Origin of the sequence: Polaromonas jejuensis NBRC 106434, assembly GCF_001598235.1 — a bacterium.
GTDB lineage: Bacteria > Pseudomonadota > Gammaproteobacteria > Burkholderiales > Burkholderiaceae_C > Polaromonas > Polaromonas jejuensis.
This window is the reverse complement of sequence record NZ_BCYO01000022.1, coordinates 1-57671: the sequence shown is the minus strand read 5'-3', so window position 1 is coordinate 57671 and position 57671 is coordinate 1. Positions and strand designations below refer to the sequence as shown.

The window sequence follows — 57671 nt, the reverse complement described above, 5'->3', positions numbered from 1 at the left end:
GGGCATTGAGCGGCTTGCGCGCACCGGTGTACAGGGCGTGGCGGTGATGATCGACCTGCAGGCGCATTTCGGTCCCGGCCGCACGCTCGTCGGTTACGACGGGCTGCGCCGCATGCTGGACGCCGACGGCATCGAGATGCGCCCCGGCGACATGCTGTGCCTCCACACCGGCTACGCCGAGGCTTTGCTGGACATGCGCGGCCAGCCCGACGCGGCCGTGCTCGCGCGCACCGGCGCCGCGCTGGACGGGCACGACGAGCGCCTGCTGCAATGGATCACCGACAGTGGCCTGGCCGCCATCGCGGCCGACAACCTAGCGGTGGAAGAGTTTCCGGCGCGCAGGGATGACCCTTGCTGCAGCGTGTTGCCGCTGCACCAGCATTGCCTGGTCAAGCTCGGCATTCACCTGGGCGAACTCTGGCGCCTCACGCCGCTGGCGAAATGGTTGCGCGTGAACGGCCGTCACCGCTTTCTGCTCACAGCGCCGCCGCTGGACCTGCCGGGGGCCGTGGGCTCACCGGTGACGCCGGTGGCCACAGTCTGACGCTGGCGCGCCAGGCTTGAGCACCGCGAAGCGATGCGCTTTCTGCGCTGATCAGGCCGGTTCCGGGCCGGAACCCCGTGCAAGAAGGCGCCGGATGATCAGGTTTCGGCGTTGCAAACCCGAAGCACCTCGGCGCCGTAAGCCTGCAGCTTCTTCACGCCCATGCCGCTGATGCCTTCCAGGTCTTGCAGGGTGAGCGGGGCCCGCTCGGCAATGGCGCGCAGCGTCGCATCGTGAAAAATCACAAAGGCCGGCAGGTTGTGTTCGCGCGCCACCTCGGCGCGCCAGGCCTTGAGGCGGGCCAGCCGTTCCAGCGCACCGGCGTTGAGGGTGGCCTCGGCCAGGCCCTTGACGGAGGTTTTGGTTTCGCGCTTGCGGCGGTCGGGTTTGCTGCCCAGGGCCTGGGCGCGCAGCACCACGCTGACCTCGCCCTTGAGCACCTGGCGCGCGTCGGGCAGCAGCTGCAGCGTGCTGTAGGCTTCGGTATCCACGCGCACCGTGTTCTTGGCAATCAGCTGCCGCAGCACGCTGCGCCACTGCGCCTCGCCCAGCTCGGCGCCAATGCCGAAGGTGCTGAGCTTGTCATGGCCGTACTGCACGACTTTTTCGGTGGCCTTGCCGCGCAGGATGTCCATGATGTGGCCGGCGCCAAAGCTGATGCCGCTGGCCTGCTGCACGCGGTAGATGCAGCTGAGCATCTTGCGGGCTGCTTCTGTCGCTTCCCAGACGGCCGGCGGGCTTAAGCAGTTGTCGCAGTTTCCGCAGGGCTGACTGTCTTCGCCGAAATAGTGCAGCAGGCTGACGCGGCGGCAGCGTGTGTCTTCGGCCAGGCTCAAGAGGGCATCGAGCTTGCCGCGCATCACCTGCTTGAACTCTTCGCTCGCGGTCTCGCTGGTGTCTATCATGCGGCGCTGGTTCACCACGTCCTGCAGGCCGTACACCATCCAGGCGTTGGCGCTCTGGCCATCGCGGCCTGCCCGGCCGGTTTCCTGGTAATAGCCCTCTATGTTTTTCGGCATGTCCAGGTGCGCGACAAAGCGCACGTCGGGCTTGTCTATGCCCATGCCGAAGGCAATCGTGGCCACCATCACCAGATCTTCCTCGCGCAGGAAACGGTCCTGGCGCTGCTGGCGCAGGGCCGCGTCGAGACCGGCGTGGTAGGCCAGCGCCTTGATGCCGGCGTCCTGCAGGGTGCCTGCGATTTCCTCCACGCGCTTTCTGGACTGGCAATACACGATGCCGGCCTCGCCCTGGTGCTCGGTTTCTATGAAGCGCAAGAGCTGGCGTGTGGCATCGGTCTTCTCGACGATGGTGTAGCGGATGTTGGGGCGGTCAAAGCTGCTGACAAACTGGTGCGCGTCTTCCAGCTTGAGCCGCTCGATCATGTCCTGCCGCGTCAGCGCATCGGCCGTGGCCGTCAGCGCGATGCGCGGCACGTCCGGAAAGGTTTCGTGCAGCAGGCTCAAACTGCGGTACTCGGGCCGGAAGTCATGGCCCCACTGGCTCACGCAGTGCGCTTCGTCGATCGCAAACAGGCTGAGCCGGCCGCGCTCGTTCAGCGAGGCCAGCAGGCCGCGCATGCGCGGCGTGTTGATGCGCTCGGGGGCGGCGTAGAGCAGGGTCAGCTCGTTGCGCAGCAGTTGCTGCTCAATGTCGCTGCTCTCTTCAAAGCTTTGCGTCGAATTCAGGAACGCCGCCGCCACGCCGGCTTCGTGCAGCGCACCCACCTGGTCGTGCATCAGCGCGATCAGCGGCGAGATCACCACCGTCACGCCGTGGCCGGCGTTTTGCCGCACGATGGCCGGGATCTGGTAGCACAGCGACTTGCCGCCGCCCGTGGGCATCAGCACCAGCGCGTCGCCGCCCTGCACCACATGCTCGACGATGGCCGCCTGCGGGCCGCGAAAGTGGCTGTAGCCAAAGACCTGGCCCAGCACGTCCAGCGGCGTCGGAGGGGATGAAGAAAGGGGCATTGAAGACAAGGGCGGGCCGGAAAGTCGGGTTCAGCGGGAATGGGTGGTTGCTACAAAATAAATAGCTGTTTGCGCACGTTCAATGCGGGCTGCAGCCTGATTTGATGAGGAATTTACATCTGCTCCCAGGGCAGGCCTTCAAAGCGCCAGCCCGAGAGCGTGGAGCGGCGGAACTGCGCGTCCAGCTCGCCTTCAAAGCCGTGCACCACATGCTGCACATTGGAAAAGCCGGCGGCCTCCAGGGCCACGCCCGCATCGTGGGAGCGCTTGCCGGAGCGGCAAATCAGCAGCAGCGGCTGCGCCTTGCCGTCCGCCTCGCGGGCCACGGCCTCGGCAAATTTGCCGGCGTCGGGCTGCAGGTCGGGGTATTCGTACCACGGCACATTCACCACGCCGGGCGGGCGGCCCACATACAGGGACTCGATTTCCATGCGCACATCGATAAACAGGGTGTCGGGATGCGCCTGCAGCCAGTTCCAGGCTTCTTGGGGTTGGAGGTTCTTCATGAATGGGTCGGGAGGCGAATGCCCCTATTGTCGGGGAAAGTCCGGACCCGTATTCCAGCGCAAGACGGCGCATGGGAATTGGCCCCAGGCCCGCGCCGGCGCCGCGGGGCACCTAAAATATGCCCATGAAGCCCATCACCTACACCCGCGGCCAGCAACTCCCGGCCATCCTGGCCCAGCGCATCGCCATCCTGGACGGCGCCATGGGCACCATGATCCAGCGCTTCAAGCTGAACGAAGCCCAGTACCGCGGCGAGCGCTTCAAGGACTTTCATAAAGACGTCAAGGGCAACAACGAGTTGCTGAGCCTGACGCGCCCCGACGTGATTCGCGACATTCACGAGGGCTACCTGGCCGCCGGCGCCGACATGATAGAGACCAACACCTTTGGCGCGACCACCGTGGCCCAGGCCGACTACGACATGGCCGATCTGGCCATCGAGATGAATTACGAGGCGGCGCGCATCGCCCGCGCCGCCTGCGACAAATTCTCCACGCCCGACAAGCCGCGCTTTGTCGTCGGCGCGCTCGGCCCCACGCCCAAGACCGCCAGCATCAGCCCCGACGTGAACGACCCGGGCGCGCGCAACACCAGCTTTGAAGAGCTGCGCAAGGCCTATTACGAGCAGACCGAGGCCCTCGTCAAGGGTGGCAGCGACGTGCTGCTGGTGGAAACCATTTTCGACACGCTCAATGCCAAGGCGGCGCTGTTTGCCATCGACGAGTACTTCGACAATTCCGGCGAGCGCCTGCCCCTCATCATCAGCGGTACGGTGACCGACGCCTCGGGCCGCATTCTGAGCGGGCAGACCGTGACCGCCTTCTGGCACAGCGTGCGCCACGCCGCGCCGCTGGCCATTGGCCTCAATTGCGCACTGGGCGCGACCCTGATGCGCCCCTACATCCAGGAGCTGGCCCGTGTGGCGGGCGACACCTATATCAGCTGCTACCCCAATGCCGGCCTGCCCAATCCCATGAGCGACACCGGCTTTGACGAAACGCCCGACGTGACTTCGCGCCTGCTGCGCGAATTTGCCGACGAAGGCCTGGTCAACATCGTGGGCGGCTGCTGCGGCACCACGCCCGAGCATATCCAGGCGATTGCCCATGCCGTGGCACCGGCGCCGTCCCGTGCCGTGGCTTCCCGGTACTTTTACAGCGAGGCGGCCTGAGATTGCGCCATGGGCGCCAAGGCGCCAGTGCATCAGGCGCTCCTGGAGCAGGCGCCTTTGGCCAGGCTTATTTGCGTGGCGTTTTTTTCTCGTAGGCCAGTTCGAGCCGGTAGGCGAGGCCGAGAAACAGTGACTGCGCCAGACACAGCGTGCTGGTCAGCGAGCGAAAACCGAAGGTCGCACCGTCTTGCACCAGCAGCGTGGTCGTGGCCTGTGCCGCCAGTGGGCTGAGCTGGCTGTCGGTGATGGCGAGCAGCCGCGCACCGCGTTGTAGCGCGGCCTGCGCCACGTCCAGCGTCTCTTGCGCATAGGGCTCGAACGAGACCGCAATCAGCACATCCCCTTTGGCCAGCGCCCGCAATTGGCCATGCTCCATGTGACCCAGGCCTTGCAGCCAATGCACGGGCTTGTTGGTGTGCTGCAGCGCATAGACCAGGTAAGCGCCCACCGGGAAGGCCCGCCGCGCGGCCATCACCCAGAGGGACGGCGCGTCCAGCATGAGGGCGACGGCCTCGTCGAACCGGTCGTCGGGCAGCGAGCGTTGCAGTGCCTGAAGGCTGTCGATGCTGCCGCCGATCATTTCATGCGCGATGTGCGCCGCCGAGAGTGCATGCGCGCCGGTGCCGACGAGATCGCGGATGCGGTCCTGGTAGTCCCGGTTCGGATCCAGTTGTCGTTCCGCACCGGCACGAAACAGCGCCTGCATCTCCGAAAACCCGGAAAACCCGAAATGCTTGGCAAAGCGCACCACGGCTGAGGGCTGCACTTCGCAGTGCCGTGCCGTTTCCTGGATGCCGTCCAGTGCCAGCCGGTCACGGTTTTTCTCGACGTAGCGCGCAATCGTCTTGAGCTGGCGACTCAGCTGGTCATAGCCTGCATGCACCGTGGCCAGAAAGACATCGGCGCTCGCATACCGGCGCTGCTGCGCACCGGCCGTCAGGCTTGAATTTGGATAGGAAATTCTATTTTTCATTAAAGTAGAAATATATTTCTAATTTGCGTTACCATTACCACTGCAAACCATTATCTGGCGCGCTTTATCCGGGGCGGTGCCACGAGCAACCAGACAACGCGAGGAAGTGATGAACACTCTTTTCTTTCCGGCCGACCGGGCATTTGACGTCGCCTGCCTGGGCCGCCTGGCCGTAGATCTCTACGCACAGCAGATAGGCTGCAACCTTGAGTCGGCCAGCAGTTTTGCCAAGTATCTGGGGGGATCGTCCGCCAACATTGCCTTTGGTACCGCGCGGCTGGGGCTGCGATCGGCCATGATATCCCGCGTTGGCAACGAACAGAATGGAAGATTCCTGCTCGACACGCTGCAGCGCGAGGGCTGCGATACCAGCCAGGTGCAGACCGATGACCAGCGCCTGACCGCCATGGTGCTGCTCGGCATCAAGAACCAGGACACCTTTCCCCTGCTGTTCGCGCGTGAAAATTGCGCCGACATGGCGCTGGATGCCGACGCCATCAGCGAGAGTTTTCTGGCCCAGTGCCGCAGCCTGGTGATCACCGGTACGCACCTGAGCACCCCCACCGTGCTGGCCGCCAGCCGCCGCGCGCTTGACATCGCCGGCCGCCATGGCGTGGTGCGGGTGCTTGATATCGACTACCGCCCGGTCCTCTGGGGGCTTGCCGCCAAAGGCGACGGCGAGACGCGCTACGTCGGCAGTCAGGACGTGAGTCGCCACCTGCAGGCGCAACTCGCTTCCTTCGAACTGATCATTGGCACCGAAGAAGAATGGATGATTGCCGGTGGCGTGGATGGCGACCTCATGGCCTGCCTGCGCCGCGTGCGTGAATGCACGCAGGCCGTGCTGGTGGTCAAGCGCGGGCCCTTGGGTTGCAGCATCGTGCGGGGCGACATTCCCGCCAGGCTGGACGATGCGCTGACCGTGCTGGGTGAACGCATCGAGGTGCTCAACGTGCTTGGCGCCGGCGATGCTTTTGCTTCCGGCCTGCTCGCCGGGCTGTTGCGCGGCAAGGATTTCACGGAATCAGCGAAGATCGCCAACGCCTGTGGTGCCATCGTGGTGTCGCGCCACGGCTGCGCCCCGGCCATGCCGACACCGGATGAACTGAGCCACTGGTTTTCGGGCCAGCGCAACCCCCGTCCCGACCAGGACCCGCTACTGGCCCATCTTCACCGCGTTTCCGTCAGGCGCCCGCAGTGGCCGGCCCTGTATGTGCTGGCGTATGACCACCGCGCGCAGCTGGAAGACATGGCGAAGCAGGCGGGCGTCGAGGTTCAGCAGGTTTCCCGTTTGAAGAAGCTCCTCAACCAGGTGGTGGCCGACATTGAGAACGACGCAGGTTGCAAGGGCAAGCTGGGCGTGCTGATCGATGGCCGCATGGGTGAGGCCGCCCTGCACAATGCCACGGGCCGGGGCTGGTGGCTGGGCCGGCCTATTGAGCGGCCGGGCTCCCGCCCGTTGCGCTTTGACGGCACGCATTCACTGGGCTCGCAACTCGTGCACTGGCCGCGCGAACAGGTTGTGAAGTGCCTGGTTTTCTACCATCCGGACGATGCGGTTGCCCTGCGCGCAGAGCAGGACGAGTGGCTACAGCAGGTGTGGGAAGCCACCCGCGCGAGCGGGCATGAGCTGCTGCTGGAAGTGATTCCCCCCAAGGACATGCTCGTACCCGGCGACACGGGTGAAGCGGTGGTGCGCGCCATCCGACACTTTTACGACATCGGGCTCAAGCCCGAGTGGTGGAAGGTGGGTACCATGGCCGCCCGAAACTGGGAGGCGCTTGATGCGCTGGTGCGTGAGCGCGACCCGTATTGCCGCGGCGCGGTGATCCTGGGCCTCTCGCAGCCGGTCGATCAGCTGATCGCGGGCTTTGCCGAGGCGCGCGCCCCCATCGTCAAGGGGTTCATGATCGGCCGCACCGTCTGGGCCGGACCCAGTCAGGCGTGGCTGAAGCGGGAAATTGATGACGCCGAGTTCCAGTCACAGGTGGCGGCCAACTTCCGGCGGCTGATTGCAGGCTGGCGCGCCAGCCGTAGCGTTGAACAGCGCGCAGCCGAACAGGTGACCGCATGAGTCTGCTGGTCAAGGCCCAAAAGAACGGCCGCGTCATTGCTGACATCACACCGGCCTCGGCCGGGTGGACCCATGTGGGCTTCAAGGCGCTGCGATTGGCCGGGGGGGACGTCGAGGCGTTTGAGACGGGCGCGCGCGAACTCTGCATCACGGTGCTCGCAGGCCAGGTCGACGTGCAGGTGGGCGAGCATCTCTACTCAGCCCTGGGCAGTCGCGCGTCGGTGTTCGAGGACCTTGCGCCGACGGCCGTCTATGTGCCGCCTGGCCGTCAGGTGCGCATCACGGCACGCGGCGAGGCCGAGGTGGCGTTGAGCACGGCACCCGCCAAGGGTGGCCTGCCCGAGCGTGTGATCGAGCCCCGACAGATGCAGCGCAGCGTGCGCGGGCAGGGCGCCAACACCCGCTATGTCTGCGACATTCTTCCCGAATCGGCGCCGGCCGAAGGCCTGCTGGTGGTGGAGGTCATCACGCCACCGGGCCATTCGTCGAGCTATCCGCCGCACAAGCACGATACCGCGGGCGAGACTGAAACAGTGCTGGAGGAAACCTATTACCACCAGCTCAGCCCGCAACAGGGTTTTGCCTTTCAGCGCGTCTACACCGACGACCGAAGCATTGACGAGTCCATGGCGGTCGAACACCGCGACACGGTGCTGGTGCCGCGCGGCTACCACCCCTGTGTCGCGCCGCATGGCTATGCGCTGTATTACCTGAACACCATGGCCGGGCCTGCACGCCGCTGGGCGTTCCGCAATGACCCGGCGCACGAATGGATGGTGACGCCACCCCCGGGGTGAGTCACCTTGAGCGACATGCGCCGGAAAGAGCGTACCTGGAGCCCCGAAAGCCCCCTATCGAAGAATTTCTGAAGAATTTCAACCCCCTGGAGACAAAACCATGAAACGCAAAACCTTTCGCATCCTTGCGGCCGCACTTGTTGCGTGCACTTTCAGCGCGCAGGCGCAGAACAGTTTTCCGGCCCAGCCGGTCAAATGGGTCGTGCCTTATGCCCCTGGTGGCACCACGGACGTGATCGCGCGCCACCTGGCCGTGCGCATGGGGCAGGACTTGGGCCAGCCCGTCATCATTGACAACAAACCAGGTGCCGCCAGCATCATTGGCGCCACCTTCATCGCCCGCTCGGCGCCAGACGGCTACACCGTGGGAACAGCCGACTCCGGTACGCTGGCATTCAACCCCGCCATGTATTCGAGCCTGACCTATAACGCTGAAAAGGACTTCAGCTACATCGGAGGTCTGGGACGCATGCCGCTGGTGTTGGCCGTGCATCCGTCTTTCCCCGCCAAAAACCTGCAGGAATACCTGGCTCAGGTGCGCAAGGCGCCGGGCAGCATCTCTTCGGCCTCGTCGGGCCCAGGCTCGCCGCTGCACGTGGCACTGGAGCTTTTCAAGCAGCGCACCCATACCGACATCCTGCACGTCGCTTACAAAGGTTCAGCGCCCGCGCTACAGGACTTGATGGCGGGGCAGGTGCAGTCCATGTTTGTCGATCTGCCGCCCAGCCTCTCGATGATCAAGGCTGGCAAGATTCGCGTTCTGGCCGTGGCAACACCCCAGCGCCTGTCCATCCTGCCCGATGTGCCGACCATGGCCGAAGCCGGCGTGCCCGGCTTTGAAGCCTACGCCTGGCAGGGCTTCGTCGGCCCGGCAAAACTGCCGGCTTCGGTGGTGGAGCGGCTCAACAAAGACCTGGTGACGGCCCTCAAGGATCCCGGCATCCGCGCCAAGCTCGAAGAGCTGGGCATCCAGCCCATGTCCATGACACCGCAGCAGTTTGCCGAGTTCACCCGCAGCGAACAAAAGCTTTGGGCTGGTGTCATCAAGGCTGCCAACATTCGCCTCGACTGACACGGACCTCGAAGATCACCATCATGATGCATTCCCCTTTGCGCCGCCGCGCGCTTTGTGAAACCCTCGCGGCCCTGGTCGCCGGCGCCGTGTTGCCGGCAGCGGCGCAGTCTGGCGCTTACCCGAACCGGCCCATCGAACTCATCGTGCCCTTCGCCGCGGGCGGTGGCACCGATGTGCTGGCACGCGCTTTGGCCGAGGCGGCGCGCAAGCACCTGCCGCAGAACCTGATTGTGGTGAACAAGGCCGGTGCCAGCGGCGGTGTGGGCTGGGCCGAGTTGGTGAATGCCAAGCCCGACGGTTACAAGCTGGCCATCATCACGGTGGAGCTGACCATGATCCCCCACATGGGGCTGACGAAGATAACGGCCGATGACCTGACGCCGATTGCGCGGCTGAATGCCGATCCGGCCGCGCTGGCTGTGCGTGCGGACGCACCCTATCAAACCATTGAGGACTTTCTTGCCGCCGCCCGCAAGACGGCCGGCAGCCTGCGGGTTGGCAATGCGGGCCCGGGCTCGCTCGGGCATCTGGCTGCGGCGGCGCTTGAAGACAAGACCGGCGTGCGCTTGAACCATGTGCCCTACCGTGGCGCCAATCCTGCGGTGCTGGATTTGCTGGGCGGTCACATCGAGGCCGTGGCCGTCACGCCTGTGGAGGTCGCCACCTATGTCGCCGCAGGCAAGATACGGCCCCTGGCGGTGATCGCGGACCAGCGCATCCAGGCGGGCTGGGAGAACGTGCCCACGCTCAAGGAGCGAAAAATTGACCTGTCCATCGGTGGCTGGCGCGGTCTGGCGGCCCCGAAGAATACGCCGCCCGAGGTGCTGGCGATGCTGCGCACGGCGATCGCGAAGACGCTGCAGGACCCCGCGCTGCGCGAAACCATGGCGAAGCAGAACATGGGTGAAGGCTACCTGGACGAGCCCGCCTTCAAGGCCCTGATCGCGCGCAACAACGCAACCTTCAAACAGTTGATCACCCGCCTGGACATCAAGGGCTGACCACGAGGCGCGTATCCCGTCCGCTGACGGGGCGCGCTTTGTGGCGCAACTGGACAACGCCGCGCCATCTGAAGGCCGGTGTTTTCTACAAGGAAGCGGCCTGAATGGCTGCGGTCTCGCCGCTGTCCAGCAGCCGCTGGTAGTTGTTCTTCAGGATGATGTCGGCGTAGTAGACGTGCTCGCGCATCAACTGCTCGGCACGCGCGCTGTCGCGCTCGATTACGGCTTCCACGATGCGCCGGTGGTCGCCATGCGAGCGCAGGATGATCTTGTGCTCGACGTCCCACAGCACGACGCGGTCTGACGCATAGGGAATGTGCTGGGCCTGTTCGACAAAGCGGCCCAGCCAGGGGTTGCCCGCCACCGGCGAGCGTACCAACATCACCGGCTCCAAGGCCTTCGCCCGGACGATTCTGAATGGCGAATACGAAAAGGCGCTGGTCGTGGCACGCCAGCCAGGGACTCCTCCATGGGCCACAAGATGGCGATGCGGGATTTCCCTAGCCCTGTCTGCCCTCAGCGGACACTTCCAACAGACTTCCGTTTTTGACAGCCTTTTGACAGATGACGCCGATTACATTGCGTCAACATAAAAATTGCTGGAGACAAAGATGGAATCGAAAAGATCTATCCAGGGCATTCCTGCCCGCCACCCCATTCTTCCTGGCCGCGACCATGCACGGCGGCTTCGCACCCATCCCTAGCAAGTGATGGCCGCCCAACGGGCATGGAACGACATGCTTGTAAAAACCGGCAATCACTTGCCGGTCAAGCACTTCCGTCATGGTCGTCAAAAGAACTCCTTTTGCGAGCCTGAAGAGGCCATTGCCTGACCATCAATTGATTTGCCATGAGTGGCAAAGGAGGGCCTTACGCGAGCACCAGGCTGAAGAAATCATGACATCAAGTCATTCAATTCAATCAATGAACGAAAACTAGAGGAGAAGAAATGGAAAAGAAAATTTTGGCGGCCTTGATGGTCACGGCTTGCTCCGGTGGGGCGTTTGCGCAATCGAACGTTACCCTGTCCGGCCTGATGGATCTGCGCTACGTGCATACCACCAACAGCGTTATCAGCACTGACGCCATAGACCCCGGCGACAACAACCGCTTCAAACTCAAGGGAACCGAGGATCTTGGCGGCGGGTTAAGTGCCATCTTCACGCTTGAAAACCGTTTTGACGGCAGCACCGGCGCGCTTGAAGGAAAGAAGGCCGGTCGCGTTTTCTGGCAAGGGGAGTCCACGGTCGGACTGTCGTCGACGCAGTTTGGCACGCTGCGCCTCGGGCGGGCCAATACCCCGATTGCCCAGCGTTCGGGGCTCGAACCGTTTGAAGGCAACACCGTCGGCGATTTGAGCGACTACCAGAAAGCCGGCTATTCGTCTGAAGTCGACGCAAACAACAAGGCCGTCAACGACGGCGGCGGCTCGACGCGTGTCTCCAACAGCGTGTATTACAACAGCCCCAACCTGGGCGGCTTTATCGGCAGCGCCGTACTGGGCGCCGAAAAACAAGGCCTGGACCCAGTGAACCCGGCGAACCCGGCCGTTCCGGGCCACCGTGGCTACAGCCTGGGCGCGCGCTACGCAAGCGGCCCCTTCATGGGCTTGATTGCCTATGAGCGCAACGGCGCCCTCTCAAAGTACGTGCTGGCAGGCGCAACCTATCAGATCGACGCCCTCAAGCTGCTCGTCAGTTATGGCGGCCATACACCGAATGGCGCCTCGCGCATCAACGTCGGCACGGTAGGCGCCACCTACAACCTGACTCAGGCCGGCCAACTGCGCGTCGGTTACGGTACCAACCGCACCACAAAAGATGACAAGGTCGGCCTGGGCTATTACTACTCGCTGTCCAAACGGACCATGTTGTATACCGACGTCGCCCGTGAGCGTATCAAGGCCACTGGCATCAATACGACGGGATTCGACATGGGTATTCAGCATAGTTTCTGACGTCAATAAAGCAAGCATTGCTTGATCGAATCAATGCCGAACGCGACTCTTTTTAGCGCCTGTCAACGGCATGAAAGAGTCGCGCGAAACTTGTCTCTCCAAGGATGAACATGATGCGCAAAAAAACCTTGCTGGCCGCTATGGCCGTCGCTGCAACCGTGCTTGTCGCCCCTTCCGTCCAGGCGGGCGACAAGATTTCGCTGATGGTGGGCGGCTATGAAAAGCATATCTACCTGCCCGCCAAACTTGCCGAGAGTCTTGGCTATTTCAAGGCGGAGGGGCTGGACGTGGAGCTGCTGAACGAGCCGGCCGGCGTTGACGCGGAAAATGAAATGCTGGCGGGCGCGGTGCAGGGCGTCGTCGGTTTTTATGACCATTGCGTGGATTTGCAAACCAAGGGCAAATACGTTGAATCCGTGGTGCAGTTTGCCCATGCGCCGGGTGAGGTCGAGCTGGTTTCCAGCAAGTATCCCAATGTCAAATCCATGGCCGATCTCAAGGGCAAGAACCTGGGTGTGACCGGACTCGGCTCCTCGACCAACTTCCTGACGCAGTACCTGATGGTAAAGGCCGGCGTGCCCATCGATGCCTTTACATCGATTCCTGTGGGGGCCGGCACGACGCTTATCGCGGCCATGACGCAAGACAAAGTTCAAGCGGCCATGACGACCGAGCCGACGATTTCGCGTCTGCTCAAGACGGGCGAGGCGCGCGTGCTGGTCGACATGCGCACGATCGAAAAAACCAGGCAGGCGCTGGGCGGCACTTATCCGGCAGCTTCGCTGTACATGCCCACGGAATGGGTTGAAAAGAACAAACCTACCGTACAAAAACTTGCCAATGCCTTTGTAAAGACCTTGAAGTACATCAGCACGCACAGCGCGGCCGAGATCACTGAAAAAATGCCCAAGGATTTCTATGTGGGTGACAAGCAGAGCTACATCAAGGCGCTGGCGGACGGCAAGGGCATGTTCACCTCGGATGGCGTGATGCCGGCCGGTGGCCCCGAGACGGTATTGGCGGTACTTTCCGGGTTCTCAAAGAATGTCAAGGGCAAGACCGTGGACCTTTCCAAGACCTACACGACTGAATTCGTCAAAAACGTCAAGTAGGTCATCGCATGAGACAAGGGCGGTGTCCCATGGGCATCGCCCTTTTACCTGAAAATACCCATCGGTGATCGCCTGGCACGGTGGCGGCCTGCGCCATTGCAGGGAATACGCTGATGGTGTGCGGGCCAATTTTTTGTAAATTCGCAGCATAATTCAACATGTTCTGCCTTATCCGCGGCAGACCCTGGAAAGATGAAACGGGAGCTGAGGCGAGAGAAAATTTGTGAGTTGGTGACTACCCGCAAACGGTCTTGAGTCAAGAACTTTGCCTCCAGCCATGAAGAACATACAACGTGTATGAGCCGATGCTTTTCATGGCGCAATTTCTGAATGTCCTGGTGCGCAGTCGAACCGCCGATGCAAGGATTTTTAATTCCAACATTCATTGCCCAACTCCATTCAAGGTGACACCAGCTGTATGCGCATACTCCTTGTAGAAGACGGAGAAGAATTGGCCACCTGGCTGATCAAGGCGCTGGAGCAAAGCAATTTCTCTGTCGAATGGAGCAACGACGGCTTGGTGGCCGAAAGGATTCTGGCCACCGAGGAGTTTGATGCCGTCATCCTTGACCTGGGCCTGCCGGGGAAAGGCGGACACGACGTACTGACAGGCCTGCGTGCATCTGATAACCGGGTGCCGATATTGATCCTGACCGCCAGGGACTCATTGACCGAACGGGTTTCCAGCCTGAATGAGGGCGCTGACGATTTTTTGCCAAAACCATTTGTACTGGCCGAGCTGGAGGCGCGATTGCTGGCATTGATCCGCCGTAGCCGTGGCCGCGAGCATCCTCGCTTCAGCTGCGGCAGCTTGACGCTTGACGTCGGTGCCAAGCAATTTCATGTCGGTGAGACGCCCCTGACCCTGACGCCGCGTGAATATGCCATGCTGCATGCGCTGATACAGCGCTCCGGCGAGCCTGTGTCCAAGCAGTTTTTGCTTGATCGGGTATTTCCGCGTGGAGATGATGTCAACCTGGAGGCGATAGAAGTGCTGATCTATCGGCTGAGAAAAAAATTGGCCAGCGGGGCGATACGGATTACCACCATGCGCGGATTCGGCTACTGCCTGGAAAGTGACGCAGAAGGCCGTGAGCACCCTTAAGCGCAAACTGCTCGCCCTGCTGCTGCCCTCGCTCACGCTTTTATTGTGTGGCGAGCTCTGGCTGAACTACCAGGCATTGCAGATCGCCGCGAATTCGGCCTATGACCGTTCGTTGCTGGGGGCCATCAAAGCCATCGATGCCAATATATCGACCAAGACCGGCGGTCTGGGCATGGAGCTGCCCTATACCATGCTGGAGTTCTTTCAGTTGACGGCAAGCGGTTCGGTGTTCTATCGGGTTTCCACGGAAGACGGCCTGGTCACGCTGGGCAATGCAGACCTGCCCACCCCCTCGATTTACCTCCAGTCGGGCGTGCCGCATTTTTACGATGCGCTGTATTTTGGTGAGCCCGTACGCATTGGCATCTATTCCCGTCTGCTGAGCAAGCCCCTGTATGGCGCCGACCCGCAGCGCGTGGTCATACAAGTGGCGGAAAGCATTAATTCACGCACCACTTTTGCGCGGAGCCTGCTACTGCAGGCGGCGCTGCTGGACGCACTGCTTGTTGTCTTGATCGCCTTGCTGCTGGCCGTTGGCGTGGTATTGGTTCTCCGGCCGTTGCAGAAGCTGCGCCGCGAAGTGGCGGAGCGGGCGCAAGACGATATGACGCCTATCAATCCGGCGCAGGTTCCATCCGAAGTACGGCCCTTGGTGGATGCAGTCAACAAGCACGTGGAACGGTATCGGCAGTTGGCTCTAAGCCAAAGTCAGTTCCTGGACGACGCTTCCCATCAGCTTCGCACCCCGCTCGCCGTCTTGCGTACCCAGATCGAATATGCGATGCGCGAACCGGACCTGCCTCGCGTATCTGAAGCTCTTGGGGCCATGCAGCGCTGTATCGACCATGCAACGCGCTCTACCAACCAGTTGCTTTCATTGGCACGCGCCAACAATGCGGGCATGGTTGCAGAATCCATGGCAAGCATTGACCTCAATGTCCTGGCGGAAGATGTGGGGCGCATCTTCTTGCCGGAAGCACGCCGGAAAAAGCATGATTTTGGTTTTGTTGCCGCAAAGCAGAAAATAATGGTCGTGGCGATCGAACCCCTGTTGCGCGAAGCGATTGCCAACCTTGTGGACAACGCCATCGGCCACCTCGCCGAAAATGGGCTCATCACGCTGGCCGTCAGTGGCGATGCCGTCACCGCGAAGGTCACGGTGACGGACAATGGGCCGGGAATCCCGGAAGAGGAGCGCTCCCATATCGGCGAGCGCTTTCGGCGCGGAAAGGCAGCGCAAGCGGGTGGCACGGGGCTCGGCCTGGCGATTGTCAAGACCATCGCTGAATTGCACGGTGGCAAACTCACCGTGAGTGATGGCCCGGACCATATCGGCACGACGATGGCGCTGACTCTTCCTGCCGCCGGAAGCGACCATTAACTTCGTCAGGGTACAAATGATGCACGGGCTTATCACCAGGTTTCGAACTCTGCTTGTCATCACTTTTCTGGCGTCTTTGGTGTGCCCGTCTTTTGCATCCGGCACGCCCGAGTGCATTGCCCCGGCCATGCCCGGCGGTGGCTTCGACGTCACCTGCGAACTGGTACGCGCCGGTTTGCAGGCGGTCCAACCGTCCCTCGAACCCGTGCGCACCACCTATATGCCGGGCGGCGTGGGCGCGGTCACCTTCAACGCTGTCATCGCCCACCGGAATGCCGAGCCCAATACTTTTGTGGCCTTCTCCGGCGGTTCGTTGTTCAACATCGCCCAGGGCCGATTTGGCAAATACACCGAACGGGACGTGAAATGGCTGGCGGCGCTCGGTGTTGACCATGGCGTGCTGATCGTCAAGGACGATTCCCCGTACGCGACACTCGACGATCTGGTGGCGGCGTTAAAGAGGAAGCCGGACGGCGTGGTATTTGGCGGGAGCGGTACTGTCGGCAGCCAGGATTGGATGAAGGCATCGCTGGTCGCCCGGGCCGCCGGCGTCAACTTCAAAAAGATGCGCTTCGTCGGCTTTGAAGGGGGGGGCGAAGCCAATGCCGCCTTGCTCGGCAAGCATGTCGACGTGGTGTCCGGCGATGCGTCGGAAGCGCTTGGCCTGATCAAGAACGGCGCCAAACTACGCATCCTCGTCGTCTTTGCAAACCATCGGTTGCCGGGAAGACTCAAAGATGTTCCGACCTCGAAGGAAGGGGGCTACGACATTGAATGGACCAATATACGTGGCGTGTACATGGGGCCGAAGGTCGCGGAAGCAGACTATCTGCGATGGGCTGGAGTTTTCAACAAAATGCTGGCACAACCTGCATTCGATGCCTTGCGTGAGGAGCGTGGCCTCCAGCCCCTGACCAAAACCGGTGCAGACCTGGAGGTCCTGGTTCGCGAGACTGTCAATAAATACAGAGAACTTGCGTTTCAGTCGGGTTTGCGCATCAAGTCTCCCTGAGTACCTGAGGGATTTCCCTGGCTCTGTCTGCCCTCAGCGGAAACCTCAAAGAGACTTTTGTTTTTGACAGCCTTTTGACAGATGATGCAGATTACATTGCCTCAGCCTAACTATTACTGGAGACAAACATGGAATCGAAACAATCTATCCTGCGCCTTCATAAAACGCGCTCTGCCTTAGCCGCTGCTGCTTTGGCCTTGGTGGGTGCTGCCAGCGTTACGACGCCGGCGGCTGCCTTTGACGGCTGGCACCTGGAAAACGCAACCGCCATTCCAGGCAAGGGCGCCGGGTGGGATTACGTCGCGCTGGATGCCGCTCATAACCACCTGTTTATCGGGCATCGTGGACAAGGCCTGCAGGTGGTCGATATGTCGACCCGCAAGTTGATCAAGGTCATCGGGACGACGGCGAGTGACAGCTCGAACGGTGCGACCCTGATGCCAGAACTCGATCTCGGGATCTCCTATAACGAAAACGGCACGATCACCCCGTTCAAGTTGTCGACGCTGGAGGCGCAGCCTTCCATCAAGCTCGGCGACGAACTGGATGCGACCCACTACGATCCGGCGACCAAACGCATTGTCGTCAACATGGCCGCAGGCAAGGATGGCACGGAGCTGATCGTGCTGGATGCGCCGTCGCTCAAGGTCGCTGGCACCATCAAGGTCACGACCAAAAAGCCGGAACATGCCGAAGCCGACGGCAAAGGCAATTTCTACATGGCGTCCCGGGATGAGGGTTCGGTCTATCGCATCAACACCAAGGACATGAAGGTGACCGCCCAGTGGCCGACGCCGGGCTGCGCCCAGACCAATGGCCTGGCGCTGGATGCCGCCAACAACCGGATTTTCCTGGGTTGCCGCGGCAGCGCCACGGTCAAGCCGTCGTTTGCGGTCATGAACGCCGAAACGGGGGCCATCATCTATACCCATGAAATCGGCGGCGGCAATGACGACGTGATTTACGACGCCGAGCTGAAACGTGTCTTTCTGGCCAACGGCGTCAACGCTGTCATGAATGTCTTTGAACAGGTGAACGCCGATACCTACAAGCCGTCGGAAGCGGTGGGAACCCAGGCCGGCGTGCGCACGATGGCGATCGACCCGAAAACCAAGAAAATCTACGCGGTCACGGCCGAAGGCAGTGCGGACTATTCCAAGAAGATCACGACCAGCGTTTCACCCTATTACGCCAACACGTTCTTCACGGACAAGTTTTACGTGCTGACCTACAGCAAATAAACGCCGATGCGCCTATGGCCCATCGGGCCTTTGGCGGCAGTATTCGCGGCCGGATTTGGCAGTTCTGTAAAATTCCCTGAATCCAAGGAGCGTTGCAGCGTCGCTGAAATTCGGCCGCGTCAGGCTTGGATGTTCCAACGGCGCTCACCTGACTTCTGTTTTTACAGGTGAGACCATGTCCGAAATTCAAGTCCCCCCCATGAAGCTGTCCGGCCTGGAGCCGGTCAGCATTGGCGCCGCCTATTCAGCTGAGGACGGAGCTGAAGGTCTGTCCCCAAGCGCCACGTTTGTCAACATCGGCGAGCGCACCAACGTCACCGGTTCCAAGGCCTTCGCCCGCATGATTCTCAATGGCGAATACGAGAAGGCGCTGGTGGTGGCGCGCCAGCAGGTGGAAAACGGCGCGCAGATCATCGACATCAACATGGACGAGGCCATGCTGGACAGCCAGGCCGCCATGGTGCGTTTCCTGAACCTGATCGCCAGCGAGCCCGACATCGCCCGCGTGCCCATCATGATCGACAGCTCCAAGTGGAGCGTGATCGAGGCCGGCCTGCGCTGCATCCAGGGCAAGGGCATCGTCAATTCCATCTCGATGAAGGAAGGGCTTGAGCCCTTCAAGCAGCAGGCCAAGCTGCTCAAGCGCTACGGCGCGGCCGCCGTGGTCATGGCCTTTGACGAAAAAGGCCAGGCCGACACCTACCAGCGCAAGATCGAAATCTGCGAGCGCGCCTACCGCGTGCTGGTCGACGAGGTCGGTTTTCCGCCGGAAGACATCATTTTTGACCCCAACATCTTCGCCATTGCCACGGGCATCGAGGAGCACAACAACTACGCGGTGGATTTCATCGAGGCCACGCGCTGGATCAAGGCCAACCTGCCGGGGGCCAAGGTCTCGGGCGGCGTGTCCAATGTGTCCTTCAGTTTCCGCGGCAACGACCCGGTGCGCGAGGCGATTCACACGGTGTTCCTCTATCACGCGATCCAGGCCGGCATGGACATGGGCATTGTCAACGCCGGCATGGTCGGCGTCTATGACGACCTGGAGCCGACCTTGCGCGAGCGCGTCGAAGACGTGGTGCTCAATCGCGCACCTAGCTACCAGCCGGGCGAGGCCGAGCTGACGCCCAGCGAACGCCTGATTGAAGTGGCCGAAAGCGCCAAGAGCGGCGCCAAGGACGACAGCAAGAAGAACGAATGGCGTGCGTTGCCGGTGCGCGAGCGCCTGTCGCACGCGCTGGTGCTCGGCATGAACGAGTTCATCACCGAAGACACCGAAGAGATGTGGCAGGCCATCAAGGCCGAGGGCGGCCGGCCGCTGCATGTGATTGAAGGCCCGCTGATGGACGGCATGAACGTCGTCGGCGACCTGTTTGGCCAGGGCAAGATGTTCTTGCCGCAGGTGGTGAAAAGCGCCCGCGTGATGAAGCAGGCGGTGGCGCACCTGCTGCCCTACATCGAGGCCGAAAAGCTGCAGCTGGAAGCCGCCGGCGGCGACGTGAAAACCAAGGGCAAGATCATCATTGCCACGGTGAAGGGCGATGTGCACGACATCGGCAAGAACATCGTCACGGTGGTCTTGCAGTGCAACAACTTCGAAGTCGTCAACATGGGCGTGATGGTGCCCTGCCACGAGATCCTGGCGCGCGCCAAGGTCGAGGGCGCCGACATCGTGGGCCTGTCCGGCCTGATCACGCCCAGCCTGGAAGAGATGCAATACGTGGCCGCCGAAATGCAGAAGGACGACCATTTCCGCATCAAGAAAATCCCCCTGCTGATTGGCGGCGCCACCACCAGCCGGGTGCATACCGCGGTCAAGATCTCGCCGCACTATGAGGGCCCGGTGGTGTATGTGCCCGACGCCTCGCGCAGCGTGAGCGTGGCGCAAAGCCTGCTGTCCGACCAGGCCGCGAAATACATCGCCGAGGTCAATAGCGATTACGACAAGGTGCGCACCCAGCACGCCAACAAAAAGCAGGTGCCGATGTGGCCGCTGGCCAAGGCCCGCGCCAATGCCACCCCCATCGACTGGGCCGGCTACACGCCACCCGTGCCCAAATTCATCGGCCGGCGCGTGTTCAAGAACTTCGACCTGGCCGAGCTGGCGCAGTACATCGACTGGGGACCTTTCTTCCAGACCTGGGACCTGGCCGGCCCGTTTCCGGCCATCCTGAAAGACGAGGTGGTGGGCGCCGAGGCGGTGCGGGTCTACGCGGACGCGCAGCGCATGCTCAAGCGCCTGATCGAGGGCCGCTGGCTCACGGCCAGTGGTGTGATTGGCCTGTACCCGGCCAACAGCGTGGGCGATGACATCGAGATCTATGCCGACGAGTCGCGCAGCGAGGTGGCGATGACCTGGTACGGCCTGCGCCAGCAAACCGAAAAAACCGCGGTCGACGGCGTGATGCGCCCCAGCCGCTGCCTGGCCGACTTCGTGGCGCCCAAGCTGCTTGCTCCTGAAGTAATAGCTGCTCGCGCCCGTAAAACGGGGGCTGCAGACCAAAATGATTCAAGAATTGCCGATTACATCGGGCTTTTTGCCGTGACCGCGGGCCTGGGCGCGGAGAAGAAGGAAAAGTACTTTCTGGACGACCATGACGACTACTCGTCCATCATGCTCAAGGCGTTGGCCGACCGCCTGGCCGAGGCGTTTGCCGAAGCCATGCATCAGCGCGTGCGCCAGGACCTCTGGGGTTATGTGCCCGCCGAAACGCTGGACAAGGACGCGCTGATCGCCGAAAAATACCAGGGCATTCGTCCGGCGCCCGGTTACCCGGCCTGCCCGGACCACAGCGTGAAAAAAGACATGTTCGAACTGCTGCGCGCCGATGAGGTGGGCATGGCGCTGACGACAAGCCTGGCCATGACGCCGGCCGCCAGCGTCAGCGGTTTTTACCTGAGTCATCCCGAGAGCACCTATTTCAATGTGGGCAAGATAGGCGACGACCAGTTGCAGGACCTGGCGCAGCGCCGTGGTGCCAAGGCCGAGGATTTGCAGCGCCTGCTGGCACCGAATTTGTAATCTTGGGCGGGTATTGGCGGGGGCGTCTTTTGCCGGGTGCTTTACGGCGCTTTTACCGATCCGCTGGCTGCGTTTACAAATAGACACGCGCGGCTGACCGGGCCTGTGTACCTTTGGGCGATGTCGCACGTTCAAAAGGGTAAGCACTGTCAGGTGCTGCTCTGGGCGTCGCCTTTTGAGCGCCGATGGATGCAATAAATGTTCACCAAGGAAGGTCCCCTCCATGACAAGCTCCGCTGATAACCTCCAACCCGGCCAGCAGCCCGCTTCGGCCGGCAACAAACCCCTGTGGGCTGCCGTGGCCATTCTGGGCGCGGCCGTGCTCGCCATGGGCGGCACCATGATTTACAACCAGCGTGCGCAGGCGCCGGCAACCCCTGTGGCGGCCATTACCCCGGCGCCGCAAACCGTGACCGCACCGCCGCTGGCGGCGCCTGCGGCTTCAGTCGGTGCCACCGACGACCTGGTTGAAAAACCGGCAGCGGCACCGGCCAAGCCGGCAGCGGCGCCGGCACCTGCCAAAAAAGTGGTGAAACCGGTGCCCAGGCCGGCTCCTGCCCCCAGCTATTCCGGCGTTTCGCCGGCACCCGCTCCCGCGCCTTATCCCGCCCCGGCGCATGTCGCGGCGGCGCCGGTGTGTGCGGTGTGCGGCTCGGTGGAGTCGGTCACGCCGGTTGAGCGTTCCGCCAAACCGGCCGGCCCTGGCGTAGGCGCCGTGGCCGGCGGCGTGCTGGGCGCCGTGTTGGGCAACCAGATCGGCCAGGGCGGTGGTCGTACGGCAGCCACCATTCTGGGCGCGGTCGGCGGCGGTTTTGCCGGCAATGCGATTGAAGGGAAGATGCGCAAGGAAATCGTATACCAGGTGGGCGTGCGCATGGAAGATGGTTCGCACCGCATGGTGGAAGTCGCGCAGGCGCCCGGTGTCGGCAGCCGCGTGACCGTGGAAGGCGGCACCCTGCGCAGCAGCGATGGCGTGACGTACGCGCCCAAGCCGGCGCCAGCGCCGGTTGCCGCCCAGCCCTCTTCACCCTCCGACGGGCATTGATGCGCCTTTGAAGGCCCTGGTCACCCGGATGATGGTGAATCCCGCCATCCGGTGGCCCTTGCAGGCATCCCGCCCATGCGGCGCTCAGTGCACCGCCTTGAGTGCGCGGCGGTACTGCACGGCTTCAGCCACATGCGTGACCTGAACCGTGGCCGCTCCCGCCAGATCGGCAATGGTTCTGGCCACCTTCAGGCAGCGGTGAATGCTGCGGCCTGACCAGCCCAGGCGCGCCGCGGCCGTGTTGAGGAATTTTGCAGAGGCCTCATCCAGCTGGCACTGCGCATCAATCGCCTGCCCTTCCAGCGCCTGGTTGGTACTGCCCTGCCGGGTGATGGCGCGCGCTCGCGCCTGAACCACCCGGCTCCTGATGGCCGCGGTGGCTTCACCGGGCGGCGTGTTGACCAGTTCGTCGGCCGCCAGGGCACCGACCTCCACGTGCAAATCGATCCGGTCCAGCAGCGGGCCGCTGAGCTTGCCCTGGTAGCGCGAGACCTGGTCGGGCGAACAGCGGCAGGCACGCAAGTGGGAGCCCAGGAAGCCGCAAGGGCAGGGGTTCATGGCCGCCACCAGCTGAAAGCGCGCCGGAAACTCGGCGCGCTGCGCCGCCCGCGAGATGGTGATGCTGCCGGACTCTAGCGGTTCACGCAGGGCTTCCAGCGCCGCCCTTGGAAACTCGGGCAACTCGTCCAGAAACAGCACGCCCCGGTGCGCCAGCGAAATCTCGCCGGGGCGCGGAGGTGAGCCCCCACCTACAAGGGCGACCGCGCTGGCCGTATGATGCGGGGCGCAGGTTGGCCGGACCGCCCAGTTCTCCAGCGAAAAGCGCCCACCCAGCGAAGCGACGGCCGCGCTTTCAAGGGCCTCCTCCGTGGTCATGGTCGGCAACAGGCCGGCAAAGCGTTGCGCCAGCATGGATTTTCCCGAGCCTGGCGCCCCCATCATCAGGACGCTGTGCCCGCCGGCGGCGGCAATCTCCAGCGCCCGCCGGGCTGCGGCCTGGCCTTTGACGTCGGCGAGGTCTGGGTAGACGGGCTGCTGCTGCGTGGAGGTCGGCGCTATCCGTGTCCAGCCATCCAGGGCTTCCGGTGCGGCATCACCCGGCAGAAACTGCCTGACCACATCCAGCAAATGGTGGGCGCGGTAAATTTCGGCATCGGGCACCAGCGCGGCTTCCTGGGCGCTGCCTTCGGGCAGCACCAGCTTGGGTAGCGTCTTGGCACCCCTGTTGCCAGGCTGGGCGACAGCCAGGCTCATGGCCAGCGCGCCCCTTACCGGCCGCAAATCGCCGCCCAGGGACAACTCGCCGGCAAATTCATAGCCTTCGAGCTTGCGCGCATCCACCTGGCCACTGGCGGCCAGAATGCCCAGGGCAATCGGCAGGTCAAACCTTCTGGAACGTTGCTAACAGTTAGGAGGGCGTATTTTCAATCAAATCAACATGTTAGAAGAGCTAACTTTTTTCGCAGCGTTTTGACTCTAAATTTACAACCTTGGAATCGGCCGACACTGCCTTCAAGATTCGATTTTCTTCCAGCATCACTTCGTTGATGCTCGCCAGCTTCGCCATCTGGTGCCTAATCTCGTCCAGTTGTTGCCTCAGAGCCCTGTTCTTCTCACGCTCCAGCTTGAGTTCATCATGTTTCGCATCACGCTGTTGGCGGACGGATGCGCCCTGCTTGACGCGGATTTCCTCGGCAATTGCCGGGTAGTGGTTGTGAATCAGAGCCGGCGTCACGCCCGCCTCCCGCGCCACGGCGGCGACGCTGAGCTTCGCGGCCTTGGCACGTGAGCGCCCCTTCTCGATCCGGAAGATGGCCAGCCTGAGCTCCTTCTCGCGTGTCTCGGCATTTTTCCGCTGGCTGGTCATTCAATGGCTCCCACAGGGTCGTGGCCGAGGGACCTGAGCACGCTTCGGCACCGGTCGAGGTCGCGCCGTACCCGCTCCCGACCACCTTCGCCAATGTCTTCGCAGTTTTCGAGTTCTTTCAACTGGTCGTATAGCCCTTGATAGGTGGCAGCGTGACGGCGTCCGATTACGGCATTGTTGCAGCCATCTCCACACCGTGTTCGATCCAGGTCATTGCCCACACACGCATTGTCATCAGCGGTGCACCAAGCGTGGCCATTGCTGCGAATTGCCGTGCTTTGGGCGATCGAGCGAATCATATGATCTCGGCTCTTGAACAGGGTGATGTTTTCCTCCCTGCTGCGCCAGTTCACAATATTATTCCCGTACCCGCCGGCGAGAGGCTCTGCGTCGTTGAGCCACTGCGCAACAACGCTTTCCTTGATCTCGTCTAGTTCCTCCTCAATGTCAAGGTACAGGCTCATTTCCTGAGACTCATTCATCGCATACCCCAGGGTCATGTCTTGGGACCAGTGCTTAAAGTGCTCCCTCAGGTAGCGAAGATCACCGAACTGGCTACGCGCCGCATAGTTCGCGAACTTTCGCCTGAACTGATGAGATGACAGGTCCCAGTCAAGCCCGCATGCCCGCGCGAAGGCCTTGAGGGAGTTGTTCCATGGATGAACTGAAAAGGTCCGCACAAGCTTGCGCTTTTTCAAGTCCACGCCCACGAACACCGCTCCCACGTGTTCTTGAGCTTCGGCGATACGAAGATCGCTTGGGTCAACGGCCCGGTATTTTTCAATTTCCTCGTGCAGCATGGCTTGGTATGGAGCAGCCCAGCGGTCAATCACTTTGAGCGCAGCTACTGCAGCCTCAGGGATTAGCCACTCCGTATCTCCCTCGCCGGTCTTAGTCGACTTAGAACGCATCCACCAGTAGCGCTCGCCGTCGTCGTCTTCTGAACTGTAGTACGCGTTAGACCGCAGGAAGGCGAGTTCGTGGTTGCGGCAGCCGCTCAAGCTTGCGACCACGATGTAGCAGGCGGTTCGAATTTCATTGAGATCGATCTTGAGCTTCCGAAGCCCCCCGGTCCACCCGAGCTTTTCGAGAACCAGATTCTTCCGCTGTGGCACGTATTGCTTATGGAATCCCTTGCACTCTTCCCCGACCTTGTCCATCTCATCTCGGAGTTCGAGCAGCCGCCCTGCGTCCTGCACGATCGACCAAGCCCGGAGAAAGAGAGCGGTGAATACTTCGTTTGGCATCAGCGGGGTTTTGTTTCTGTTGCCCTGTCTGGCCTTTCCAGCGCCGGACAAGTGATCCGCCGACGAATCCGGCCACGGATGCTGCGGCATCGGGTCGTTGGTGTGTTGGCTCAACTCATGAATTGCCTCGACGGCACCCAGTCGTCTATAGAGTGTTCCGGCAGTCAGCGCCGCCCCTCCGCCGCGCCTTTTCTCAGGCCCTAGGCCGGTTCTGAGCTCCTTGCAGGCTTGCACGTAACTTGTGCACACCAGAGTGGTGACTCCGGAGAGGCTCGTGATACCTAGGCCGCGCACATGTTCCAGGAAGAACTTTGCGTTGATCAACGTCTTGTGGAGTTGACTCAAGCCGGGTCGAGTATGACCGTCTCTACCTCGGCGCATGAACCGGTAGATCATTTCCTTGGTCACGCCCTTGAAAGGCTCAGGAACAGCGGTGAAGTCTAGTTTCGTGTTCGACTTCGATGTATTCGTGGTCGCTCCCAAGATCCACCACACATCGTCACGGTACCGGCTGGCGATGACCCAGACTCCATCGACCCTTCGCATCGAGATGATCAAGGCATCGCGTTCGTCTGCGCACAGTCCGCGAACGCTCGAGGGCTGTCCGAACATCGTCGGATGCAGTCCTGGATCCACGGGAACTCCACCAGGTGCACTCATGCCGCCCCTCCAGCCAAGTCAGACAGGATCATGTCGCTGCGCCAGAACGGGTGAGGATCGTGTTTGGCACGTTCTCGCTCCCTGTCCACCACAGCTTGCTTGAACACGCCCTTAGCCAGACCGGCCTCGACGACGTCCCGATCGATCAGCCGCACGATGTGTGCGAGTTGGCGTCGCCAACGGATAGGGTCCATTCGGGCGCGCTCCCTCAGAATGCGCCAGTAAAAGCTGAATAAACGGTGCAGATCGTCGCCGGTCACCACGTAGTTGCGGCAGCGCAGACAGTTGAGAAAACTCATGCAGGGCGCCCCATTCCGTTTGGGAGCGTAGTCCCCGTTTTTGCTGTCAGAGCAGCGTCCCACGGGAGTGCGCTCCGTGGCACCGATGGTCTTGGTCAGCAGTTCCTGAACCAGGGCAGTACCCATGAACCGCCAGTTCTTCTGAGCATCCTCGCCGGGTCGAAGGTAGTTCACGGCCGTCACGTCTACGGTGTTGCCCGCCGCTACTGCCGTGGAAACGACGTCACCGTCCAGGATCTCGTAGATACGATTGACGAAAGTTTTTCGTAAGCGGCTGACGTTGATGCGCAATGGTTTCCCATCGGTGTCGACCAGTTTGAACCGCTTCACCAGCAATCCGATCGCTACCGCAAGCGTCGCCATGGTTAACGCATTGATCGCACCCACCTCGCCGACGCCTCGTCCTGGGACCCGCATTCGATATAGCCACACCCGGTCGCGCAGATGCTCAGGGGCATCCTCGCGAAGACGCTTCGAGAGTTCAATAACACGGTTGACCAAGCGTACTACCGATGGTCTGACCGTAGGCATCGACTCAATCCCCAGGTCGCTCTTTACATCCGCCCGTATTGCGACCTTACTCGTTGAATGTCCTCGGCGCTTGTAGAGCACGAGGAAACGTGTGTCGTCCTTGGGATGCGAGCGAAGGCAATCCGGCGACATCTCCAAGAGCGGCGTCGTATTCCTGCCCGTGTGCAGAGCGATTACCAGCAGCGCATAGGCAAGTAGCTCCGACGTCGGCGTGACGTCGTGCGCAAAGATCGGCATCACCGCGGTCTTGACGGCTAACGAGAACGCTTGGCGCTGAGACTTCGGTAACGGTTGCTCGCCCTTGGACTTGTGTTGCACACCGGGGAACGGGTTGCGGGGGAAGGTCGCATCGTCGCCGCCCAGACTTTCTCGAATCAGACCGCGGTCGCACAGGGCCTTTAAGATTGCCTTGGCGCTGGCGTATTTGTTCTTCTGCGTGACTGTCGAAGCACGCCCATCCCTAAGGAACATGAGGTACCCGTCCATCGCTTCTCGATTGATGTCACTCAGCGTCAGTTCGCGGCGCAGAGCCACGCAGGCCATGGAAAGGTATTGGAGAAAAGACTTCAGCCCTAGCTGGCAGTAGGTGTTAACGGTCGCCGGCTCTTTCTCCCCGTCCTGTTTGTCCAAGAAGCGTTCGATCTGACGCTGGCAGGCATAAGTTACCGAGTCAATCCCCACCCCGTACCAAGGGCTTAAATTGAAGCTCCAATTTGCGGTGCCACGACCCGCGTGAAGCGCCACTGTTTGGACCTTCGGTGGAATGACCTCCAGTGGAATGACGACCGCTCCGGAGGAATCGTGGACATGCTCGACTTCGGGCGTCGTCAGGTCGGTTTTGATGAATACCTTGCGCTTTCCCATTAGAGTTGGCCGTCCGTCCAGTTATTTAGTTCATCGTCGTAGGCGAGCACGGCGTCATCGGCCAACTCGTTGATGAGATGCAGGTAGATCATGGTGGTTGTTATCGATGCATGCCCAAGTTGCTTTTGCACGAAGACCAAGGGCTCAATACGCGTATCTCCGCGATGCCGCTGTAGGGCCACAAGGGTGTGGGTTGCGTACGTGTGCCGAAGCATGTGCGGGTGCGTTTTGATGCTTGCCTTCGCGCCAACTTTTCTCACCATTGCCTCGATGCCCTTTCCGTCTTCAGCCCAGGGCTGTCCAGCCTGGTTCAAAAATAGCGGCTTCTGTGGTTCGGTGCTTAACGACGCTCGCTCTCCACGCCAATGGACGATGTAGTGGTGCAGGTCTCGCATGAGCCTACGGCTGATATAGATGACCCGACTCCTGCTTCCCTTGGTCCTCATTCCCGTGCCATCTTGGGGGTCGAGAGTCACGCGCACATTTCGCTCCTTGATGCCGGCAGCGTCGGGATCGAACACATAGGCCAAGGGAAAGCTGGCCAGTTCCTCGCGTCGCAGGCCGGTTTGGAGGGCCATCCGGATGATCATCTTGTGATGAGTGTTTTCCGCTACGCCCAGCAGATTATTGACCTGCTCTTTATTCAGAAATTTCGGCAGATCCTTTTGCGTGCGCGGCATGACTGAGCGCACGCTAACTTTGCCGCCTGAGGCATCTGTGTGCGCCAGGAGAGCCCCAGTGTGGATGACGCGACGATCCTCGTATTCGTAGGGCAGGCTTCGAATCCAACCCTTCCGTTTAGAAAACTCGTAGAACTCACAAACGTAGAGCACGCGCTGTCTCACCGTGTTGCGTGAGAGCTTGGCGATCTCAAAGCAGTAGTCTCTATATGCGGCGACAAGGGTCTTGTCCTCGCCCCGATCGACGTCATCCCACGACAGTTCGTGCGCCTCAAGAAATCCGAAGTAGTCGTACATCGCCCTTCCTACGGATCCCCACGACTTTTTCGATTCGATGGCGCCTCTCGCAAGGTAGTAGCGAAGGAACGTGTTGGCCTCTGAGCAGCTACGCATGTCCTCCCACAGAACGATCGGGAAGCCAGGCTTGGGCCGCCCGGCAATCTTGAAGTCTTCGGTGGCTTCAATCAGGTGCATTCAGAGCCCCTTGGTGCGCAAGTGCGTGACGGCGTGTTTGAACTCGAGGCCAAGGACGCGCATTGCAAGACGGACTGCTCCGCGGCCGCCAATGCCGCCCTGGTGTCCAGGAACTTGGCTCAGGTGCATACCGTCCTCGTCGTTCGTCTTCAGCGAGACCAACGACGTAGCGACCGTCGACCTCGCACGCCGTAAACTTCATCTGAGCGCCTGGCACCGCAACGAGAAACGGATCGTGAGGAATGTCTTCCGGCACTGAGACTTCTTGCTCTTCGTCAGGAGCATCTTCCCCGGTCATATCGGAGGGTTTCATAAATACCGCCTTGAAATTGCTGTTGAACACAAAGACCACGGACCTCCAGAATAGGAATGCCAAATCTGGCGTCAATAGCAACTATTAGCGGTGCAACACGAAATCAGGGAAAACCATGAAAAAAGCCGCCAAGGTTGCGCATGCGGGAAGCAGAGGCGTGGCGGCTATGTTGTTTTGGATTGTCCGCGTTCCCTATTGCAGGGTACATTCGGCTGCAACATCAGATTCAGAACTTCGTGCGCTTTTGAGAGACGGTTCTGAAGGCCGGTACGGTGATGAAGATCAGTCTGATCTCTGGCTACTACGACAAGACCCAGTTGGCCGACATCGCCGAAAAGCTCGATGAACTCAAGCAGAGTCTGCTGGAGCTGGATGTCGAGCTGGAGGTGAAACTCAACCCCAACATCCATGACTGCGAGATCCGCCTCGACAATGGTTGGATCATCAAGATCGGTCGTGGGCTGGATTTTTACCAGAAGCCTGGGGGGGCGAGGTTAGGGCGAACGATCTCAGCTTGCGGAAGTGCTTGGAAACCAAGGTGGGTATTTTCCGTTCGTGAGGCAGGCTGTCAGAGGAGAAGTGTAGTTTCGGCCTCCCTCCGTGTCACCAGTCTTGGCAGGACTTTTCCGCCCCCATAAACTCATCGGCGCAGCTCGACTGAGGCGGCGCGCCAGTCTCGCCGGTTGAGCTTCGTGATCGGGGCCAAGTCGCCGCCAAACTGGTTTGCCCCAAAACGAGGGAGTATGCAAGGGCCGAGGAGTTTTATGAGGCGGAATGTTGCAACGCTGCTAACTCCTGGGCTACCTTCGTCAGCAACTCGTGCTCGGCCCCTGCATTTTGTCGGCTTGCATAGGCCAACGTAAGGAGGGTCAATGGGTGCAGTGACAAGACGGCAGCCAACTCGTCAATCTTGCTGAGCGTGGGTGACTTGAGTCCTCGCTCCAGAGTGCTTACATACGTTCTACTGGAAACGAGGCCAAAATCCTCTTGGCTGAGTAGGCGCAACTTGCGTGCGTGCTTGAGCGCTTTTGCGAACTGGTTACGGGGAATCTTGACACTGTTCATGTGCCTCGATTAATTAGCAATGAGCCCTATAGAGCTACAATCTATAGTGTTCATTTTGAGTGCCTATGTTCATCACCAACGAAGCTTTTCATTCCCCCGTTTCCGCAATGTTTGGTGGTGCCAGCGAGAAGTACTGGACGATGACGGAACTCGCGCTGCACCAGATTTGGTTCATTGCCAGTTGTGTCCAGGAAGTCGGAACGGGGGAGGATGCCTACGAGATTGGGCGCACGCTTTTCTTGAGCGGTAAGCTGCAGCTCGAAGAGCTGCTGGAGTCAGGTGCACGGCTTGAAGCAGCGTATATTGTGACCCCCGCGCACATTAATGGCGGTAATGGGTGGCATATGGAGCCACTAGCCCGAATCTGGAATGCCGCGGAACCCGATACGGAATGTCAAAGGGCCCACGTCTTTGAGACAGTATCTGGGCAGCGCTATACCGACTCGATGCTGGGCACGCCATGGGAGGCTTTGCTGCTGGAAGACGCGTGTCTTGTACTAGCTTCACGGGCAACACCCACGACAGCAGATGTGCACTGCAGACTATCTCAAGTAGCCCCCTGACACTGCAGGTAGGCGTCGACGTCTCCGTCTCTAGTCGATGGAGGGTGCAACCGTCATCGAAGTCATCGCCACATTGCCGACTAACAATCTGCATCTCTCAGTGACCGGTCTGGAGCAAGCAGATCGAAAAATTGTATGACGGTAGTCAGTCTTCAGCGGTACTCAGCATGAGCTAGATAATCCAGATTGTTGACAGGCTTGTTTTTGGCAGCGAGTGAACGACTATCCGATGAATCAGTGGCGTGGGGACTTTAGCCATCATTCCGCAAACTCAGCTAGATTGACATGAGTGGAACTGACCGACTTCATGTCGGCCCCTCGGTTGGGACTACCGTTCGGCTCTCGCAAAATAAGCGCTTTGTGAATACTCCGACAAACGCCAAGCATGTAGGGCAGGTACCACACATTGAACGTGTTTGGCAGGCCAACCTGCGGGTCCACGGTGCCGATAAGGTCTGGATGCAAATGAACCGTGAAGGCATCGCCGTGGCACGTTGCACCGTGGAGCGCCTCATGCGTCGTCTCGGCTTGCGTGGTGTGATACGGGGCAAGGTGGTGCGCACCACCGTCAGCGACCGCAAGGCACCTTGCCCGCTGGACCGGGTCAACCGGCAGTTCAGAGCGGAACGCCCCAATCAGCTCTGGGGCTCGGATTTCACCTACGTCTCGACCTGGCAGGGCTGGCTGTACGTAGCCTTTGTCATCGATGTCTATGCGCGGCGCATCGTGGGCTGGCGGGTGAGTAGTTCGATGCGCACGGACTTCGTGCTGGACGCGCTGGAGCAGGCGTTGTTCCGCTCACATCTACAGCTCCAGTCACTCGAATCTCCTTGAATCCACCACTTGGACTACAAACCAGAGGCCCTGTCCGGCGCTAAAGTAACGCCATGTGCAACCTCTACGTGCCACCAGGCTATGAGCGCCTGGGCAAGGTCAATCTCAAGGGCCTTTACGGCGGCTACGTCGCGCCGCTGAAGCCGGGGCCATACTTCAAGCCGGGCGATGCCCTGGTGGGCCAGTGGGCAATGATCCCGCCGGACAGTCCGACCCGCATTCCAAGTACGAAGGACGGCAAGAAGCGGCTCAGCACCAACAACGCCAGGCGCGAGGGCCTGGCCAGGTCCTGGACGTTCGGAGGGCCATGGCGGCGCGGCCAACGCTGCCTGATCCCGGCCGAGACCTTTGACGAGCCGTATTACCCGAACCACGACCCAAAGGCTAAAAGCATTGCCTGGCGCTTTGCGCGTGCCGACGGCGAGCCGTGGATGCTGGCCGGGCTGTATGCCGAGTGGACGGAGCCTGGTACCGGCGAGATCGTGCCCAGCTACACGATGATCTTAAGGGTACTGGACGTTACTTAGCCGTAGCGTCTGATAGATTCTCCGGATTCCCGATTTGCCTCTTTGAGGCGAGTAGCGGGAGGGGGTCCGGGGGAGGGACTATGCGTGTGGATAACCAGATACTCGACCGCTGGCAAAAGCTGGATGCGAGCAACGTACTTCTTGCTGTCGCAGACTACGCAAAGGAGGACGTTTCCTTTGTGCCAGCGAAAAAAGCGGCGACCACGCGATGGCACGCCCGGGTTCGACAGACCGAGTTCGAGCTGCTGTTGACTGGGCCGAAGTTCTGGGATGTCCGAGCCAACCGGGGCGGCGGCGGCGCGGTGGATCTGGTTATGCACCTGCATGGCTGCAACTTCAAGCCCGCCGCGGCTCTCCTGAAGGAGAGCGGGCTGTGAGGTTGTTCCTTTCGGACGAAAACCTGGTCGTGCAAGGTCGCGCTTTCAAGGGCTTCCCTTTGCTCGTTCATAAAGACGGCACGGCGGTCGAGCCCGCACAAAGCTTCCTGTGGGACGTGCTTACGGCCAATGGCAGGGCGCAAAGCCCACTGACCTGGGCCAAGTATGGCCGCGACATTTACGACTACTTCGCGTTCCTTGACGCCAACGGACTCGATTGGCAGGCCACCCCTGATAGGGGAATGCCGAGCATCGTGGATTGGTATCGCGACTGGTCCAAGGGCGAGATCGGTCTTGATTCTGTCACGATCAACGCAAGGCTGCGCCTGGTTGCTCGGTTCTACCGATGGGCGCAGCAGATGGATTTGATCAGGCAGTTGCCATTCCGCTACCAGGTCGTCCGCGTTTCTCGTACGCCAGGCTTCTTAGCGCACCTGGACGCGTCATCGAATATGGTCGCTTTGCCCCGTGCGATGCTGTCGCAGAAGTCAGCACTGATCAAATTTCTCACGATGGACCAGGTGCTGGTTTGCCTTGGCGTCTTGAGCAACATCACGCACCGCTTGATGTTCGAACTCATGGTCCGCTGCGGATTGCGCCAGATCGAGTGCAGGACCTTCCCGGTTAGGTATCTGTGCGACCCAACCAAACGCCGAGACTTGGTGCCCGGTCAAATGATTCGCTTGCCATTGAGTGAAAGGGATATGAAGCTCAAATACGACAAACCGCGCGCCATTGATGTGCCCTATGACCTGATGGAGGACCTCTGGTGGTACGCAGCGCGTCACCGTAAATCACGGCAACAGGCGGCCGGTGCCGGCGCAACCAGCAGCTGCCTGTTCCTTACTCAGAACGGCACCCCGTACGGCGACACAGCTCTCACTGACATCTTTGCGGACTTGGAGAGGCGTGTGGGTTTCAGAGTGCGGCCGCATATGCTCCGGCACACGTACGGCACGTACACGCTGTGGAAGCTTAGGAAAGTCGGCTTCGAAGGTGAGCCACTGCTCTATGTGCGCGACCGCATGGGCCACAGCAGTGTCAGCACTACGTCGATTTACTTGCACCTCATCAACCAGTTGGGTGCGCAGTTGGTACTGCAGTGGGAAGACGAAATCGATGCCCTGTTCGGGCGTGAGACGTAGCATGGCCAGACAACGGAAACTCTTCAAAGCGGCCGATCCGGTTGGCATAGTCGGGCACCCGGACGCGACTCAGTCGGTATCCGCAGAGGTCGCGCTTCCAAGGAACCCGACGGGCACCCTCAAGATCGATTTGAGCAAGTGGCTCGGAAATGGAATTGACGAATGGGTGGTGGGTTGCTCCCAGCAGTTGCGTGCCTTCGTAGAAGCAAAAACTGTAGCGCCGTCTTCAGTGGTCTCGTACGCCAAGGCGCTGAACTACTTCTTCGAATACCTTGTGAACGATGGCGCCCCGGACAACCCCGCAGGGCTGGAGCGCACGCACTTGGACCAATACGTGTCATGGCTGAAGGTTGGCCAGCGTCCTGGTGGCGAGGTCTCTCAGAAGAACGTCTACAGCCACACCAAGTCAGTTCTGCAAGGCTTGATCGATCGGCGTGTGATCGAAGAGCACGATGGCCTCTTCCCGGCCAACCCGTTCCCCTCAAGCAAAGCCAATAAAAAGGGGAAAGCCTCGCTCTCGCAGGCCGAACGAGTCATGTTGGCAGATGCATTGCGGTCTGACGTCGTCGCGTTGCACAATGGAACATTCGGTGCTTCCAATGGAGAAGCCCTGACGGTGTATGCACTGGCGATTGCGATGAGAACCGGTTTGAACACCACTCCATTGCTGGAACTGAAGCGGGACTGCCTGAAGCCACATCCGTTCATGCCGCGCATGCGCCTGATCGAGGCGTTCAAAGGGCGAGGGAATGCTACCCAGGTCAAGGCGCTTCGATATACCCGCAGTATTGGGATGCCAACGTCAATTCCCATGGATGGAGTCGCTCTGTTCGAGCACCTGCTCAAGCGCACCGAGCCACTAGTGGCCATTGCCCCGCCGGAGCTCAAGGACAATGTTTGGCTCTACCAGGCGCAAGCCAGGTCGAACCTAGGCAAGCTGACCAGACTGGAAGGAACTGTACTCGGCTACAACATCGCCGGCTTCGTGCGTCGGCACGGCCTGCTGGGCGATGATGGTAGGCCGCTCGCGCTGAATACATCACGCCTGCGCAAGACGATGGAAAACAGGCTGTGGCGTTTGAGCAATGGCGACCTCTTCACGGTTGCTGCCATCATGGGCCACGACCCGAAGGTAGCTGACCAAAGTTACCTATCGGTCACCGACGAGATGAGATCGAACGCTGTCATCGTGGGTGAGGCTCTTCCCGACACATACCGCACGGCAAAAGGAGCTACCCAACCGCCTCTGGAACGTACGCCAACGGGGCGCTGCAAGGACAGTCTTCAGGGCGACCGGGCGCCCAAAGACGGTACGCATTGCACGGATTTCCTGAGCTGCTTCAGCTGCCGTAGCTACGCAGTGATTGGCACCAGCGAAGACCTGCACCGCCTCTTCAGCTTCTATTGGTTCCTGGAAGCCGAGAGCAAAAACACGAGATCCCGCGAATGGGCGGAGTATTTCACGCTCATTCGAACGCAGATTGATCAATTCACCCTGGACAAGTTCGACGAGGACTTGGTGATCCAGGCCAGGGAGGTGGCCCGCAGGGCGCCACTGAAATTCTGGAGTCAATACCGCCATGCCATCTCAAGGAGCGCGCGTGCCTAACCATGCATTCCTGTCGTTGCGGCCTCTAGCAACAAGCGCTACTGCTTCGCACTCAGATCTGATCATCAGCTCTGCAATGGACCCTGCCGGCGACACGCAAATTCTGAGCCGCTACGACGACGACCTCTGGGAGCTGTGGCCCTATTTCGACCAGTCGAATGTGGCGCCCGGCAACAAGCGCATTGACTGGGCGCGCGTTCCTGAGCAATTCAGGGAGGGGTGTAAGGCAGTGGTCTACCGCTATTGGAAGGAAGGTTTGCCAGGGGCCACCCCTCCTATCGCGCGGTCAATCGTGGCCATCACGATGCATCTCACTGTGCTGTTCAACTTTCTCGCGGCCCTCGGTGTTCGTGGGTTGAGCCAGGTGCATCCGATTCATATATCCGGGTTCATCCATCACCGGCGTACCACCGACCGCGTCAAGCCAGGCACGCTCGTTCGTAACCTGCTGGGCATCGAACTACTGTACAGATTTCGGTCGGAAGATGTCGATTCCCTCGGATTTCATCCGTGGCCCGGTTCATCGGCTGCCGATCAAGCTGGTCACACCGGTCCGGCGCGTTCAATAGGCGTTACAGCATTGATCCCGCCTCCAGTGCTCCAGCAACTTTACGTCACCGCTGAGGGCCTGCTGGCACGGGCAGACATCATGCTCGACGAGCGGGACCTGGGCTTGCGCATCACCGGGGCCGACCGCGAGCTCAATTTGCTCAGAGATGCGTGCTTCTTCCTTCTCGGCGTGCTCACCGGTATGAGGTGCGAAGAAATTGCAGGTGTTGAAGTTGGTGCAGGCCGCAAAGAGCGCAAGGACGGTCTGATTTACAACTGGGTGCAGAGCATTGAACACAAGACCAAAAAGGGACGAGTTGAATACCTGATGCCTGCCCTCGGCCACCGAGTGCTAAAAGTCATGGAGCGGTGGTCCTTACCCTTGCGGCAGGAGCTCCACAACCTGGTAGTTCAGTTGCAGGCCGACCAGTCACCTGCCGGCGTGCCCGAACGAATGCGCGTGCTCGCAGGAGCACGGGCGGATCGCAACCGGCTGTTCCTGGGTCGAGAAGGCCGGACGCAGATGATTCGCACAGTCTCGGGCTTATCTTGGGCCGCCCGGATGAAGGGTTACGCCGCGCACGCTGGCGTCGATTGGCGTCTGTCACCGCACCAGCTCCGGCGCGTTTACGCCTGGACGTTCGTACGGCATCGCCTGGGCAATCTTCTGTTCCTTAAGGAGCAGTTCAAGCACTCCAGCATCGAGATGACACAGCTCTATGCCGCAAACCCAATGCAGGATGACACGCTGTTTGAAGACTTGTTTACTGAGATCAGCACTCAGAAGGTTGAGCTGGTCGAAGGCTGGCTGAACGCCGATACGCCACTGGCGGGGCGCGCTGGACAGCGGATTGCGATTATGCGGGCCCACGACTTCCCCAGCCGCAAAGCCCTCATTGAAGAGACAGCCGATTGGATCAACATCCGCAGCACCGGCCATTCGTGGTGCCTGGCACAGGATGACGGCTGCGGCGGAGCCGGTCTGTATGAGCCGGGACGGTGCGGCACCTGCAACGACTCGGTGATCGACGGCTCCCAACGAATCGCGTGGGAAGCAATACACGCGCATCAGCTGGAGCTTCAAGAGGAGGCCAGCGAGCTGGGGCCCGCAGCAGTCCAACGGGTTCAACGGGATCTCCGACGGGCCGAGGACGTGTTGAAACAGCTGGGCGCTGAGATCGGACGGCAATGAAAAGCAGAGTAGAACGGCTCCAGCCGCCTGAAGTAATTCGCGGCCGCAGTCGCGATACAACCACCGCGGATCTGCGGGAAGCCCTGGCGCGATTGCAGCGTACCGAGGTCGCTCCCACTATTGCAGCCTTAGCGCGTGAGGTCGGCGTAACTTCAGCATTGATTCACAACAGGTATGCCGACATAGCAAACGAGGTCCGCCGCTTGAGCGGCCGAGAGGCAGGAGCAAGCGAAGACAGCCTGAAACTGGCGCTGAAACGCGAACGGGAGACTGCCAAGTGCCTGCGTGCAGAGAACCTAGACCTGCGCCAGCAGCTACAGGCCATGGCCTCGGTGAATGAATCTTTGCGTCAAGAGCTAAGAATTCTGCACGCCACCGGGGATGCGAAGGTCGTGAGTCTGGCGTCCAGAGCACTGAACCGCCCCGGATTTCGTGGAGGCCGGTTGGTTTAAGTCAGACCGATATGGTGGCCTGACTGGCAATTTGCCGATAGTAAATTTCCTCAGCTTCGGCAGGTGGAATGTAGCCGATGGGCTCTAGCAGTCGGTGATGATTGAACCAGGACACCCATTCCAGCGTGGCCAGTTCCAACGACTCCTTGGTTTTCCAAGGCGCGCGGCGGTGGATCAATTCGGCTTTGTACAAGCCGTTGATCGTTTCAGCCAGAGCGTTGTCGTAACTATCGCCCCTGCTGCCCACAGAAGGTTCAATACCGGCCTCGGCTAGACGCTCGCTGTAGCGGATGGAGATGTACTGGGCCCCTCTATCGGAATGATGGACCAACGCATCCGCACGCTGTGGCTGGCGGGCATACAGGGCCTGCTCCAGGGCATCGAGCACAAAGTCCGTGCGCATGGATCTGCTCACCCGCCAGCCCACAATGCGCCGGGCGAACACGTCGATGACGAAGGCCACGTACAACCAGCCTTGCCAGGTCGACACATACGTGAAGTCCGACACCCACAGCTGGTTGGGGCGTTCTGCCCTGAACTGCCGGTTCACCCGGTCCAGTGGACAGGCTGCACTGGCATCACCGATCGTGGTGCGCACAACTTTGCCACGCCGTACACCTTGCAACCCCAGGCGCCGCATAAGGCGTTCCACGGTACAGCGAGCAACCACAACGCCCTCGCGGTTCAACTGATGCCAAACCTTGTCAGCGCCGTAGACCTGCATATTGACCTGCCAGACACGCTGGACCTGCGGCATCAAGGTGTCATCACGATGCGCACGCGCACAGCGAAGCGCCGGGTTGCGCTGCTGTGCAGCATGACGCCTGTACCCCGACGGGGCAACCTGCAGCACTTTGCAGATCGGCTCGACCCCGTAGGCATCGCGATGTTTGTCGATGAAATCTCTCAGGACTTGAATCGGCGGTCGAGCTCCGCCTGGGCGAAAAACGCACTCGCCAGCTTCAGGATCTCGTTGGCCCGGCGCAGTTCCTTGACCTCGCGCTCCAAGGCCTTGACGCGTTCACGTTCGTCGCTGGTCACACCATCTCGCATGCCATGATCGATCTCATGCTTGCGTACCCAGTCATGCAAGGTTTGGGGCACGCAGCCGATCTTGGGTGCAATCGATTCAATGGCGGCCCACAGGGAGGGGTGTTCGCCACGGTGCTCCAGCACCATGCGCACTGCGCGTTCGCGCACTTCGGGGGAAAACTTGTTTGACTTTCTCATGGCTCCATCTTCTCAAAGGTTGGAGCCTCCTCAAAACCCGGGGCGATTCACACCCAAACCCTAGTCAAATTCTAGACCTGCTGAGTCGGGTTCAGACTGACTGCCGACATAGGGCTATCCAAACTGTTCGCTCCATACCCGACATTGACATCAGCAGCCTGACCGTCAGCAATGTGGCGTCGATTTCGATCGATCGCGGACCCGCACCCGGCCAAGAAGCTGACATCTGCCAAATCGCGCTAAAAGCCGACCTTCGGCCCGTCTTGCCGCACCAACCCTACCCGCAAACGCTGCGCCGAGTTGTCGCCATTTCAGGCCGCGCTCAAGTACGAAGGAAAGCGTTTCGCTCAAGCGGCGATTGAAAGGAAAGTCTAGACCTTGACGTTGCTTAATTTGCAGATAATAATGAGAACGACTCGCATGTTTATTAGCATAACTATGAAAAAACCTGACCAGACTTATCCTCGCTTGAGGTTGGCTCCATCAGCAGTGTGATCTACACACATCAGAGATCGACACTGTTATGAACCTATTTGAAGCCAGGCGCTTTGTGAAAAGCGCAGAAGAACACAATGCCCGCTCACGGCGAAGCTTTTTTATTGCTGTCGCCCCCGCTTCAGGACCCCAAACAAAGTTGCGCACCGTTTTGGCGATGGGTTGCCTTGCAGCGCTGTTCCTGGGCAGCCCGGTGTTGGCCCAAAACGCGGCTGGGGATGTCAATCCAGCGGACCAGCCTGAGGCCGACCTGGCCATCCAATCCCAGCCCACAGGCCTGTGGACAGGCTTGTGGACGCGGCCCAACCTTCTGGGCGACATGGGCGGCCTGCGTCCGGTGCTGGGTCGCCACGGCGTGACCCTGGGCCTGACCGAAACCAGTGAGTGGCTGCGAAATGCCAGTGGCGGCATCAAAACCGGGCGGGTTTATCACGGACTGACCACCCTGACCCTGGGGCTGGATACGCAGCAGGCCGGTGGCTGGGAGGGGGGCAACTTCAATCTCAGCGCCTTACAGATTCACGGTCGCCAGCTGTCTCCGGACTACATTGGTAGCTTGCAAACCGCCAGCGGCATTGAGGCGCTGAACGGTCCGCGACTATGGGAGTTGTGGTACCAGCAAAAGCTCAATGACCGGCTGGACGTGAAAGTCGGCCAGCAAAGCCTCGACCAGGAGTTCATGGTCAGCCAGTACGCCGGTACCTTCATCGGCACCGCGTTCGGCTGGCCGGCCGTGCCCTCTCTCGATTTGCCGGCCGGAGGACCCGCCTATCCGCTGTCCAGCCTTGGCGTGCGGCTGCGCTCACGTCTGAGCAACTCGACCACCTTGCTGGTCGGGGCGTTTGCCGGCGATCCGGCCAATACCACCACCCAGGATCCGCAAAAGGCGAATAACAGAGGCACAACCTTCAGCCTGCATGGCGGCACGCTCTATATTGCTGAGCTGCAGTACGGGCACAATCAGCCGGCGCTGGGTGAAATGGACACCGGCGCAAAACGCGGCCTGCCCGGCACCTACAAAATTGGCGCGTGGTACCACAACCAGCAATTTGCCGACACCCGATTTGACAACAATGGGCAGTCGCTCGCCGATCCCCTGAGTAGCGGCAGCGCGCTGCAACATTCGGGCAATTACAGCGTGTACGGGGTGGCCGACCAGACGGTGTGGCGCGAGAGCGAAGACGGGGCGCGTGCCGTCAATCTTTTCGCCCGGGTGATGGCGGCGCCGGCTGACCGCAACCTGGTCAGCTTCAGCGCCAACCTGGGGGTGACGATGAACGCACCTTTCGCGGGGCGCGACAACGATGTGGTCGGCCTCGGTGTGGGCTACGTCAAGGTCGGCAGCGGCGCGCGTGCGCTGGACGCCGACAACAACGCCTTCAATGCCACCCAGGTGCCGGTGCGCAATACCGAGACGTTCATTGAGGCGACCTATCAATACCAGGTGACGCCATGGTGGCAATTGCAGGGTGTTCTTCAGTACACACGCAACCCAGGGGGCGGCGCCGTCCACCCCAACGACCCGGAGCAAACCAGAAAAATTCCCAACTCAACGGTGGTTGGACTGCGTACCAATATCACCTTTTGATTAGCGCGGCGGAGCACATGAGGTCTTTCCATACAGTCAGTTATTCCCTTTACAGACGGGAAGCAGGAGAAGTTTGATGAAGCGTTTGAGTACCCTCCGGTTGCATCCGGGGAAGAATGGCTTGTTAATGCTTGCAGCCGGGTTATTGGCCTTGGCCGCCCAGACGGCTCGCGCGGAGCAGCCAAAGGGTTTCCTGGAAACCATACGCAAGCACACCTTGCTGACGACCACTGTTCCGGACAATGGCGACCAAAACCCCTACGCGATCGCAGTGGCGCCGGTGTCCGCCGGCAAGTTCCAGCAAGGCGACGTGCTGGTCGACAACTTCAACAACGCTGCGAACCTCCAGGGATTAGGTACCACGATCGTTCTCTACAGCCCGGCCAGCAAGAAGTTGTCTCTGTTCGCGCAATTGCCGCGCGACTTGCCCAAATGCCCAGGCGGCGTGGGCCTGAGCACTGCGATGACAGTTTTGAAGAGCGGTTGGGTCATTGTCGGCAGCACGCCCAGCAACGATGGCACCACCGATACCAAGGGTGCGGGTTGCCTGATCGTGCTCGACTCGCAAGGCCAGGTGGCCGATGTCTGGTCCAGCCCAAATATCAACAACCCTTGGGGCAATATGGCCGTGATCGACCATGGCAGCACAGCGACGCTGTTCGTCAGCAATGCCGGCTTCGGCGTGGGCAGCGCCAAGGGCCAGCCGCCGGTTGTCAATCAGTCCACTGTGCTGCGTCTCGAATTGGCCATCCCCGAGGGCAAGCCTCCTACCATCAGCGGCCAGACCGTGGTAGCCAGCGGCTTTGGCGCGCAGGCCGACAAAAGCGTGTTCCTGATCGGCCCTACCGGTCTCGCACTCGGCAAGGATGACAAACTCTACGTCTCTGACGCACTGGGCAACCGGATCAGCGAGATCTGGGGGGCCACCACGCGCACCACCAGCGCCGGAGTTGGCCGTACGTTGACTCGCGACGGCTTGCTCCTGCGTCCGCTGGCGATGGTCACCGCGCCCAATGGCCATCTTCTGGTGGTCAACGGCTCCAATGGCAAGGTGGTGGAGATCGACCCGGAGAGCGGGACACAGATTTACGCACAATGGATCGACAACAACAAGGCCCAGACTCCGCCCGGCAACGGTGACTTGTTCGGGATCGCCATGACCCCTGAAGGCGACGGTTTCTACTATGTGGAAGATGAAGTGAATATGCTGGTGCTGGCCAAATGAGCGACTCCGAGCAAAATCCGCAGGTGTCACGGCGCGGCCTCCTTGGCGGCAGCCTGGCGGTGGCCGCCAGCACGCTCGGCGTTGGAGGAACCGCCACGGCGGCGGCTGCAACGGCCCATGCCCAGACTTCGCAGCTCAACCAGAAATCGGTGCCGTTCTGGGGCAAGCATCAGGGCGGTATCCTCACCCCGCAACAGACCCACACTTACTTTGCAGCATTCGATCTCGACACCGCCAAGCGTGCTGAACTGATTGAACTGCTCAAACGCTGGACCGCCGCGGCCAGCCGCATGACCCGTGGAGATACCGCCCAACCGCTGAGCACCGATTCCGAGGTGGCGCCAGCCGACTCAGGCGAGGCGGTCGGCCTTTCTCCGGCCCGTCTGACGGTCACCTTTGGCTTCGGCCCGGGGATGTTCATGCGTGATGGTGTCGACCGCTATGGACTTGCCTCCCGGCGTCCGGAGGCGTTGGTCGATCTGCCCAAATTCAACGGTGATCAATTGGTGCTGGAGAGGTCCGGAGGAGATATCTCGGTCCAGGCATGTTCAGATGATCCGCAGGTGGCGTTCCACGCGGTGCGCCAGTTGGCGGCCATGGCGAATGGCATCGCCACCCTCAAGTGGGCACAGACTGGATTTGTCAGCGGCACGACGCGCAATCTCATGGGTTTCAAGGATGGCACCAATAACCCTTCAACCAAGAATCCGACACTGATGGACGAGCGTGTCTGGGTTGGCAAGGAAGGAGGCTGGATGCAAGGAGGCTCCTATCTGGTGGTGCGCCGCATCCGCATCTCGCTTGAGCACTGGGACCGCACCAATCTCGGTTTCCAGGAGCAGGTGGTTGGCCGCCACAAAGCCAGCGGCGCCCCCCTGGGCAAGAAGCACGAGTTCGAACCATTGGATCTGAAGGCTACCGACGCGGACGGCAACCTCGTCATCCCGGACACGGCCCATTCGCGAGTTGCTTCGTCAGCCCACAACGATGGAGCCCTGATTCTTCGCCGTGGCTATTCGTATAACGACGGCGCGAACTTCTACGCTGAGCGGTGGCCGCCCTGGCACCAGGGAATCATGTATGACGCCGGGCTTTTCTTCGTCGCCTACCAGCGCGATCCGCGAAGTGGTTTCATTGCCATCAATAAGACCCTATCGACACAGGACATGATGAACCAGTACATCACCCACGTTGGCAGCGGGATCTTCGCTTGTCCGCCTGGAACGCTTGAGAGCGGATTCGTTGGCGCATCGCTGTTCGAGGGGTTGAAAAGCTAAAAGTCCTTCGGGTTCGTTTTGAGCTCCATCCCGTTTGGCTGAAGGGACGGTTCAAAACGCTGTATGTGAAGCCCATTCGCCGTTTTGGCAAGTGGCCGATTGTTTGGGTTAGCTGTACGGCCTACAGCCGACCTCGCTAGAAAACCATCACCTGGAAGTCATCGAAATGAACAGCAAACTCTTCAAAACCGTCGCGCTCACCTTTGCGCTTACCCTCGCGAGCGGATTGGCACAGGCCGCGTCGTTGATCTTGTACAGCGCGCAGCATCCGCAGACCGTCAAGCTGCTGGCTGCAGACTTTGAGAAAGAGACCGGCATCAGCGTGAAGTTGCGTTCCGGCGAAGGCCCGGCACTTGCTGCGCAACTGCTGGCTGAAGGCAAGTCCTCGCCGGCCGATGTTTACTTCACCTCCAACTCGCCGGAGCTGATGCTTTTGGAAGGCAAAGGCCTGCTGAGCAAGGTCCAGCCCGCCGCCCTGTCGGTAATCCCCGCGCAGTTCAGCTCGCCGCACGGGGAGTGGGTTGGCGTGATGGCCCGTGAAAATGTACTGGTTTACAACACTCTCATGATCCAGGCCAATAACATGCCGGCCTCGTTGATGGACTTGGCCAATCCAGTGTGGAAAGGCAAGCTGGCTATTGCGCCGTCGGACGGCGACTTCCTGCCGTTGGTTAGCGCGGTGCTGGCACTGAAGGGCGAGCAGGCTACCCTGGCCTGGTTAAAGGGTCTGCATGCCAACGCACAAACCTTTGACGACAATGAAGGCGTGGTGGCAGCAGTCAACCGGGGCGCGGTGGCAGTCGGCATCATCAACAACTATTACTGGGCGCGTTTGAAGACAGAACTGGGTGATAAGGGGATCCGTAGCGCGCTGCACCACTTCGGCAACGCCGACATCGGTGCCTTGATCAACGTGTCCGGCGCGGGCATTCTCAAGACGGCAAAAAACGTCGATGCCGCCCAAAAATTTCTTGCCTACCTGGTGAGCGAGCGCGCTCAGTTGCTCTTCGCCAATAGCAACGTCACCTTCGAGTACCCCCTGAACCCGAAGGTAGCTCCTTCCAAGGTGTTGAAGCCTTTCAACCAGCTGAGCCCGCCGGCGATTGATATGCAGAAGCTGGGCGATGACAGCCAGTCTCCTCGTTTGCTTCGGGCAGCCGGGCTCCTGTAATTGAGCTTCATGACATGAGCGGCACCGCCGAGTCGCAGGTGTCCGATCGCTTGGCTCCTTCGAGGTGGCCCCCGACCGGGTTGATGGTCTCCGCGGTCTTCGTTGCGCTTTTGGTTCTATTGCCGCTGGCGTTCACACTCTGGCACGCTTTGAGCTTTAGCCTCGGCAATGCGTTGGATTTGCTGCTGCGGCCTATCGTGGCCGACCTCGCGCTCAACACCTTGTTGATTACGGTTTCGGCGACCCTGTCCTGTGGCGTGATTGGCACTGCCTCCGCCTGGTTTGTCGAGCGAACCGCGCTGCCCGGGCGCCGGCTTTGGGCGGTACTGGCCGTCGTGCCGCTGGCGATTCCCCCTTTCATCACCAGCTACGCTTGGGTTTCGATCAGCCACGCTTTACAGGATTTTTATGGCGCACTATTGGTGATCACCACGGCGTACTATCCCCTGGTCTACTTGCCGGTGGCCGCCTCGCTGCGCGGAATGGATCCTGCACTGGAAGAGACCGCACGCGCACTTGGTTTAGGGCCATTGGCTTGTTTTTGCCGCGTGGTGCTGCCGCAGCTGCGTCCGGCCTTGCTGGGCGGCATGCTTCTGGTGGCACTTGGGTCCTTGTCGGAGTTCGGCGCCTTCGCGCTGCTGCGATTTCACACGTTTACCACCGAGATCTACGCGGAATACCGCGTTGGCTTCGACGGCGCCGGCGCCGCCATGCTGGCCAGCGTGCTGATGCTGCTGTGCCTGGTCTGCCTGGTAGCGGAATTTCGGATACGCGGCAAGGCGCGCTACGACCGGTTGGATCGCGGCGCACGGCGTGCCCCCAACCGGCACTCGCTCGGGTGGTGCGCGGTGCCGGTAGTGGCGGGGTTTGTTTGCCTGGCGGTGATCACGCTAGTGGTCCCACTGGGCACCATCGCCTATTGGACGCTGCAGCACGGCGAAGCCGCCGTGACGCCGGCCGAAGTGTCCCCGGCGCTGCTGTTTGACGCGACCTTGTCCTCGGTCGAGCTCGGACTGGCAGGCGCTGCGCTGACCACGCTCCTGGCGCTGCCTTTCGGATACTTGCTGGCACGTTATCCCGGACACATTTCCACAGTTTTGGAGCGCACCGTGTATTTGGCGCAAGGCGTGCCTGGCATCGTTATCTCTCTGGCCCTGGTGTCGCTGGCGATCCACCTGATCACACCGCTATATCAAACGGCTGCCATGTTGGTGCTAGCCTACGCCATCTTGTTCTTGCCCCTGGCATTGGTCAGCGTCCGCGCTGCTTTGCTGCAGGCTGAAGCACGTCTGGAGGATATGGCACGTTCGCTGGGTCTCAACCGCTGGCTGGTCTTGTGGCGCGTGGTGTTGCCGCTGGCCGCTCCGGGTTTGGGCGCTGCAGCCAGCATGGTGTTCATTGCCGTCGTGACCGAACTCACTGCCACGTTGCTGCTTTCGCCTATAGGAACGGAGACACTGGCCACCCAGATTTGGGCGGATACGTCGGCACTGGCTTTTGCAGCCGCGGCCCCCTATGCGGCAATTCTGGTGGTGATCTCGCTGTGCGCCACCTGGCTTTTGATGTCCCTATTTGGCAAGACGGCCGTCCTGGGTGACGCAGCGCGCCTTTTTTGAAGTATTTACGTTTTTCGCGCCCCAAAGAGGGGTCGACATCGCGACAGATGCGGTTTATCGACAATATGACATTTAGGCAATTTCATGGCTGAGCTGCGCATTGAAGGTTTGAGAAAAAATTTTGGCACGCATCCCGTGCTGAGCGATCTTGACCTGATCGTCCCGGCCGGAGAGTTTGTAGCCATCCTCGGGCCGTCCGGCAGCGGCAAGACCACGTTGCTGCGGTTGGTGTGTGGGTTCGAGCGCGCCGATGGCGGCACCATTCTTCTCAACCAGCAAACGGTCAGTGGCCCGGGCGTTCACTTGCCGCCGGACCGGCGCCGGATCGGCTACGTGCCCCAGGAGGGAGCGTTGTTTCCCCATCTATCCGTGGTTGAAAATATCGTGTTCGGGCTACCGCGCGATCAGCGACGCGCCCGCTATCGGGTGGACGAACTGCTGGAAATCGTCGGCCTGCCGGCCAGCTTTGCCAACCGCGCACCTCAGCAATTGTCGGGTGGGCAGCAACAGCGGGTGGCTTTAGCTCGCGCTTTGGCGCCGCAGCCGGCTTTGGTGTTGCTGGACGAGCCGTTTTCTGCTCTCGACGCCGCACTCCGGGTGGAAACCCGCAAGGCTGTGGCTGATGCGCTTAGTGCCGCGGGCGCAACCGCGTTGTTAGTGACCCACGACCAGTCTGAGGCGTTGTCGATGGGGCACCAGGTTGCGGTACTCTGGGAAGGCCGACTTCTGCAGATAGCCGGACCGGAAACGCTCTATCGACGGCCAGTGACCGCCGAGCTGGCGCGTTTTGTTGGCGACGCAGTTCTGCTGCCTGGGATAGCCGCTGGCGGTCAAGTAAGCTGCACGCTCGGCACTCTGCCCATGATGACCGATATGCCGCAGGGCAAGGTTAGCGTACTGCTGCGTCCAGAGCAGATCCGCTTGGGCCCTTCTCCCCGCTCGCATACAGGGACTGCCGATAGTTCGATTCGCGCGCAAGTGTTCGATATAGCGTTCTATGGGCACGATGCCTGTGTTCGCCTGCACCTGGCGACTGACGGTTCGCTGCTGACGGCGCGCGTGCCGGGGCACCGTTGTCCAGCGCAAGGGCAGGACGTTGGATTAACCGTTGAGGGTGAAGTTGCCACCTTTGCAAGACTTAGTTAGTGTCTTAACAATCTAACTTGAGTTGAACACTAACTGATCTTGGTTAAATATAAGCGCGCTTATGGGTTTTCATCCCAATAGCAGGAACATAGAACACTCTCAATTCGAAGCATTCATGTCTGATTTGACCTGCCCCCTGCTATCGCGGTGGCGAAGGCGATGGAACAGCTGCGAATACGAAATTGTTTCACGACAGCGGCGAACAATGCAGTAGCGCATTTTTTGCGGGTCACAAGCACCAGAGAGCGCCGGTTTGTGGCCGATACCTAACCATGCGCTGATTTGACGTAAGCATGGACTTTACTCAGTGAGTCAATTCGCCATTTCATGGTGTTTTTTGATCGAAAGTTTTCCTGCGACAGTTTTCAGAGAAAATTGATGAAGTCTCTCTGAGTCGCCATGCCAATCCTTTTCCGTTCCAGCTTCACCTGCGCCACGCTAGGGTTGTCCATTGCGCTCATAGCCTTGCCTGTATCTGGAGCCATATTCGCGAGCTATGGTCAGGCCGATCAAACAATCGATGCCTGCCAACTCAATTTGGCCCGAGACAACGTGCGCATGTTCTGGCGGGCGGCGGACGGTTCTGTATTCGCTAATTTCAGCCGTTTGGGTGCGTGGCTTCTGGGCCGCAACGAACAACTGATCTGTGCTACCAATGCCGGTATTTATGGTACGGACTTGCGGCCTATTGGTCTATACATCGAAGCTGGGAAGGTATTGCACAAACTCAATACTCGCAAGGAGGCCTATGGCAATTTCTACTTGCAACCCAACGGCGTCTTGCTGCTATCGGATCGCGAGGCCACGATTCTGAGTACCGACGAGATGGCCGTCGAACTTGAGACGCGACTGCCATCCATTCGTTATGCAACGCAGTCTGGACCCATCCTGTTGCGCAATGGCCAAATCAATCCGTTGTTCACACCGGGCTCGGAAAACCGAGTTGTACGAAATGCGGCTTGCGTTGTAACGGCAACCGATTTTGTCTTGGTCAAAAGCCGATCACCCATTAACTTTTATGACTTCGCCCGACAGCTGCGTGACAAGCTGGGATGCCGTGATGCCCTCTATCTGGATGGTTCTGTCTCCCAGCTCTTTCCTTTTAGAAATGGCAATCTTGGCCCAAGCTTTGCCGCCATGATTGGCGTCACAGTGACCTTGCCCCCGAAAAGTGGAGTTCTTGAGCCTTGTTCAAAATGTGTTCAAGGAGTCAGGAAATGTCGACAAAGCAAGTGCGTGCCCAGTACACGCAGGAATACAAACTGGAGGCAGTTCGGCAGGTGAAGGCCGGGCAATCCATCGCGGTCGTGGCCAAGGTGCTGGGTATTCCCAAGGCCAGCCTGGGTAACTGGGTTCGCCAGGACGCCAAGGGCGCGCTCAGCGGTGCAGGCGACACGCCTGCGTCGGTGACGGCCGAGCAAATGGAGCTGGCCCGCCTGCGAGCGGAGAACGCACGGCTGAGGATGGAGCGCGACATCGCAAAAAAGGCGGCGGCGTACTTCGCGCAGGACACGCTGCGAGGTACGCCTGGATTCACAAAATGAGAAGGCAGTACCCGGTCAGTGTGGCCTGCGAGGTTCTGCAGGTCAGTGCCAGTGGGTATTTCAGCTGGCGGCGCCGGCGCCAATCAGACCGCCCCGGCCCGGCTGGAAGTTACAGCGATGAGGCCCTGCTCGCGCACATGCGCGCCATCCACGCCGAGGTCAAGGGCGAGTACGGCTGGCCGCGCATGCACAAGGAACTCCTCGCCCGCGGGATCCGGATCGGCAAGGAACGCGTGCGCCGCCTGATGCAGCAGCACGGTCTGCGCGCCAGAACCAAGCGCAAGTTCGTGGTGACCACCGACAGCCGGCACAGCCTGCCGGTGGCCCCCGACCTGGTGCAGCGCCGATTCATCCCCGAGGCGCCCAACCAGCTGTGGAGTGGCGACATCACTTACATCGCCACCGACGAGGGCTGGGTGTACTTGGCGGCCGTCATCGACCTGTTCAGCCGACAGGTGGTGGGCTGGAGTATGCAGCCGCACATGCACGCCAGTCTCGTCAAGGAGGCGCTGGCCATGGCATGGTGGCGCCGTCGTCCCGCTGCCGGCCTGATCTTCCACAGCGACCGTGGCAGCCAGTATTGCAGCCACGAGTTCCAGGATGCTTTGAAGAGCTGGGGTATGCGCTCATCGATGAGCAGGAAGGGCAACTGCTGGGATAACGCGCCGACCGAGAGCTTCTGGGGGCGGCTGAAGACCGCGAGCCTGTATGGCAGGAAATTCGCCACCCGACGTGAGGCCATGGACGCCGTCTTGGACTGGATGGCCTTCTACAATCACCGACGCCTGCATTCATCGCTGGGTTACCTCAGCCCGATGCAGTATGAACAACGCTGGCACGCGGCACAGCGCAAAAAGGCCGCGTAATCGATGGGCTAAGAACTACACCGTTCAGGGGCAAGGTCACAGTGCCGACTAAGCCCTAAGGCAATGCTGATTAAGGTCCACGCTCAGCGAGGTTGGGGTGATCTCGGTTTCGGTGCAAACCGCTATGATTTGCACCGAAACCGAGATCACCCCTACTGCCAGCGTGGCGAGGCGGAGAACCGCATCAAGGAGGCCCAGGTCGGGTTGTTCGCCACCCGCACGAGTTGCCACATCATGCGCTCCAACCAGTTGCGCGTGCTGTTGGCAGCCCTCGGCTATGTGCTCATCGAGCGGCTGCGTGCGCTGGCCCTGCAAGGCACGGCCTTGGCCGTAGCCCAGGTCGATACCTTGCGCGTGAAACTGCTCAAGGTGGCCGCCGTGGTCACGCGCAACACCCGGCGCATCCGCCTGTACCTGGCCTCCAACTGGCCCAGCGCGCAGCTCTTCGCGCACGCCACGCCATGGGCCAACTGCGAACTCCCTGAACGACACACAGCGCCTGGCCGGCGTGATGACACAAGATCGGCCCGCAACCCAAGCCGGGGTGGGGGCCATTGCGCCCGCGCGCAGCGCCATCGCTGCGCAAACCCTTCGCCAGGCGCTGTTGAACACCGCTTGGCGCTTCTACAGGTTCCGATACGGCTCATCGGACGGGGCTTGAGGAATTGCGTGAAATATCCGGACTAAGTGGGGGGCGAGAGCCGCCGGGGCATTCCGGATGGCTGCCGGCCCCGGGTGTCCGTCCCATCGAGGTTGATGCAGTGCGCGCCTTCGAGCTTGTTGTGCGCGGAGAGCGTGCGCGCCTTCATTCACGAGGGCCGTCGCTATGTCACGCTGGCACCGATGGTTTTGGCCGCAGTGACACGCGCGCTGCCCTGCGCCAGTTTTTTGGCGTCGATGCGGCGTGCATCGTGCGTGCGGCGCTGCATGCCCTCACGAGGCCGGTGTAACGGCGCCCGACTTGCCGCTGCCCGCTGGCAGCGTCATGAGGGCAGCACAAGCTTATTGATTCGTGGCCGCTTGCGCCTCTTGCGTTTAATGGCCGCCGTGGCCGCCGTGGCCGCCACCGCCACCGCCGCCAGCAGCGCCACCACCGCCGCCAGCAGCGCCGCCGTGGCCGCCACCGCCACCGCCGCCAGCAGCGCCACCACCGCCGCCACCGCCACGCGCCATGACAGGCGTTACGACCAAACCGACAGCGACTACCGTGGCCACAGCCATTGCAATTTTCTTGAGGTTAAACATGGCACATTTCCCTTAACAAACTTGAAAACACACGTGGAACATAGAGAAATCAATCCTTGCGGACTTGGGTCAATCCCGTATGGGAAACCTGATCTGCACTTGCCGTCTTCTCGCTTGCTCCTCCTATGCGTGTGAGTATTTCGCACGCACGCCCTCACCGTAGGCGCGAGAAAACTTCGCGTCAAGCGGCCTCCCTTAACGTAGGGCGCCTCCCTCCGCAAGTTGGGGGCTGACATATTCTGTCTACTGTCCGATGATTGCTGTCCCAATTGATGGAGACAAAAATGATGGCTTACATCACGGGCTACAAGGGTTTCGGCATTTGTGCGACCGTTCACGGGATCGGTTCTCGTTATGCCGGCTCGGTGAAGATCTGTCGCGAAGGAACGGATGAGGTCCGCTTCATACCCGAATGGACGGATAGCCCCGAAAGCGCAGCGGAGGCTAGTGAGCGTCTTGAACGGTACGCCAAAGCCATCATTGACGGGCGCGTGACCGGCCAGTCCGTGGAGGGGCTGTAGATTCACGCTGCCTCCCTGAGCGCCTGTGAGTGTGCTCACGCTCTTTGATGGCCCGATGTTCAACTATGGCGATGGTCGGGTGACGAACGTTGAGGGGGCCGGCGATGAATGCGGCCCTCATCGCTTCTGGGTGCGACAGGCGGATTCCCACGCACCTCGGCCTGGGCGACCCAAAAAAGCAAAACCCTACGGGGGGTATAAGGTCTCCGTGGAGGACCCTCCGACCCCCACTCAGCACGAAGGCGGTTTCTGATTTACGTGCAAATCGTAGCGGTTTTTCAAAATATTTCTATATAAATCAAGCACTTACAAGATGCTTAATTTTTAGGCGTTACTGATTCACGTGCAAATCGTAGCGGTCTGACTTTTACCGGCGGTTCCGTGAAACGCGCGTGCAGAACCCCTTGATTGCCAGCCGCTGACCAAGAAAAAGTGAAGCGGGGAGCCAGGCAGCCTGTGAAGCCAAGATTTCATGCAGGTCTGACGACGCGCGTGCGGCGCTCTGCAGAGCTTCGGTGCAACAAGGCGTCCTCGTATTTTTCGATCTTGAACGCCATCGTGCCGCGGAAGTTGATGTGCCCAAAATGAACTGGACCCATGCGCCGCAGCCAAGAATCCTCGATCGGTTGCTTCTCCTTGCGCCACCGATCGACGATGCCCTGCATCTTCATGGTGTTCCATGCGATGACGATGTTCGTGAGTAGCGCGTGCGATCCCGAGATGGCCCTCATCTCATCACCGCGGCGCCCGCGCTCGGCGGCAACCCGGCCGTGGTAGATCGCACGCTGAAGCTGGTGCACCGCCTCGCCCCGGTTCAGCAGAATATGGATCTCGCGGCGAAACTCTTCATTGGTGAAGTAGTCGCACAGGAAAATTGTGCGCAGCATTTTGCCCAATTCCTCAGCGGCCTTGTGCAAGGGAGCGCCAGCCGCAGCACTTCCGAGCTTCTCCAAGGCCTCTTTGGCTGTGAGGTAGCCGCCGCGGATCGACGCGATCAGGCGCAGGAGCTCATCCCAGCCGGTGATGATTGCCTTTTCGGACACGCCGCCGGTAGATAGGCGTTCCAGGTTCTCCGGCAGCTCGAATGAGCGCGGCATGTACAGCATGCGCTCGGCAAGGTTTTGCAAGCGCACGAAAAGATCGAATCCGAGGAGCTTGGCGACTGCCATGCCAACGTTCGTGTAGCCATGCGTGTCCACCGCAAGCAACGACAACCGGATGCCCTCGGTGCCTTGCGCATTGAACTGCATGACCACTCCCGAATACGCCCCTGGAAGCTGTCGTTGAGTTCAAGTGAGGTTGAACGACAGCTGACCGGCAAGCCAGAATTAGAGATTGGATCTCCAGAAAGCCGTCGTTGGCCAATACCCGCAAACGCTGCAAAGCAGGCTTCTGAAACGAAAAAGTACCCAATTGCAATCGGGCTATCTTGCCGCATTGCAAAAAAAGTCCGACGAACTTTTTTAGCCCGACGGACTTTATTCTTAGCAATCATTGGTTGGCTTTTGCTGGCATCGCAGGCTCGTCGTCGGCCGATGAGGCCATCAGCCCTCCGCCCGCGCACTTCTCGGTTGAGTCAGGCTGCATGACCAGCAGATGTGAGCAACTCTACTTGCAAGTATCTGTTACAACTAACGAGAAACGATGATCACGCAGAACTGCGATGGCCACCCGCTGCTTGCCCTGATGCACAAGCCCGAGGTGGACAAAGAAACCAAGGAGGTGCTGCCGGCCGACAAGCAGGACAAGCGCTCCGTGGTGCCGATTGAACGGGACCGCTGGGACGAGTGGCTGAATGGCAGCATCGAGCAGGCCGAAGCCCTGATCCAGGTGCCGCCGCTGGAGATTTTCAGGCATGGCGCCGTCGACGCGGCAAAGAACATCCCTCTGCCTGGCACAGCGCAACAAACCCAAAATTCGACTTCATCGGACGGTCTGTTCTAGCGCAATCTCATGTCTGTCTTTGCAGTGATTTGTGTCGTTTAGAGCTCGGAACTGCCGACGCTGACACTGTGGCCGCTTGCGATGACATGGCTATGACATTACGCCGGGAATATACTGTATGAATGTCCAGTTTTTTAGAGGCTCTGCGCCCAGTTCCCCTGACTGCCTGCAGCCTGGTGCTGCCGATGGCCGGGGACACCGTGCGCGCGGGCTTCCCCTCACCCGCCGAGGATTTCGTCGTTAGGCGGATAGACCTGACCGAGATCCTGGTCACCCACCCCCAGGCCACCTTTTTGCTGAAGGTCAGCGGCTTTTCGATGATTGAGGAAGGCATTGACGACGGCGACACCCTGGTGGTCGACAAGGCCATCAAGCCGCGGCATGGCCACATCGTGGTGGCCGTGGTGGACGGCGAATTTACGGTCAAAAAGCTGTACCAGCGCGGCGGCCGCATCAAGCTGCAGGCTGGCAATCCGACCTTCCCGGACATCATCCCCAACGACGGCCAGACCATCGAGATCTGGGGCGTGGTGACCAGCTGCATCAAGCAGTTTCAGATTTGACCCATCATGTACGCGCTGGTCGACGGGAACAATTTTTACGTTTCCTGCGAACGGGTCTTTCGGCCCAGCTTGCAGGGGCGGCCCGTGATCGTGCTCTCCAACAACGACGGCTGCGCCATTGCCCGCAGCAACGAGGCCAAGGCCCTGGGCGTCAAGATGGCCGCGCCGTGGTTCGAGATCCGGCATCTCGCCGATAGCCATGGCCTGGTGGCCCTGTCGGCCAATTTCACCCTCTACGGCGACATGAGCGACCGAATGATGAGCCTGGCCGCCGGCCTCGGGCCCACGCAAGAGATTTACAGCATTGACGAGAGCTTCATCGGGCTCGATGGCGTGCGCGGCGACCTGACGAAACGGGCTTTTGCCGTGCGGGCGCGCATCAACCAGTGGGTAGGCATCCCGTGCGGTGTCGGCATCGGCGCAACAAAGACGCTGGCCAAGCTGGCCAACTACATCGCCAAGACGGCCGAGCGCAAACACGGCAGCTACCCCGACGACCTGGCCCAGGTGTGCAACCTGTGCGCGCTACCCGCCAGCGACATGGACGCGGTACTAGCCGCCACAGAGGTCAGTGAAGTCTGGGGCGTAGGCCGGCGCATTGCCAAGCAGCTGCAGGACGGCGGCATCAACACCGTGCTGGACCTGGTGCGCATGGACCCGGCCACCGTGCGCAGCCGCTGGAGCGTGGTGCTGGAGCGCACGGTGCGTGAGCTGCAGGGCCTGCCGTGCATCGAGCTGGAGGACGCGCCCTTGCCGAAAAAGGAAATTGCCTGTACCCGCAGCTTTGGGCGCCCAGTGACGGATCTGCGGCCGCTGATTGAGGCCGTGAGCGAATTCGCCGGACGGGCGGCCGAGAAGCTGCGCCGCCAGGGCAGCGTGGCGAGGGAGATCCTGGTGTTTGCGCACACGTCGCCCTTTCGGCCAGGGCCAAGGTTCTCGCGCAGTACTGTAGTGCCATTGCGGCGCCCGACCGCAGATACCGCCCTACTGGTGAACGCAGCCACCGCCGGCATGCGGCAGATCTACGAGCCGGGCTACCAGCTGATCAAGGCGGGCGTGATGCTGCTGGACCTAGTGCCGGGAACCGTGCGCCAGGGTGAACTGGATCTGGAAGGTGACGATGAAGACGCGAACCGGTCACGGCTGATGACCGCGATGGATGCGCTCAACGGCAGATTCGGCAAGGGCACGTTGCATGTGGCCAGCACGGGGATTGATGATCACAGCCGGGTCTGGGGGATGCGCCAGGAGAGACGGACGCCGCATTACACGACGAGCTGGGAGGAAATGCCGGTGGCGAGGGCGTGAAGGCAAATGAACTGAGCTCAAGTTGGTGCCGCCGACTAAAAAGTCCGCACTGTATTAAACGGTTTTCACGCGACCAGTGCAATCGTCACGTGATTTTCCTGCGCCAAGCTGTTGAGCAACGCGCATTGCGGATTCCGGACGCATTGACCATCCGCGCCGGAAATCCTTGACCACTCTACCTTCACACGCTGGCGCCAACTGACCAGGTCGGTATATTCTGTTTGAAACTGACTGTCGTCATACAGCGTTTCGATCTGCTTGCTCCAGACCGGTCACTCAGGGCTGCTAGTTATTGATCGGCAATGTGGCAACTATTTCAATACTCTGAGCACCCGCCATCGGCCAACTGCAGCCAGTCATCGTTTCCGCTGACCAGCCATTTGAGAGGCCGCTTCGGTCGGAGATCTGTCAGGCAGACTACGCGAGCGGGTCGGCCTTGGCGGTTGTTCGCACTGGTATCCTTGAGAACAACAAGAGGCGAGGGTAGCCAATACACAGCGACAGCCCCGTGTGTAGTTGGGCGGTCTCAAAGGCAGGCAAGAGAAAAAAATTACAGGGATGAGAAATGGACATCGAGACTTCCAGCGCAATTAAACTGTTTTTCCCCAATCCGTCTTTGGCTTTGGTTTACTACGAGGCCCTCGCCAACGCGCTGGATGCGGGAGCAACTGAGATCGATATCGAAATTTCGATCCAGACTTTTACTGCTTCCGAAACCCTGAACGTCAAGATTACCGACAACGGCTTAGGCTTCACTGACGAGAGTTTTAATCGTTTCAAAACCCTCATGAAACCCAAGGATGGTTTTCACAAAGGGATCGGTCGCCTCGTTTTCCTCAACTACTTTGACAGCATCGAAATCACCAGCGAGTGGGACGACAATCGACGCAAGTTCTTATTCAAAGAGAACTTCGACGGACAAGCACCCGTCGAGAAGCTGCCTGAGGTAAGCACCAGCAATCAAACGGTGCTCTATTTCGCAAATTTCTCCAAGGAAAAGGTCAAGTCCTACGACGATCTTAAGCCTGGTAGCCTCAAGGAAAGGATAATCTCCCACTTCCTGCCAACGCTGAATGATCTTCGTGATCGCAAGGTTGAGTTCAAGATATCCATCAGTCTTGAGACCCAGGAAAGCAATGCACAGAAAGAGTTTTTCTCCAGCGATGCAGTCATCACCCCAGATGACTTGCCAGAAATGAAGCTCAAAGAAATTCGAGACGATGCAAAATTGATGCCCACTCAGGCATCAACATGCATTACTACATCAAGGAGACGACTGGCCCTGCCAATCTGTTAACCGCCGTAAGCATCGATGGGCGCACAATCCCCATCAACCTCATTCAACAATCGTCCATCCCTCATGGAAATTCGGTCGTTTTCATTTTCTCTTCAGACCTCTTTGGCGCGAATGCTGACAGCTCTCGCCAAAAATTGCTGCTGCCTGAGGGACTATCAGAATCTGCACTCTACGCCGTGTTGCGCCGAGAAATAGGCAACGTGCTGAATGAGAATATCCCGAAAATCTCTGAAACCAACGCAAAGACGAAGAAGAAATTCGAGGACCAGTTTCCTCACCTTCTGGGGTATTTTGACAGCTCAACTGTTGGCCTTATAGATCGGGAAGAGGCCCTTAATGGAGCCCAGCAGAAATTTTTCCGCATCCAGAAGGAGATCTTGCAGTGCGAGAACCTGAGTGACGCGATTTACGAGAAATCACTGGAGGCCTCGTCCAGGGCTTTGACTGAGTACATCCTTTACCGGGAAAAGATCATCGCCAAGATGAAGGCAATGACTCCGGGCAATTCGGAAGAGGAAATCCACAACCTCATCGTTCCGAGAAGATTGGCTTTCGATCAAGACGATATCGTCAGCGATGTCTACCAAAACAACGCATGGCTACTGGACGACAAGTTCATGACCTTTCGCACGATACTGAGCGAAGCTCGCATGGATAAAGTCATCAATGCTATCCAGCTGAGTGAAGAGGTTTCAGGAGAGTCTGGCAGGCCGGACATCGCGATGATTTTCTCTGCTGACCCCGAGGACTCCACCCCTGTTGATGTGGTAGTCATCGAGATTAAGAAAAAAACAGACGACGAAAAAGAAAATCAGTACGCAATCAATCAACTTTTGGAACGAGCGGAAAAGCTCGCTCAGTATTGCACCAATATTCAGCGAATTTGGTATTACGCCGTACTGCAGATAAATGACTCCTTCGTAAGTCGCTTGCGACAGCAAAAATGGGCGCCACTGTTCTCTAAAGGTCGGGTCTTCTACCAAGAGTTTCCCACCTATAGGAATGATCAAACTGTCGTCCCCACCCCGATCTTTGCGATGTCATTTGATGCCATCGTTTCGGATGCAGAGGCGCGCAACCATACCTTCTTGGAAATTTTGCGCACGGTGATGAAGAAGCATTCCGGGATGCTTTCAGAGGTGAAGAGTTAAGACTAAGCGACTTGGTCTCTATTGCTGGTATCGCAACGCTTGGAGACACGGTGATCGTATAAATAAAAGCTGTCAAAAACTCCATAGGGATGACAATTTTTCGAAATCCTGTCATTTTCTGAAGAAGATTGATTCCCGAGTTCTTCTAAAAACAAGAGTTGTCACCAATGGTCAGTTGCGTATGCTGAATAATACTGAGCACTGTTCCGGCCTGTATTGACCTGGTTCGTGGTAATGAGTTCTGAA

At 60.0% G+C, this 57671-nt stretch carries 46 protein-coding genes, 6 pseudogenes, 1 riboswitch and 1 other annotated feature (1 of these 54 running past the window's edge); of the genes and pseudogenes, 38 read left to right on the top strand and 14 right to left on the bottom strand.

What is annotated here, in order from left to right; all coding sequences use genetic code 11:
* Positions 1-544 carry the 3' portion of a cyclase family protein gene (locus tag PJE01S_RS19285; protein ID WP_068835276.1) on the top strand. 512 nt of this gene lie to the left of the window's left edge, so the window shows 544 of its 1056 coding nt (coding positions 513-1056); the start codon falls outside the window, past its left edge; the stop codon is at positions 542-544.
* A 98-nt stretch (positions 545-642) separates the two neighbouring features.
* Here the strand turns inward: PJE01S_RS19285 and recQ are convergent, their stop codons facing one another.
* The gene (gene recQ, locus PJE01S_RS19280; RefSeq protein WP_068835275.1) at positions 643-2517 is read right to left on the bottom strand and encodes a DNA helicase RecQ; all 1875 of its coding nucleotides are present in this window, start codon (positions 2515-2517) and stop codon (positions 643-645) included.
* 113 nt (positions 2518-2630) lie between these two features.
* Complete coding sequence (locus PJE01S_RS19275; RefSeq protein WP_068835274.1) at positions 2631-3023, bottom strand: rhodanese-like domain-containing protein; 393 nt, start codon at positions 3021-3023, stop codon at positions 2631-2633.
* A 125-nt stretch (positions 3024-3148) separates the two neighbouring features.
* On the opposite strand from PJE01S_RS19275, the gene PJE01S_RS19270 reads away from it, so the two are divergent.
* On the top strand, positions 3149-4195 hold the full coding sequence (locus PJE01S_RS19270) for a homocysteine S-methyltransferase family protein (protein ID WP_068835289.1): 1047 nt from the start codon (positions 3149-3151) through the stop codon (positions 4193-4195).
* Between the two features lie 67 nt (positions 4196-4262).
* On the opposite strand, the gene PJE01S_RS19265 is transcribed toward PJE01S_RS19270, so the two are convergent.
* The gene (locus tag PJE01S_RS19265) at positions 4263-5168 is read right to left on the bottom strand and encodes a MurR/RpiR family transcriptional regulator (protein WP_068835273.1); all 906 of its coding nucleotides are present in this window, start codon (positions 5166-5168) and stop codon (positions 4263-4265) included.
* A gap of 109 nt (positions 5169-5277) precedes the next feature.
* Between PJE01S_RS19265 and PJE01S_RS19260 the strand changes: the two genes are divergently transcribed.
* The 4 genes from PJE01S_RS19260 to PJE01S_RS19245 all read left to right on the top strand — a co-directional run bounded on the left by PJE01S_RS19260 (position 5278) and on the right by PJE01S_RS19245 (position 10115).
* The gene (locus PJE01S_RS19260) at positions 5278-7242 is read left to right on the top strand and encodes a bifunctional 5-dehydro-2-deoxygluconokinase/5-dehydro-2-deoxyphosphogluconate aldolase (RefSeq protein ID WP_068835272.1); all 1965 of its coding nucleotides are present in this window, start codon (positions 5278-5280) and stop codon (positions 7240-7242) included.
* The gene (iolB, locus tag PJE01S_RS19255; RefSeq protein WP_068835271.1) at positions 7239-8039 is read left to right on the top strand and encodes a 5-deoxy-glucuronate isomerase; all 801 of its coding nucleotides are present in this window, start codon (positions 7239-7241) and stop codon (positions 8037-8039) included. Before PJE01S_RS19260 ends, iolB begins: the two co-directional genes overlap by 4 nt.
* Positions 8040-8139: 100 nt before the next feature.
* Entirely contained in the window at positions 8140-9111 is a 972-nt protein-coding gene (locus tag PJE01S_RS19250; RefSeq protein ID WP_068835270.1) for a Bug family tripartite tricarboxylate transporter substrate binding protein, read from the top strand.
* A 26-nt stretch (positions 9112-9137) separates the two neighbouring features.
* Entirely contained in the window at positions 9138-10115 is a 978-nt protein-coding gene (locus PJE01S_RS19245) for a Bug family tripartite tricarboxylate transporter substrate binding protein (RefSeq protein ID WP_068835288.1), read from the top strand.
* 85 nt (positions 10116-10200) lie between these two features.
* Here the strand turns inward: PJE01S_RS19245 and PJE01S_RS19240 are convergent, their stop codons facing one another.
* A complete protein-coding gene (locus PJE01S_RS19240) occupies positions 10201-10497 on the bottom strand; it encodes an FCD domain-containing protein (protein ID WP_068835269.1) in 297 nt (98 codons plus the stop codon).
* Between the two features lie 567 nt (positions 10498-11064).
* On the opposite strand from PJE01S_RS19240, the gene PJE01S_RS19235 reads away from it, so the two are divergent.
* The 8 genes from PJE01S_RS19235 to PJE01S_RS26210 all read left to right on the top strand — a co-directional run bounded on the left by PJE01S_RS19235 (position 11065) and on the right by PJE01S_RS26210 (position 21990).
* Positions 11065-12072: a porin gene (locus PJE01S_RS19235; RefSeq protein ID WP_068835268.1), complete on the top strand. Its 1008-nt coding sequence runs from the start codon at positions 11065-11067 to the stop codon at positions 12070-12072.
* Between the two features lie 104 nt (positions 12073-12176).
* Positions 12177-13184: an ABC transporter substrate-binding protein gene (locus PJE01S_RS19230; RefSeq protein WP_157090396.1), complete on the top strand. Its 1008-nt coding sequence runs from the start codon at positions 12177-12179 to the stop codon at positions 13182-13184.
* A 418-nt stretch (positions 13185-13602) separates the two neighbouring features.
* The gene (locus PJE01S_RS19225) at positions 13603-14289 is read left to right on the top strand and encodes a response regulator (protein ID WP_068835267.1); all 687 of its coding nucleotides are present in this window, start codon (positions 13603-13605) and stop codon (positions 14287-14289) included.
* A complete protein-coding gene (locus PJE01S_RS19220; protein WP_245660862.1) occupies positions 14276-15670 on the top strand; it encodes a sensor histidine kinase in 1395 nt (464 codons plus the stop codon). Before PJE01S_RS19225 ends, PJE01S_RS19220 begins: the two co-directional genes overlap by 14 nt.
* Positions 15671-15689: 19 nt before the next feature.
* Positions 15690-16682, top strand: coding sequence for a Bug family tripartite tricarboxylate transporter substrate binding protein (locus tag PJE01S_RS19215; protein ID WP_084389644.1), 993 nt, complete (start codon positions 15690-15692; stop codon positions 16680-16682).
* Positions 16683-16810: 128 nt separating this feature from the next.
* Positions 16811-17923, top strand: a complete 1113-nt coding sequence (locus PJE01S_RS19210; RefSeq protein ID WP_068835265.1) for a YncE family protein — start codon at positions 16811-16813, stop codon at positions 17921-17923.
* 78 nt (positions 17924-18001) lie between these two features.
* A riboswitch (S-adenosyl-L-homocysteine riboswitch) is annotated at positions 18002-18076 on the top strand.
* A gap of 22 nt (positions 18077-18098) precedes the next feature.
* Complete coding sequence (gene metH, locus PJE01S_RS19205; protein WP_084389642.1) at positions 18099-20945, top strand: methionine synthase; 2847 nt, start codon at positions 18099-18101, stop codon at positions 20943-20945.
* A gap of 223 nt (positions 20946-21168) precedes the next feature.
* Positions 21169-21990, top strand: a complete 822-nt coding sequence (locus PJE01S_RS26210) for a glycine zipper 2TM domain-containing protein (RefSeq protein ID WP_068835264.1) — start codon at positions 21169-21171, stop codon at positions 21988-21990.
* Positions 21991-22074: 84 nt separating this feature from the next.
* Here the strand turns inward: PJE01S_RS26210 and PJE01S_RS19195 are convergent.
* The 5 genes and pseudogenes from PJE01S_RS19195 to PJE01S_RS19175 form a co-directional block, all read right to left on the bottom strand.
* Positions 22075-23385 (bottom strand): annotated as a pseudogene (locus PJE01S_RS19195) (YifB family Mg chelatase-like AAA ATPase); the annotation flags it as partial.
* A gap of 55 nt (positions 23386-23440) precedes the next feature.
* On the bottom strand, positions 23441-23857 hold the full coding sequence (locus PJE01S_RS19190; RefSeq protein ID WP_068835263.1) for a TetR family transcriptional regulator: 417 nt from the start codon (positions 23855-23857) through the stop codon (positions 23441-23443).
* Complete coding sequence (locus tag PJE01S_RS19185; RefSeq protein ID WP_218017535.1) at positions 23854-25740, bottom strand: site-specific integrase; 1887 nt, start codon at positions 25738-25740, stop codon at positions 23854-23856. Before PJE01S_RS19185 ends, PJE01S_RS19190 begins: the two co-directional genes overlap by 4 nt.
* 20 nt (positions 25741-25760) lie before the next feature.
* The gene (locus PJE01S_RS19180; protein ID WP_068835261.1) at positions 25761-27458 is read right to left on the bottom strand and encodes a hypothetical protein; all 1698 of its coding nucleotides are present in this window, start codon (positions 27456-27458) and stop codon (positions 25761-25763) included.
* Entirely contained in the window at positions 27458-28612 is a 1155-nt protein-coding gene (locus tag PJE01S_RS19175) for a tyrosine-type recombinase/integrase (protein ID WP_068835260.1), read from the bottom strand. The genes PJE01S_RS19180 and PJE01S_RS19175 overlap by 1 nt, the downstream gene beginning before the upstream one ends.
* A gap of 588 nt (positions 28613-29200) precedes the next feature.
* On the opposite strand from PJE01S_RS19175, the pseudogene PJE01S_RS26045 reads away from it, so the two are divergent.
* Positions 29201-29350 (top strand): annotated as a pseudogene (locus tag PJE01S_RS26045) (hypothetical protein); the annotation flags it as partial.
* 143 nt (positions 29351-29493) lie between these two features.
* Here PJE01S_RS26045 and PJE01S_RS26040 read toward each other — a convergent pair.
* Positions 29494-29616 (bottom strand): annotated as a pseudogene (locus PJE01S_RS26040) (glycoside hydrolase family protein); the annotation flags it as partial.
* Positions 29617-29687: 71 nt separating this feature from the next.
* On the bottom strand, positions 29688-29990 hold the full coding sequence (locus tag PJE01S_RS19165; RefSeq protein WP_068835258.1) for a helix-turn-helix domain-containing protein: 303 nt from the start codon (positions 29988-29990) through the stop codon (positions 29688-29690).
* Between the two features lie 65 nt (positions 29991-30055).
* On the opposite strand from PJE01S_RS19165, the gene PJE01S_RS19160 reads away from it, so the two are divergent.
* From PJE01S_RS19160 to PJE01S_RS19125, 8 genes and pseudogenes are all read left to right on the top strand, one after another.
* A complete protein-coding gene (locus PJE01S_RS19160) occupies positions 30056-30553 on the top strand; it encodes a hypothetical protein (RefSeq protein ID WP_068835257.1) in 498 nt (165 codons plus the stop codon).
* A 396-nt stretch (positions 30554-30949) separates the two neighbouring features.
* Positions 30950-31348, top strand: a pseudogene (locus tag PJE01S_RS19155) (DDE-type integrase/transposase/recombinase); the annotation flags it as partial.
* A 92-nt stretch (positions 31349-31440) separates the two neighbouring features.
* Entirely contained in the window at positions 31441-31914 is a 474-nt protein-coding gene (locus PJE01S_RS19150; RefSeq protein WP_068835256.1) for an SOS response-associated peptidase family protein, read from the top strand.
* A gap of 80 nt (positions 31915-31994) precedes the next feature.
* On the top strand, positions 31995-32291 hold the full coding sequence (locus PJE01S_RS19145; protein ID WP_068835255.1) for a hypothetical protein: 297 nt from the start codon (positions 31995-31997) through the stop codon (positions 32289-32291).
* Positions 32288-33436: a tyrosine-type recombinase/integrase gene (locus PJE01S_RS19140; RefSeq protein ID WP_068835254.1), complete on the top strand. Its 1149-nt coding sequence runs from the start codon at positions 32288-32290 to the stop codon at positions 33434-33436. Before PJE01S_RS19145 ends, PJE01S_RS19140 begins: the two co-directional genes overlap by 4 nt.
* Position 33437: 1 nt before the next feature.
* Positions 33438-35045, top strand: a complete 1608-nt coding sequence (locus tag PJE01S_RS19135; RefSeq protein WP_068835253.1) for a hypothetical protein — start codon at positions 33438-33440, stop codon at positions 35043-35045.
* Positions 35046-35121: 76 nt separating this feature from the next.
* Entirely contained in the window at positions 35122-36786 is a 1665-nt protein-coding gene (locus PJE01S_RS24690) for a tyrosine-type recombinase/integrase (RefSeq protein ID WP_169804401.1), read from the top strand.
* Positions 36783-37238, top strand: coding sequence for a hypothetical protein (locus PJE01S_RS19125; protein WP_068835252.1), 456 nt, complete (start codon positions 36783-36785; stop codon positions 37236-37238). The genes PJE01S_RS24690 and PJE01S_RS19125 overlap by 4 nt, the downstream gene beginning before the upstream one ends.
* A gap of 1 nt (position 37239) precedes the next feature.
* Here the strand turns inward: PJE01S_RS19125 and PJE01S_RS19120 are convergent.
* Positions 37240-38468 (bottom strand): IS3 family transposase gene (locus PJE01S_RS19120; protein ID WP_157090395.1). Its coding sequence is split into 2 segments (ribosomal slippage): positions 37240-38180 and positions 38180-38468, totalling 1230 coding nucleotides; the frame shifts between segments, so codons are not numbered across the junction.
* Positions 38074-38190: a sequence feature (AL1L pseudoknot), on the bottom strand. It overlaps the preceding gene by 117 nt.
* Positions 38469-39120: 652 nt before the next feature.
* Here PJE01S_RS19120 and PJE01S_RS19110 point away from each other — a divergent pair.
* The 9 genes and pseudogenes from PJE01S_RS19110 to PJE01S_RS24680 form a co-directional block, all read left to right on the top strand.
* Positions 39121-40551, top strand: a complete 1431-nt coding sequence (locus PJE01S_RS19110; protein WP_157090397.1) for a carbohydrate porin — start codon at positions 39121-39123, stop codon at positions 40549-40551.
* 76 nt (positions 40552-40627) lie between these two features.
* Positions 40628-41776, top strand: a complete 1149-nt coding sequence (locus PJE01S_RS19105) for an NHL repeat-containing protein (RefSeq protein ID WP_377372052.1) — start codon at positions 40628-40630, stop codon at positions 41774-41776.
* The gene (efeB, locus tag PJE01S_RS19100; RefSeq protein ID WP_068835248.1) at positions 41773-43053 is read left to right on the top strand and encodes an iron uptake transporter deferrochelatase/peroxidase subunit; all 1281 of its coding nucleotides are present in this window, start codon (positions 41773-41775) and stop codon (positions 43051-43053) included. The genes PJE01S_RS19105 and efeB overlap by 4 nt, the downstream gene beginning before the upstream one ends.
* 166 nt (positions 43054-43219) lie before the next feature.
* Positions 43220-44224 (top strand): iron ABC transporter substrate-binding protein, encoded by a 1005-nt coding sequence (locus tag PJE01S_RS19095; protein ID WP_068835247.1) that lies wholly within the window; start codon positions 43220-43222, stop codon positions 44222-44224.
* A 14-nt stretch (positions 44225-44238) separates the two neighbouring features.
* Entirely contained in the window at positions 44239-45840 is a 1602-nt protein-coding gene (locus PJE01S_RS19090; RefSeq protein WP_068835246.1) for an ABC transporter permease, read from the top strand.
* Positions 45841-45924: 84 nt separating this feature from the next.
* Positions 45925-46986, top strand: coding sequence for an ABC transporter ATP-binding protein (locus tag PJE01S_RS19085; protein ID WP_068835245.1), 1062 nt, complete (start codon positions 45925-45927; stop codon positions 46984-46986).
* Between the two features lie 399 nt (positions 46987-47385).
* Positions 47386-48270, top strand: a complete 885-nt coding sequence (locus PJE01S_RS24685) for a phosphodiester glycosidase family protein (protein ID WP_084389639.1) — start codon at positions 47386-47388, stop codon at positions 48268-48270.
* Positions 48204-49396, top strand: a protein-coding gene (locus PJE01S_RS19075; protein ID WP_157090394.1) for an IS3 family transposase whose coding sequence is annotated in 2 segments (ribosomal slippage) — positions 48204-48477 and positions 48477-49396 — 1194 coding nt in all. Because the reading frame shifts where the segments join, the coding sequence is not laid out codon by codon here. Before PJE01S_RS24685 ends, PJE01S_RS19075 begins: the two co-directional genes overlap by 67 nt.
* 144 nt (positions 49397-49540) lie before the next feature.
* Positions 49541-49852 (top strand): annotated as a pseudogene (locus tag PJE01S_RS24680) (transposase); the annotation flags it as partial.
* 527 nt (positions 49853-50379) lie between these two features.
* Here PJE01S_RS24680 and PJE01S_RS19065 read toward each other — a convergent pair.
* Positions 50380-50562 carry a hypothetical protein gene (locus PJE01S_RS19065; protein ID WP_068835241.1) on the bottom strand — a complete coding sequence of 61 codons (183 nt, stop codon included), beginning with the start codon at positions 50560-50562 and terminating at the stop codon, positions 50380-50382.
* Positions 50563-50925: 363 nt separating this feature from the next.
* Here PJE01S_RS19065 and PJE01S_RS19060 point away from each other — a divergent pair, with 363 nt between their 5' ends.
* A complete protein-coding gene (locus tag PJE01S_RS19060) occupies positions 50926-51162 on the top strand; it encodes a hypothetical protein (protein ID WP_068835240.1) in 237 nt (78 codons plus the stop codon).
* Positions 51163-51632: 470 nt separating this feature from the next.
* On the opposite strand, the pseudogene PJE01S_RS19055 reads toward PJE01S_RS19060, so the two are convergent.
* Positions 51633-52448: pseudogene (locus tag PJE01S_RS19055) on the bottom strand (Tn3 family transposase); the annotation flags it as partial.
* A 358-nt stretch (positions 52449-52806) separates the two neighbouring features.
* On the opposite strand from PJE01S_RS19055, the gene PJE01S_RS19050 reads away from it, so the two are divergent.
* The 5 genes from PJE01S_RS19050 to PJE01S_RS25780 all read left to right on the top strand — a co-directional run bounded on the left by PJE01S_RS19050 (position 52807) and on the right by PJE01S_RS25780 (position 57425).
* Positions 52807-53106 carry an SOS response-associated peptidase family protein gene (locus PJE01S_RS19050; RefSeq protein WP_245660860.1) on the top strand — a complete coding sequence of 100 codons (300 nt, stop codon included), beginning with the start codon at positions 52807-52809 and terminating at the stop codon, positions 53104-53106.
* 122 nt (positions 53107-53228) lie between these two features.
* On the top strand, positions 53229-53669 hold the full coding sequence (locus PJE01S_RS19045; protein WP_068835239.1) for a LexA family protein: 441 nt from the start codon (positions 53229-53231) through the stop codon (positions 53667-53669).
* 6 nt (positions 53670-53675) lie between these two features.
* Positions 53676-54977, top strand: coding sequence for a Y-family DNA polymerase (locus PJE01S_RS19040; RefSeq protein WP_068835238.1), 1302 nt, complete (start codon positions 53676-53678; stop codon positions 54975-54977).
* A 565-nt stretch (positions 54978-55542) separates the two neighbouring features.
* Positions 55543-56274: an ATP-binding protein gene (locus tag PJE01S_RS25785; RefSeq protein ID WP_218017534.1), complete on the top strand. Its 732-nt coding sequence runs from the start codon at positions 55543-55545 to the stop codon at positions 56272-56274.
* Entirely contained in the window at positions 56229-57425 is a 1197-nt protein-coding gene (locus tag PJE01S_RS25780) for a hypothetical protein (RefSeq protein WP_218017533.1), read from the top strand. Before PJE01S_RS25785 ends, PJE01S_RS25780 begins: the two co-directional genes overlap by 46 nt.
* Positions 57426-57671 lie beyond the last annotated feature (246 nt).

Coding starts and splice junctions, on each gene's coding strand:
- recQ (WP_068835275.1), bottom strand. CDS start 2,517: ATGCCCCTTTCTTCATCCCCTCCGACGCCGCTGGACGTGCTGGGCCAG.
- PJE01S_RS19275 (WP_068835274.1), bottom strand. CDS start 3,023: ATGAAGAACCTCCAACCCCAAGAAGCCTGGAACTGGCTGCAGGCGCAT.
- PJE01S_RS19270 (WP_068835289.1), top strand. CDS start 3,149: ATGAAGCCCATCACCTACACCCGCGGCCAGCAACTCCCGGCCATCCTG.
- PJE01S_RS19265 (WP_068835273.1), bottom strand. CDS start 5,168: ATGAAAAATAGAATTTCCTATCCAAATTCAAGCCTGACGGCCGGTGCG.
- PJE01S_RS19260 (WP_068835272.1), top strand. CDS start 5,278: ATGAACACTCTTTTCTTTCCGGCCGACCGGGCATTTGACGTCGCCTGC.
- iolB (WP_068835271.1), top strand. CDS start 7,239: ATGAGTCTGCTGGTCAAGGCCCAAAAGAACGGCCGCGTCATTGCTGAC.
- PJE01S_RS19250 (WP_068835270.1), top strand. CDS start 8,140: ATGAAACGCAAAACCTTTCGCATCCTTGCGGCCGCACTTGTTGCGTGC.
- PJE01S_RS19245 (WP_068835288.1), top strand. CDS start 9,138: ATGCATTCCCCTTTGCGCCGCCGCGCGCTTTGTGAAACCCTCGCGGCC.
- PJE01S_RS19240 (WP_068835269.1), bottom strand. CDS start 10,497: ATGTTGGTACGCTCGCCGGTGGCGGGCAACCCCTGGCTGGGCCGCTTT.
- PJE01S_RS19235 (WP_068835268.1), top strand. CDS start 11,065: ATGGAAAAGAAAATTTTGGCGGCCTTGATGGTCACGGCTTGCTCCGGT.
- PJE01S_RS19230 (WP_157090396.1), top strand. CDS start 12,177: ATGAACATGATGCGCAAAAAAACCTTGCTGGCCGCTATGGCCGTCGCT.
- PJE01S_RS19225 (WP_068835267.1), top strand. CDS start 13,603: ATGCGCATACTCCTTGTAGAAGACGGAGAAGAATTGGCCACCTGGCTG.
- PJE01S_RS19215 (WP_084389644.1), top strand. CDS start 15,690: ATGCACGGGCTTATCACCAGGTTTCGAACTCTGCTTGTCATCACTTTT.
- PJE01S_RS19210 (WP_068835265.1), top strand. CDS start 16,811: ATGGAATCGAAACAATCTATCCTGCGCCTTCATAAAACGCGCTCTGCC.
- metH (WP_084389642.1), top strand. CDS start 18,099: ATGTCCGAAATTCAAGTCCCCCCCATGAAGCTGTCCGGCCTGGAGCCG.
- PJE01S_RS26210 (WP_068835264.1), top strand. CDS start 21,169: ATGACAAGCTCCGCTGATAACCTCCAACCCGGCCAGCAGCCCGCTTCG.
- PJE01S_RS19190 (WP_068835263.1), bottom strand. CDS start 23,857: ATGACCAGCCAGCGGAAAAATGCCGAGACACGCGAGAAGGAGCTCAGG.
- PJE01S_RS19180 (WP_068835261.1), bottom strand. CDS start 27,458: ATGGGAAAGCGCAAGGTATTCATCAAAACCGACCTGACGACGCCCGAA.
- PJE01S_RS19175 (WP_068835260.1), bottom strand. CDS start 28,612: ATGCACCTGATTGAAGCCACCGAAGACTTCAAGATTGCCGGGCGGCCC.
- PJE01S_RS19165 (WP_068835258.1), bottom strand. CDS start 29,990: ATGAACAGTGTCAAGATTCCCCGTAACCAGTTCGCAAAAGCGCTCAAG.
- PJE01S_RS19160 (WP_068835257.1), top strand. CDS start 30,056: ATGTTCATCACCAACGAAGCTTTTCATTCCCCCGTTTCCGCAATGTTT.
- PJE01S_RS19150 (WP_068835256.1), top strand. CDS start 31,441: ATGTGCAACCTCTACGTGCCACCAGGCTATGAGCGCCTGGGCAAGGTC.
- PJE01S_RS19145 (WP_068835255.1), top strand. CDS start 31,995: ATGCGTGTGGATAACCAGATACTCGACCGCTGGCAAAAGCTGGATGCG.
- PJE01S_RS19135 (WP_068835253.1), top strand. CDS start 33,438: ATGGCCAGACAACGGAAACTCTTCAAAGCGGCCGATCCGGTTGGCATA.
- PJE01S_RS24690 (WP_169804401.1), top strand. CDS start 35,122: ATGGACCCTGCCGGCGACACGCAAATTCTGAGCCGCTACGACGACGAC.
- PJE01S_RS19125 (WP_068835252.1), top strand. CDS start 36,783: ATGAAAAGCAGAGTAGAACGGCTCCAGCCGCCTGAAGTAATTCGCGGC.
- PJE01S_RS19110 (WP_157090397.1), top strand. CDS start 39,121: ATGGGTTGCCTTGCAGCGCTGTTCCTGGGCAGCCCGGTGTTGGCCCAA.
- PJE01S_RS19105 (WP_377372052.1), top strand. CDS start 40,628: ATGAAGCGTTTGAGTACCCTCCGGTTGCATCCGGGGAAGAATGGCTTG.
- efeB (WP_068835248.1), top strand. CDS start 41,773: ATGAGCGACTCCGAGCAAAATCCGCAGGTGTCACGGCGCGGCCTCCTT.
- PJE01S_RS19095 (WP_068835247.1), top strand. CDS start 43,220: ATGAACAGCAAACTCTTCAAAACCGTCGCGCTCACCTTTGCGCTTACC.
- PJE01S_RS19090 (WP_068835246.1), top strand. CDS start 44,239: ATGAGCGGCACCGCCGAGTCGCAGGTGTCCGATCGCTTGGCTCCTTCG.
- PJE01S_RS19085 (WP_068835245.1), top strand. CDS start 45,925: ATGGCTGAGCTGCGCATTGAAGGTTTGAGAAAAAATTTTGGCACGCAT.
- PJE01S_RS24685 (WP_084389639.1), top strand. CDS start 47,386: ATGCCAATCCTTTTCCGTTCCAGCTTCACCTGCGCCACGCTAGGGTTG.
- PJE01S_RS19060 (WP_068835240.1), top strand. CDS start 50,926: ATGATGGCTTACATCACGGGCTACAAGGGTTTCGGCATTTGTGCGACC.
- PJE01S_RS19050 (WP_245660860.1), top strand. CDS start 52,807: ATGATCACGCAGAACTGCGATGGCCACCCGCTGCTTGCCCTGATGCAC.
- PJE01S_RS19045 (WP_068835239.1), top strand. CDS start 53,229: ATGTCCAGTTTTTTAGAGGCTCTGCGCCCAGTTCCCCTGACTGCCTGC.
- PJE01S_RS19040 (WP_068835238.1), top strand. CDS start 53,676: ATGTACGCGCTGGTCGACGGGAACAATTTTTACGTTTCCTGCGAACGG.
- PJE01S_RS25785 (WP_218017534.1), top strand. CDS start 55,543: ATGGACATCGAGACTTCCAGCGCAATTAAACTGTTTTTCCCCAATCCG.
- PJE01S_RS25780 (WP_218017533.1), top strand. CDS start 56,229: ATGCATTACTACATCAAGGAGACGACTGGCCCTGCCAATCTGTTAACC.